Genomic DNA, 57,671 nt, shown 5'->3' on the forward strand with positions numbered 1-57,671 from the left:
GATATAGGCAGTGCCGGAGGCCATACAGGCCAGCAGGGGAGATACATTGAGGGAGGTGCAGATACCGGCCACGCCCATGATGGTGACGCAGGCCAGGACCAGGCTGTGGTCCTTGCTGCGGCGTTTGTGTATCAGCCTGCTGAGCACCACGCCGGACAATCCGCCCAGAACCAGGGCTAAAAGGTTAAAGAGCACCGGAAAAGCAATCTGGGAAAACGTCACCGAACCGTTTCCTGAACTGGCCTGGACAAAGGCGGCGCACACGCTGAAGGCAATCAGTGACACCGCATCGTCCAGGGCAACAACCTGGAGAATGGTATCCACAAACGGTCCCCTGGCCTTGTACTGGCGGATGGTCATGATGGTGGAAGCAGGGGCAGTTGCACAGCCGATGGCGCCTAACAGCAGGCTGAAGGACAAAGATAACCCCATAACCAGCATGACTGCTGTTATGAAGACGCCTGCGGTCAGGGATTCAAACAGGGTGAGAATAACCATGTTCTTTCCGTTGGCTTTTAAGGATGACAGTTTAAAATATTTACCTACTCCGAACGCGATGAATGCCAGGGCAAGGTCCGTGATAAAATCCATCTGTTCAATATATTGTGAAGGGACAAGGTTCAGGCACCAGGGCCCGATGATGACTCCCGCAATGATATAACCAGTGACATTGGGTAAATGAAGGCGTTTTGTGATTCGTGTCAACAGAAAGCCGGATGCCAGCATGACTGCTATGGACAATATGATTCCTGCTGCTCCCAGGTTTGATAAAAATAGTGCCATAATCAACACTCCTTTCTGCGTTTCTTTTTTGTTTTGCTTGATTATAGTAGTGTTTGGTGATAAAATCAAATGATATTATTTGATTGGGATATAAAAAATATTTATATACGAAGGGGGACGGGCCTGTGTTCGACATGAAAGTAAAGACCCTTTTGGCTGTAATTGAGGCCGGAAGCTATACAAAGGCAGCCCAGAAGCTGAATCTGACACAGCCTGCGGTGAGTCATCAGATTCGCCTGCTGGAAAATGAGTTCGACATAAAAATATTTTATAAGAGTAAAAACAAACTGAAGCTGACCCCCCAGGGAAAGATACTGGTGCAGTACGCCCGCAGGGCGGCTGCCGTCTATTCCAATGCCTGTCAGGCCATTGCGGACAGCAAGACGGAGACCAGCCACCTGAATGTAGGCATCACGCCTACGGCGGGAGAGACCATCATTCCCCAGGTCCTGGCTACCCTCTGCAACGAGAATCCGGATATACATATAAATATTTGTGTCAATACCATTCAAAAAATTTATAGCCGCCTGAAGGCATATGAATTGGATTTTGCCGTGGTGGAGGGCGGGGTGCCGGATACGGCCCTGGTGTCCACCACTTTGGACACGGATTACCTGTGTCTGGCTGTCTCACCCATGCACCGTCTGGCCAGGGCCAAGACCGTGTCCGTGGAGGAGATACGCCATGAAAAGCTGATTCTGCGCAGCCGAAGCGCAGGCACCAGGCAGCTGTTTGAGAAGCACCTGGGAGCCAGGGACATGAGTCTGGCTGAGTTTAACGTTATGATGGAGCTGGATAATGTGTCCATGATTAAGGAGTTAGTAACCATGGATTTGGGAATCACCATCATTGCCAAAAGCGCATGCCGCGAGGAACTGGCCAGCGGCCGTCTGGCTATTATACCCATTGAGAATTCTTCCATGGTGCGCCAGATTGACATGGTATATCAGAAGGATTTCCTCCATCCGGAGCTTATCCAGAATATCCGCGCTATTTATGAACAGTTAAAGGCAAAGTGACGGTAAGTATGAAATATCCCTTCCATTTTTAAGGGAAATAGGATAAAATGGAAGTTGGCTTTTAATTGATATAACATATGATAGGAGTATGAATTGTGTCTGGAAAAAAAGGTATGAAAACCAAGAAACTTTTGAAAAGCTTTCTTCCCTATTATGGGAGGTATAAGAAGATTCTGATATTTGATTTACTCTGCGCAGCGCTGACCACGCTGGGAGAGCTGATTCTTCCCCTGATGCTGCGCTATATCACCAACCAGGGAATGCAGGATTTGGCCTCCATGACAGCCGGAATCGTGATTCGAATCGGCGGTTTGTATCTGGTGCTGCGGCTGATTGATTCCCTGGCAGCCTACTATATGGCTTACACAGGCCATGTTATGGGCGTATACATTGAGACAGACATGCGCCAGGATGCCTTTGAGCATCTGCAGATGCTGTCCGACAGCTATTACAGCAACACAAAGGTGGGACAGATTATGTCGCGTATCACCAGTGATTTGTTTGATGTAACGGAATTTGCCCACCACTGCCCGGAGGAGTTTTTTATAGCGGCCTTAAAGACCGTGGTTTCCTTCATCATTTTGTCCGGCATCAATCTGGAACTGACCCTGCTTATATTTGTGCTGGTTCCAATTATGATTATTTCCTGTACCTGGTTTAATATGAAGGTAAAGGAGGCATTCCGCAGGCAGCGCAACCAGATTGGTGAGCTTAATGCCCAGATTGAGGATACTTTGCTGGGCAACCGTGTGGTCAGGGCTTTTGCCAATGAGCCGGTGGAGATTGCCAAGTTCGGCAAGGGCAATAGGGATTTCATGGATATCAAGAAGTACACCTACCGTTACATGGCCGCGTTCCAGATTACCACCAGGTCTTTTGACGGACTGATGTATGTGGTGGTGATTGTGGCAGGAGGCATTTTCATGATTCAGGGCAAGGTGGCGCCGGGAGATTTGGTGGCCTATACCATGTATGTAACCACCCTTCTCACTACCATCCGCAGAATCATAGAGTTTGCGGAGCAGTTCCAGCGGGGCATTACAGGTATTGAGCGTTTCCAGGAAATCATGGATGTGGTGCCTGATATTAAGGACAGCAAAAATGCAAAGAAGATGGAGCATGTAAAGGGCGCTATTTCATTTAACCATGTAAGCTTTGAGTATCCGGATGACCATGTGCCGGTATTGGAGGATATTAACATCACAGTGAAGCCGGGAGAGCGGATTGCCCTGGTAGGACCTTCCGGAGGCGGCAAGACCACCATGTGCAACCTTCTGCCCAGGTTTTATGACACCACCTCAGGCAGCATCACCATAGACGGGCAGGATATAAAGGACGTGACACTGCAGAGCCTGCGTTCCAACATTGGTGTGGTACAGCAGGATGTATATCTGTTCTCCGGTTCTGTCTATGAGAACATCAGCTATGGGCGTCCGGGCGCCACCAGGGAAGAGGTTATGGAAGCTGCCAGACTGGCAGGAGCCCACGAATTCATCACAGAGCTTCAGGACGGATATGACACGTATGTAGGCGAACGCGGAGTCAAGCTGTCCGGAGGACAGAAGCAGCGCATCAGCATTGCCCGCGTATTCCTTAAGAACCCGGCCATTCTTATTCTGGACGAGGCCACATCAGCCCTTGACAATGAGAGCGAATTCCTGGTTTCCCAGTCACTGGAGAAACTGGCCGTGGGCCGCACCACACTTACCATTGCCCACCGTCTGACCACCATACAGGGGGCGGACCGCATTCTTGTGCTGGCGGGAAACCAGATTGTGGAAGAGGGAAATCATGAACAGCTGTTGGAAAAGAAGGGCATGTATTACCAGCTGTACACAACGGCAAACAGGCTGAACCAGGGGATTGCATAAAGGAGAACATTTAATATGAAGATAGCGATTGTTGCGGACAGCAACAGCGGAGTGACGCAGGAAGAGGCAAAGGAGCTGGGCATATACGTGCTTCCCATGCCTTTCATGATAGACGGTCAGGTATTTTACGAGGGAATTGATTTAAGCCATGAGGAATTTTACAGAAGGATGGAAGAGGGAGCTGACATTACCACATCCCAGCCGTCTCCCAAGGATGTGATGGAGCAGTGGGACCAGCTTCTGGAGGACCATGACCAGGTGGTCTATATCCCGATGTCCAGCGGACTCAGCGGTTCCTTTCAGACAGCCCGTATGCTGGCGGAGGATTACGATGGGCGTGTCCAGGTGGTAAATAACCAGCGGATTTCCGTTACCCAGCGGCAGTCAGCCCTGGATGCCAGGGATTTGGCAGAGATGGGATGGAGCGGGGAACAGATAAAGGAAAAGCTGGAAGCCACCCGGTTTGAAAGCTCCATTTACATTACAGTGGACACCCTTAAATATCTGAAAAAGGGCGGCAGGATAACGCCTGCTGCTGCGGCCCTGGGAACCCTGCTTAAGATAAAACCAGTGCTCACCATTCAGGGGGAAAAGCTGGATGCATTTGCAAAAGCCAGGACCATGAAACAGGCCAGAACCATTATGCTGACTGCCCTGGCCCACGACCTGGAGGAACGGCTGGCAGACAGGCAGGCGGAACACACCTATCTGCAGATTGCCCATACCTGCAGTGAGCAGGCGGCGCATGAGCTGGAAGAAACGGTAAGGGAACTGTATCCGGGTGTACCTGTGTTTGGTGCGCCTCTTTCCCTTAGCATCGGATGCCATATCGGCCCTGGAGCCCTGGCAGTTGCCTGTACCAGGAAATTAAAGGAGCTGGAATAAGTGTCGGAAAAGAAATTTGTTAAAAAGCTGCGCACCTTTGGCATGAGCATGAAGGTTCCTCTGGCAGCCATCATCATAGGCGCAGCCCTGATACCGCTTTTTCTGGAGGCAGGCATTCTGGTGGGTACATTCCGGCAGAGCCAGCTGGATGCCAGGTCCATAGAGATACAGAACCAGTGTGTCATACTCAGCAATAAAATGACCCGTTCCGGCTATATGACGGCAGAGAAAAAGAACAATGCCGGCCTGGACAGCCAGATGCAGACACTGTCCGATGTGTACAACGGCAGAATCGTCATTGTGGGAAGCAATTTCCGGGTGATGACAGATACCTTTAACCTGGCCACGGGAAAGTACTATTTATCGGAAGAGGTCATCAAGTGCTTTAAGGGTGAGAACAGCAGCCACTATAACAAGGACATGCAGTATTTTGCCCAAACCATTCCGGTGTATGATGCAGCGGATGGAAAAGCGGTGAGCGGTGTTATTGTGGTCACTGCATCCACGGAGAATATCCTGTCCCTGACCGACAAGGTCATGGGAAAATCCCACTTGTTCCTGGTGTGTATGGTGCTTGTGCTCAGTGTGCTGGGAGTGGTGGCAGCCCATCTGCTGCTGCGCCCGTTTAAGAAACTGCAGATGTCCTTTGACCGGGTAGCCCAGGGAGATTTGGATGCAGACATCACGGAGGAGACTTACAGGGAAACCAGGCTTTTGTCCCAGTCCGTCCAGAAGTCCCTAGGCAAGCTCAAGGCCGTGGACCAGTCACGTCAGGAGTTTGTTTCCAATGTGTCCCATGAGCTGAAGACTCCCATCACCTCCATCCGTGTGCTGGCTGATTCCCTTATGGGGATGGAAGACGTGCCTGTGGAGCTGTACCGGGAGTTCATGACGGATATTTCGGACGAGATTGACCGGGAAAACCAGATTATAGAGGATTTGCTGATGCTGGTCAAGATGGATAAGACAGCCGAAGACCAGATGAATATAGAACAGGTGAATATTAACGGGGAACTGGAGCTGATTCTAAAGCGCCTGCGCCCCATTGCCAAACGGGGAAATGTGGAGCTGATTCTGGAGAGCATCCGGGAGGTGACAGCGGATGTGGATAAGGTGAAGATCTCCCTTGCAATCACCAACCTGGTGGAAAACGCCATCAAATACAACCGGGATTCAGGGGTGGTCCGCGTGACCCTGGATGCAGACCACAAATATTTTTACATCAAGGTGGCGGATACCGGTATCGGAATACCGGAGGATGCGCTGGAGCATATATTTGAGCGGTTTTTCCGGGTGGATAAGGCGCGTTCCAGGGAAGTGGGCGGCACCGGCCTGGGACTGGCCATCACGAAAAATGTTATCCAGATGCATCACGGTATCATAGACGTGGAGAGTGCAACGGGAGAGGGAACCACATTCAGCGTGAGAATACCTCTCAACTATGTACCGAGACAGGAGGCGAAGCCATGAGCAGACGTACCGTGAAAAGGCTGATTCTGCCCTTAATGGCGGCGGTAATACTGCTGGCAGGCTGCGGAGAGGGTGAGGCACCTGTCTCAGACCCTGCTTCGGGCAGATATCTGATTTACTATCTGAATGCATCCATCACCAAGCTGGTTCCCCAGGTGTATGAGACAGAAACAAAGGATAAGGGCGAGCTGGTGAAGGAGCTGATGGAACAGTTTTTGAATGTACCAAAGGATTTGGACTGCCAGCCTGGACTGACGGACCGTGTGACCTATCAGGGGAGCCGTCAGGAGGAGCAGGTGCTGTACCTGTACTTTGACATGAATTACACGGCCATGAAGGCAGAACGGGAAATACTCTGCCGGGCAGCCCTTACCAGGACCCTGACGCAGATTGAGGGAATTGACTATATCAATATTTACTGCGGGGACCAGCCTCTTATGGACAGGCAGGGAAATCCGGTGGGAATGCTGTCATCCACGGATTTCATCATGAATACCAGCAATGTAAATGCATACGAGAAAACAGAGCTGACCCTGTACTTTGCCGATGAGACAGGGAACCGCCTGGTGCCGGAGCAACGGGAGGTGGTCCATAACATCAATACCTCTCTGGAGCAGCTCATAGTGGAGCAGCTCATAGCCGGGCCTGGTCAGGAGGGACATAGTCCCACCCTTCCGTCAGACTGCAAGATACTGAGCCTGTCGGTGACAGATAATGTATGTTATATTAATTTTGATTCCGCCTTTGCCAATACCACCCTGGCAGTGAATGAATATATACCGATTTACTCCATTGTGGACTCCCTTTCAGAGATGACCACAGTGACAAAGGTGCAGATTATGATTAACGGCTCCCAGGATGTAATGTTCCGGGATGTGGTTTCTTTAAATACTACGTTTGAGAGAAGCCAGAATTATATTGAAGGGGAGAAGGAATAGCAGGCTGGGAGGTAAGTCAACCGAATATGAAGAGACCGCTAGTTATACTGGCAGCAGGTTACGTACTTGGAGAGGTGCTGGCCCTGCAGGTTAATACAGCGGTGGACATAGGGATTCTGGCGCGGCTGTTTGCAGCCGCAGCAGGAGTCCTATGGCTGTTGGAAATGGGAAGAGACATTTTGTGTCTCCCTGTTTCCAAGAAAAAGATGCAGGGCAGAAGTAACCGTAAACATAAGGTGCTTCTGCTCTTTTTGGTATGTATTCTGGCTGGGGCGTCTGCGGGCCTGGCCAGAGGGCGGCAGGAAAAAGAAATTCTGGACATTGAAGAGTCCGGTGCCCGGGCCATGGCCAATGGGCGGGTACTGGTAAAGGGACAGATTAAGAAAATTGAACAAAAGAATGAAACAATTACCCTTACGTTGGAAGGCGTGACAGCTGAGGCGGGGAAGAAAACTGCGGAATTTAGAAGGATTATGGTGTATGCGGAAGATGAGGTAAAAGAGAGGGATGGGGCGAAAGAGAGGGGGGAAACGAAAGAGAAGGATGAGTCTGGCTTGGGAGCAATCCTGGCGGTTGGCCAGCGCGTTCAGGTGAGGGGGAAAATAACGCCGGTGGAGGGACCGAGAAATCCGGGAGAATTTGATTTCAGGACCTATTACCGCACAAAGGGAACTGCCTGCAGGGTGTACGGCGAGAACCTGACCGTGACGGGAGGAGAGGAAATTCCATATTATAAGGGAATAACAGGATTCAGAAAGTGGTGTGCCGGAATCCTTGATAAGATATGTGTGCCGGAAGACGCGGCGGTTTTTAAGGCTGTGCTTCTGGGCGATACGTCTGATATGAATCCGGAGATGCGGGAGATGTATCAGCGCAACGGAATTTCCCATCTTCTGGCTGTCAGCGGGCAGCATCTGGCTATTATCGGCGGCGGGATATACCTGGTAATCCGGCGAACAGGAGCCGGCTATGGCAGGGCCGGGATGATATCGGCTGTACTGGTTGTCAGCTATGGAATTATGACGGGAAGCTCCGGTTCCGCTGTGAGAGCGGTTATCATGACTTTGTGTCTATGGCTGGCAGCTGTCAAAGGAAGAAGCTACGATACCTTGTCGGCATTGGGGCTGGCAGCCTTAATTCTCCTGTACAGAGAGCCCTATCTGCTGTACCACAGCGGGTTTGAACTGTCCTTTGGGGCGGTTCTGGCAATCAGCGGATTAGGGGGATGGATGCAGTCGTTCCTTCGATTGGAACGTGCATGGGAAAAGACGCTTCTTATAAGCCTGTGTGTACAAATCCTGCTGACTCCCATTGTGCTGTATCACTATTTTCAACATCCCCTTTATGGTATTTTTTTAAATCTGCTGGTTATACCGCTTGTTTCTGTATTAATGTATTCCGGTATTCTGGGGATTGCTGTGGGAAGCTTCTGGATTCAGGGTGGTATGGCAGCAGTGGGGGCCGGACATTATATTTTAAGGTTTTACGAGCTGCTGTGCAGGGTGGTGGAACGGTTTCACGGATATAGCCTGGTACTGGGACGCCCGTCGCCGGCGCAGCTGGGAATGTATTTTGGGATATACGGGATGGGAACGGCTGTTATGCTGTTTGGAATCAGGGGATGGATTAAAAATGGAGTTATATCTGAACCGGAGGAAAACGCCTCCCATGCCGGCTTAAAAGGATTGGCATCTGCGGTCCGCCGGAAAACAATGCTCCTGGCGTGCTTTTTTGCTTTGTATGCCATCAGTTTCCTGGCACTGCTCCCGGGTCCTGCCAATGGTCTGGAGGTTGTCTGTCTGGACGTGGGACAGGGAGATGGGCTGCTGCTTCGGACCGGGAGGAAGACGGTCCTGATAGACGGGGGAAGCAGCAGCCAGAAAAAGCTGGGAAATACTGTTCTGGAGCCCTATTTAAAAAGCAGGGGAATTGCAGGGATTGACTATGCTGTGGTAAGTCATGGAGACAGTGACCACATAAACGGTCTGATGTATCTGATGGAGGAATCAAAGGACATAGGTATAGGCACACTGATACTTCCGGTTATGGGAAAGGGGGAGGAGGTATATGAGAATCTGGCAGCATTGGCCCGCAGGAAAGGAACGGATGTGGTTTATATGAAATCCGCAGACTGTGTGAAAGCAGATGAACTGACGCTCACTTGTCTGTATGCTGGTGAAGATTTCAGGGGAAATGACCGCAACAGCCATTCACTGGTCCTGTGCGGAGACTATAAGGGATTTCATATGCTGTTTACCGGTGACATGGGAGAGGAGCAGGAACGCAGACTTGTCAGGCTGGCAGAACAGGAAGGGAATGTTCAGAATATACATCTGAATCATGTTAGGATATTAAAAACAGCCCATCATGGTTCCCGGTCATCTTCATCAGAAATGTTTCTGAAACAATTGAGGGTTCAGTTGGCAGTTGTTTCCTATGGAAGAGGAAATTCTTACGGACATCCGTCTCCTGAAGCAATGGGGCGTTTAGAGGAACAGGGGATTACGATTCTGGAAACCGGGAAAAGAGGGGCCATAACACTTGAAACAGACGGTATATCGCTGAAAGTCCATACATTTTTAGAGGAAAAATCTCATCAATAGCACTGTTAAGACAATCAGAAACATATATCTGATGAGGTGCATGGTATACACGTTTGGCGGATACAAGATAGCTGGATGAAATACACTCCTGACAGCCATATTATAAATATGGAAACGAGTATGAAATCTTGGAAGGAGCAGGGATGAATTATCAAAAAACAGCTAATGAGATTTTATCTCATATAGGCGGGGCGGAGAATATCGAAGAAATGACACACTGTTTTACCAGGCTCAGGTTTGTGCTGAAAGACCGGAAAAAAGCAGAACGCAGTGAGATAGAACGGGTGGAAGGCGTGATTGCGGTTGCGGAAAGCAACGGTCAATTTCAGGTTGTCATGGGAACAAAGGTGGGCAGGGTGTATGACCTGCTGAAGGAAATGACAGGTACAGAACAAAAATCAGAAGAAGAGGCCGGTCCGGTCCGGCATACAGACAGGGGATATAGTGAGAATAAATCACACGAACCTGGCTGGGGAAACAGAATCATCATGTCTGTCTCCTCCATGTTTACACCTATGGTACCTGCCATAGCAGCATCCGGACTTTTAAAAGGATTTTTAACCATAGCCAGGATGCTGGCGTCAAATCAGGGCATTGATATTACGGGGAACCATACCTATGTAATCTTTCTGGCTGCCACGGATGCAATTTTCTATTTTATGCCGGTTATCCTGGCCTATACCAGTGCAAACGTATTCGGAGCCAATGAATTTGTGGCAATGGCTCTAGGGGGAACCATGTGTTATCCCACAATTCTGAATCTTATGACAGGAGAGGAAGAAGTCCGGATGTTCGGTGCGGCGCTGACCAGAGCCAATTACACATCTTCGGTCATTCCCATCATAATAGGCGTGTTCATCCTGGCCTATGTGCAGCGGTTTCTGGAGCGGGTGGTACCGGAGGTACTGAAAATCATCTTAGTGCCCGGAATTTCTCTTTTTGTCATGGTTCCTGCGGTATTTCTGGTTTTTGGGCCGGTGGGAATATATCTGGGAAATATGATACATGTTATCTATACAGGACTGATGGATATAAGCCCTGTTTTATGCGGCGGCTTTATAGGAGGCATGTGGTGTGTATTTGTTGTGTTTGGGGCGCACAGGGCTTTGGTCCCCATTGGCATCCAGGATGTGGCCCTGCACGGCCAGCAGAATTTACTTGCATTTGCAGGTGCTGCGAATTTTTCTCAGGGAGGTGCTGCCCTGGGTGTTATGATGAGAACCAGGAACCACGGACTGAAGGCAGTGGCGGCATCAGCTTCCGTAACAGCCTCTGTCTGCGGCATAACAGAGCCGGCTATCTATGGATGCAATCTGCGCCTTAAGCGCCCTATGGTATATGCGGTTATCTGCGGAGCCGTGGGAGGTGCTGTCATGGGGGCAGGAGGAGTATATGGGGATGCATTTGCAAATAACGGCATCCTTACGCTGGCAACCTATGCTGCTTTTGGAATTAGAAAATTTCTATTCTATCTGGCGGGTATTTGCATCTCATTTTTCGGGGCTGCCTTTATGACATTTCTGCTGGGCTTTGAGGACTTGGATTAGCAGCTTCATCCGGCAGGATTTAAGTTGAGGAGGAAAAAGGATGAATCAGATAAATACAGAATTTCCGGATGGTTTTTTGTGGGGGGCCTCATCCTCTGCATTTCAGATTGAGGGAGGATGGAATCTGGGCGGAAAGGGAATGACAGTGGCGGACTTTAATTCCTTTAAACGCTCCCATATACAGGCAGATACCAAGGTCGCCAGTGATTTCTATCATCACTGGAAGGAGGATATTGACTTAATGGCAGAGCTTGGACTTAAAATGTACCGGTTTTCCATTGCATGGGCCAGAATCATACCGGATGGCGATGGGGCTGTCAATGAGGAAGGGATTAATTTTTATCATGGAATCATTGACAGCCTGCTGTCAAAAGGGATTCAGCCTTTTGTGACCCTGTACCATTTTGACCTGCCCTATGGGCTGGTGGAAAAATACAATGGCTGGGAATCCAGGCGCTGCGTCATGGCTTTTGAACGGTATGCCAGGATATGCTTCAGGGCTTTTGGGGACAGGGTGAAATACTGGCAGGTCCACAACGAACAGAATCTGATGGTCCGGGTGGATGAGAGGATGAATATTGATACGGCAGATAAATGGGAGGCAGACCGGCTCAGGGCCCAGATGGATTATCACATGTTCCTGGCTCATGCTCTGGCTGTAAAGGCATGTCATGAGCTGGTTCCGGGAGGGAAAATAGGCCCGGCCCTGTCCTCCTGCTGTACCTATCCTGAGACTTCCCGTCCTGAGGATGTATGGGCAGCGGTGAACAATGACTGGTTTAAGGCGGAATACTGTCTGGACATGCATCAATACGGAGAATATCCGGGATATTACAGCCGGTACCTTGAAGAAAGGAATATAAAGCCGGCTGCTGAAGAGGGCGATAAGGTGATACTGAATTGGGGCGCCCCTGATTACATTGCACTTAATTATTACAGGACGCTTTGCGTCAGGTATCTTCCGGCAGATGAGATGCATCCGGCAGGAGAACGGTGTTTTCCCGGCAATGAGGTGGATTTTGACCAATATGGATACTTCCGCCATGTGAAAAATCCTCATTTGATTTCTACAGAGTATGGAGCGCAGATTGACCCCATGGGCCTCAGGATAGTGCTAAACCGTTATTACCAGAAGTACCGGCTTCCGCTTCTCATAACAGAAAATGGTCTGGGGGCAGCGGATTTTCTTACGGAAGATGGTAAAGTGCATGACAGCTACAGGATTGACTATCTGCGAAGACATATCCAGGCTTGCAGACAGGCCATGGACGATGGAGTGGAGCTGATGGGATACTCGCCCTGGTCCTTTATGGATTTGCTGAGTTCACATGAAGGATTTAGAAAACGGTATGGTTTTTTGTATGTAGACAGAAATGAGCAGGAAACGGGCAGCTTTAAGCGTATTAAAAAAGACAGCTTTCACTGGTACCGCCGTGTCATAGAGACAAATGGGGCACTGGTATAGGCTGTCAGTGAGGCGCGGGTATTCCCGGTGACGGGAGGCGTTATTTAAATCCGCTCTAATATATAATCCAGCAGCACAGCACAGCCTTCCGTCACGTCGGACCAGGTTGCGTCAAAGTCACCGGTGTACCATGGGTCGGCAACATCTCCTCCGGTACCACAAAAATCCATCAGCTTAAAAATCTTGTGGTCAGGGTCTCCGCCGGCAATTCGCTGCATATTGCGGATATTCCAGCTGTCCATGCCAATCAGATAATCAAATGTTTTATAGTCTGCCCTGGTCATCTGCCTTGCACGGTGTCCGTCGCAGGGGATGCCGGCCTGCTTTAACTTAGCGCGGGTTCCGTGGTGTACTGGATTACCGATTTCTTCGGTGGACGTAGCAGCAGAATCCGCCTGAATTACTCCGGACAGGCTTTTTTCTTTTAGAAGGCTGCGGAAGTAGTAGAGGGCCATGGGGCTGCGGCAGATGTTGCCATGGCAGACGAAAAGGATATTGATGGTGCCTTTGTTTTGGTTGGTCATACTTGTATCTCCATTTGAATTTGATAGGTAAAGTTTACTATAAATTCACAGAATGAACAAGGCCGAAATAGACAGGGGAGATTTTTCTGATTGCACCCTTTACATCCGGTTTACCATTTTATATACTTTATGTAGGCAGTTCCTACTGCTGGGTGGCTTCCATCTCCGAAGGGGGGTGGTATAACATGAGTACATATGAGACACTTTCATTGATGATTGCGTTTGGGGTAGTTATCGTTATGATTATAGGTACAAAAAAATAGTCACCCGCCTACCAAAGCAAATGTGACTATTTTTTAAGTTATTATTCTTTGGAAGCCGCTCACTGGAGTGAACTGCCTTTTTGTACCTTTATTATAAACCGATTTCAGTTCATCTGTCAATCATGATTTTTTAGCTCTTCTCTTCTTCTCTTGCATTTTTCAGTCCATATATTCAATCCTATTGGAATGCCTCGAGAAATATTACCGTAACAAACGAAAAGGATATTGATGGTGCCTTTGTTTTGGTTGGTCATACTTGTATCTCCATTTTAATTTGATAGGCAAGGTTTACTATAGATTCAAAGAATGGACAAGGGAGAGATTTTTAATATCATCCTTTACATCCGGTTTATCATTTAATATACTTTATACAGGCAGTTCCTGCTGCTGGGTGACTTCCATCTCCGAAAGGGGGTGGTATAACATGAGTACATATGAGACGCTTTAATTGATGATTGCGTTTGGGGTAGTTATCGTTATGATTATAGGTACAAAAAAATAGTCACCCGCCTCCCAAAGCAATAGTGACTATTTTTAATTAAGCTATTAACTTGGAAGCCACTCACTGGAGTGAACTGCCTTTTTGTACCTTTATTATAAGCCACTTTCAGTTTATCTGTCAATCATCATTTTTGTGTGACTCTTGCATTTTTCCTGTGTTTCCGTCCACCTCCGTTTTGAAAAGATAAAACCCGCCAGAGTCAATGGCCAATAGCAAACAGCCGGTTATCATCAAGGCGGGCATGATTGTTCTGTAAACAAAATTTAGTGGATGTGATTATTTTTTGTGATATAATACGTCAGTAATATCCATTACAATAACTGTAACGGAAGGAAACCATGTTTAGTAACGAACCAAATTGAGCCGCGGTGTAACATATATTGAAGGCTCTTGAGGGGGATAAGGAAATAGGGAAGGAGAAAATGGGGATGCTAAATGGACTTTTTAAGAGGTATTGGCGTACAATCGGAGTCTTTGCCGCATGGCTTTTATTGTCAGCGTTTTTCTTTGGGGTATTGAAGGAGGAGCCAGATGCAGTAAAGTCGGTCGCTTTCCTAATTCTCCTTGTTATGGGTATTGGATATATGCATCAGACGCGGCACATTAAGGATGTATGTACGGTTATGACTACTGCGAAGGTAATTGGAAATATAAAGAGCCTTATGGATACGAAACAGGAGCAGACCAGCGACCTCTCTATTCCCACCTATCAGCCGGTTTTGGAATACTATGTTGAGGGCGAACAAAAACAGATGGTCTGCCGTGATGGATTCCCCACACCCTTTCCCTTAAATGAGTTTTACAGTATTTATTACAATCCGGAGAAACCGGATGAAGTTAGGTTTGCTGACCGCAGGACAGCTGCTGAACGATATATAGGCCCGGTTTTCCTGGGAATCGGAGCTGTTTTGATGGTTTTAGCCGTTGTCCTCCTAAAGCTGATGTCTCCACATATTGAATCCTTCTATAGATTTTATCTGTGATGCATGATAAGGAGCTGTTACAAAATAGCAGAGAATTCAGTGAAGGGGCAGTAGCTCCATTTTGTTTCATTCAAATTAAGGAATACACCGGACTTGGCCGGATGGAACGAAGCGTACAAAAAATGATACCGGCACCGTCAATGCGGGCATTGCCCGGTGACGCTGCGTTTGTTGATGTGACAGGAGGGATTTATGAATATATTGATTGCTGAAGATGACCCTGATATGCAGAAAATACTTGCCCTCTATCTCAAAAAAGAAGGCTATGATGTGGATACCGTATCAGACGGGCAGGCTGCGGTCCAATACCTGGCAAAACATGGTGCGGACCTGGTTCTCCTTGATTGGATGATGCCGGTTCAGGATGGTATTGAGACCTGCCGTCAAATCCGGGACCTGAATATTCCGGTTAAGATTCTGATGCTGACGGCAAAAGGGGAAAATAAACATGAGATTACAGGTCTGTCCTGCGGTGCGGATGACTACATGCGAAAGCCCTTTGATATACAGATTCTTCTGCTTCGGATTAAAAAGCTGTGCAATCTGGAAGGGGTCCTGCGGTTTAGGGACATTTCCCTGAATCAGAATACATTTGAAGCAAAAAAGGGGGACAGTCCACTTGTCCTCACCCGAATCGAGTTTGGGCTGCTTTGCTTTTTTTTAAGGAATCAGAGAATGATACTGACCAGGGAACAGCTGCTTAATAATATCTGGGGGATGGACTTTGAGGGGGATATCCGTACTGTGGACACCCATATTCGCAGACTGAGAAAGAAAATAGGGGAGGATTATATCAGGACACGCATTGGGATTGGATATGTGATGGGGGAACAGAATGGGTAAATGGATGAACCGGTTATGGAAAAAGTTTACATGCGGGATTGTTGGAATCATGGCATTTACGCTGATTCTTGCCCTTGCGGTGAACTCGGCTGTTGTTGAGCGGTATTATCTGCACAGACAGTCGCGTTACCTGCGCGGTGTTGGAGAGCAGCTGGAACGGTATTTGTCGGAGGGAATGTCTCCCGAAACAGTAATTGAACGGTTGGAGGCGGAAGAAAAAGTTTTGATTGTATATTCGGAACGTGCGGTTGACAGCAGGCCGAATCATACGCCGCAGGGAGATTTGGACAGCGAAGCCTTAAGCAGTGAACTTCGGGAAAAGTTCCGGCAAAAGGGGCTGGGCTTTCAAAGGTTCTGGCTCTGGGAGAAGGATTTTGAATCAGCCCTGGAACATGGAAACAAGCTGCGTCTTTACCGGCAGGATAAGCTGAATTATGGTATTCTGGCAGAATACATTCCGACGGAAAACGGTATGTTTGCCATTGCGGCCATTGTACCTGACACAGGCGAAGCCGTGGGAATTGTTAACTATTTTCTGGTCATTCTGTGTATTGCATCCTCTCTGCTGGCAGCGGTTCTTATGTATATACTTGTGCGCCATATTACCAATCCTTTGAAACAGATGGAGAAGTTTTCCGAAGATATATCCTCCCATACATGTCATGAGCTGCTTGATATACGCACCGGCGATGAGCTGGAGTCGGTGGCGGACAGTATGAACCGGATGAGCAGCAGCCTGGAACAGTATCAGAATATGCTGCTGGATAAAAACCGGCAGATGGAAGAACTTTTGGATAATGTGGCCCATGATTTGAAAACCCCCATCTCTCTGGTAGGAATGTATGCTGCCGGAATCAGGGACGGCCTGGATGACGGAACCTTTCTGGATACGATTATCCGCCAGAATCACCGGATGTCACAGCTGGCGGAACGGCTCCTTGCCCTGTCGCGGATTGGACAAAAGGAATATCCCAGTGAAACAGTGGAGCTTGACCGGCTTCTGGCGGAGGAGATAGAGGCGCACCGCGCGGTGATGGAACGGCGGAATATGTCCGCGGATTCTCACCTGGAAATCCATACCTCCATCCAGCAGGGACTGACGATTATGGGAAATGCAGGTCTGGTCAGCACCATATTTTCCAATCTTCTGTCCAATGCGGTTAAGTATGCTTCTTGCGGCGTGATTGATATTTGCCTCCAGAAAAATGGTTCTGTCTGCCGGTTCACCATAACCAATCAGATTCAGCAGGAAGGATTGGACACGGACCGAATCTGGGAACCGTTTTATGTAGGCGATTCTTCGCGCAACCAGTCCCTGGCAGGGACCGGACTGGGTCTTGCGATTGTGAAGCGGATTGCGGACCGGTGCGGATATACGGCTGTCTGTGAAGTGCGGGATGGTATAATCTGGTTTGCCATCATTTTTTGATTTTCTATTTTTGTCAAATGAATGTCACATCATGGATGTATAGTGATTGGCGTCAGAATGATTTGACAGAAAAGGAGAGCAAAGATGAAGCGAAACCATATTTTATTCCGCTGCAGCAGTCTGTTGATGGCCCTTGTGCTGACCGGATGCACGGTCAGCAGCCCGGGTGACGGTAAACGCAGGACAGACATACAGGAACGCCAACAGGGACAGGATGTGCCGGAACCGGTACATGGGATTGGGTTTGACCCTGAAATCAATCCGGAAAGTTTTTCCATTTACCTGCACACGGAGAATGGGACGGTGCAGGTAAATGCAGCGGACAAGAAACGAACTGTGGAACAATATAAAACGGATGGGGATAGGATTACGTGGGAGTATCCCGGGGATGAGGTATCTGTTTCCGTAAAACAGGCAGAAGACTATCTGAGCGTATCCATCACTTCCCTGACAGCTCAGGACAACGGGTTTTCATGGCCCGGGGTTTTGGCAGACAGCTATTACCTTCCCTTTGGAGAGGGCAAACGGGTTCCGGCGGATGACCCGGTCTGGAAAGAATATCTGGAGGGGCAGGAATTTCCCGTGATGGAGAAACTGTCCATGCCGTTTTGGGCAGAGGTTCACGGGGATTATGCAGTGTTATTTATCATGGAAAATCCATTCCATACCATGCTGGAATTTCAGACACAGCCGGACCTGGCCTTTGATGTCCGTTATGAATACCCGGCGATTGAGAAGGAAAAGACAAAACGGTTTCGCATTTATCTGACGGAAAATAACCCTGTAAGTGTGGCTGAAATATACCGGAGATATGTGCAGGAGAAGGGGACATTTGTTACACTGGAGCAGAAAGCAGACGATAATCCGGATATCGGGAAGCTTTTTGGCGCGCCCTTTATCTATCTGTGGGGGGAACGTGTAATCTCGCCGGAGGACGTGGACTGGAAGGCGTTCAGGGAGTCGTTTGACACCCCGGTTATTGAGTATACCAGGGTGTTTGGGGAGCGGCAGCCCAGGGACGGGGGAACGGCAGAGTACCTGTCGGCACTTCAGGAGATTGGTTCGCAGGATTATGTGGCGGAATACCAGAAAAATGTAATCTGCAATTATCTGAGCCATATGCTGGTGCAGCCTGATTTTTACAATCCATCCGTGTTTACCGAAACAACGCCCAAGCTGGATGTCTATTTGGAAGGGGGTATGGAAGCTTAAACGACTCTGAGCGTATTCAGGCCAATAAACAAATGCTTGCTGCTAATCTGCCGCTGGTATTCAAAGACCCGGACCGCTGGATGCATGGGGATACGGTTGGATTCGTGGAGGAATTACAGGAAGCAGGTATCGGCCGGGCCTGGATTGGGCTTAACAGCTGGGAACAGGCCTATGCAAAGCCAGAGCTTGTAAAGGCGGCGGCAGATGCCGGTTATCTGATTGGCAGCTATGATTCCTATCACTCAATACATGAACCGGGACAGGAACAGTGGATTACAGCCCGGTTTGATGATGCGTCTCTCTATGAAAAGGCCACAGTCACTGACAAAGATGGAAACAGCGTGAAGGGGTTCCAGGGAGTGGGACGTAAACTCAACCCCACATTGTCGCTCACGGCAGTAAAGGAACGGATGCAGGGGATTATGAAGCATAATCTGCCCTTTAATTCCTGGTTCATAGACTGTGATGCCACCGGGGAAATATATGATGATTATACACCGGAGCATATAACGACGCAGCGGCAGGACATGGAGGCCCGTCTGGAGCGGATGGCTTATATCCGGAATCAGTTCCGGATGGTGATTGGTTCGGAGGGCGGCAACGACTTTGCGGCATCCACCATTGCATTTGCCCATGGAATCGAGATGCAGAGCTTTTCATGGATGGATGAAGACATGAAGAATAACAGGGACAGTGAGTTTTATATTGGAAGATACTACAATCCCAAGGGCGGGGTAGCGGAACATTTTTCCAAACGGATTCCTATAAAGGACAAGTATTATACATTGTTTGCAAATCCGGGATATGATGTCCCGCTGTTCAGGCTGGTCTATCATGATTCGGTTATCACCAGTTATCATTGGGACTGGTCTACGTTTAAGATTCAGGGACTTACCGGGCAGCGCATGGTCCGGGAAGTTCTGTATGATGTTCCGCCCCTGTATCATCTGGACGGGGAACAATGGAAGGAGTACAAAGACGATTTGGTCCGCCATACCACCGTATGGTCCGGCTTCAGCCAAAAAGCGGCTGCGAGGGAAATGACGGACTTCCAATACCTGACAGAGGACGGCCTGGTACAAATGACAGAATATGGGGAGAATCTGCGGGCAGTGGCTAATTTCAGCGATAAGCCGGTCCGGTTCGGGGAAAAGGAACTGCCGGCCTGTTCCGTATTGATGGAGGTTGATGGGCGGAAATCGGTTTATACTCCGTCACCGGAGCATACCTGAGTTCGGATGGATGTAGTTAAGCCCGCCATAAGGCGGGCATAACTAGAATATCCATTGACAGCTTATGATTCCAGCCGGAATGTAACTGTCCAATCACCTTCAATTAGCTCACCTGAGTTATGGAATATACCGTACAGCCTATAATCCTCCAGCTGATTAAAAGGACCCACAAACCAAAACTCATAATATGTGTATCTGGAATTCCCGGTTTCCTCCTTCCAGCTCACGGAGTAATCTTCATGGCGTTCCCTGCCCTGACCATCCACAAGAAATGGCTGTACATGCCTGTCTGCCTTTGTATTATCTCCCATGCAAATTTGCAGCCGTAAAATATCATCCTCATACACCAGCCCAGTGACTGTAAAGTCATCCGGATTACAACTGTCCGGTCCCTCTGACGAAAGCACCTGGAACGTCCTGCGTGGATCATCCGGCTCCTTTTTTCCGTCCAGCACATCTAAATGCGGGGAAATGGCCTGAGAGCTGCCCCCGCTTCCCGACACAAAAACGCTTTTAGTCTCCCCGTGATTCTGTAAGCGGTCCATGCCAATGTCACGTTCTTCCTGAGTGATGCCGCACAACAGGCTGTGCACATAGAATGTCAGCTTGTTACGGTCAAATGCATCATTTGCCTGTACAGATAACAAGTAATATGCCTTTTCCTCCGCCTCATTGTACTGGATAAAGCTGCACCCAGCCAGACTGCTGTCAGCCCCATAACTCTTTAAACCATAGCTGTCAAATAAATCAGCTTTTCCCTGCATCCGGTCAAATCCTTCTGCATTTTTTAAAGACAGAAGAATTTCTGCCCGGTTTTCCACCAGATTCACGGCCTCCACCTGCAGGATGATTCCCTGGCTGGTGCTCTGCTTTTGTACCGGTAAAAACAAATCGGACATTCCGGGAGAAATGGATTCAATCACCTTATAAAATCCCGGAATATTGGCAGCGCAGACAGGAAGGACATTCCAGATACAGATACAGCAAACTGCTGTAATGGCAGTTTTCCATATGAAGCGTCTGTTACGGCACTTTCTTCCTGCTCCGGACAGGATACAGTCCACACTGTTTTGGTTAGGCCTGATTTTATCATATGCATTTTTATAATCTTCACGAAACATCATCTTTCCTCCAACCTCCTTCTCAGCATATCCCTTGCCCTGGTAAGCCGGGTCCGTACCGTGGAAGGCTTTACGCCAATTGTGTTGCTGATGTCATCCACGGACATATCCTCATAGTAAAATAGATGCACCACAATCCTATATTTTTCCGGAAGCTTTTTCACTGCCTCAATAACTGTCAGGTCCCGTTCCTCCAGTTCGAACACAGTGCCGGAATCCTCCGGTCCCAACCCGGTGATTTTTCTCATCCAGGCCGATTTCCAATGATTTTTGCAGCAATTGATTGTGACACGCAGGAACCAGGCTTTTTCATTCTCCTGGTTTTGAAATATTGGCTTTTTCCGCAGATAACGGATGAATACCTCCTGATGTATGTCGTCCGCGTCAAACTTTTGTTTTACCAAGGAATAAGCTAACCGGTATACCATATCTGAATAGCGTTCAATCATGGCCAGTTGAAAATCCTCCTTGTCCTTTTCCATCCTCTCACCACCCTTTCATTGATAATACAATCCAGATAGCCAAAAAGCTACAGAAAAAAGATTTTGAGGAGTAAAAAGGGCAGAAGTCATGCTATACTGGTGTCATGGTATTGAATGGAGGAGGAATAAACAGATGGAGTCATTGTATGAGTTAATCCACCGCGCATTGACATCGGAGGGAATGCTTCCGAAGGGCTTCAGCCTGCCGAAGCCCAATGCAGAAAAGATTCACTTTGCGGATGGTGCCATGGACGGGATAGCGATTTTTCATACGTCCAACAGTGCACAAGGCGTGGAATTGCTGGAACAGGCTGTATGTGCCGCAAACCGGGATGACGCAGGCGGGGCCCGGGAGCTGGTGAGAAGATTCTGTGAGACAGGCTGCATGATTGGCGCTATTGACGAGATTCAGCAATACATCATTGGGCATCAGGAAGAACTTGCAGCTGGTAAGCTCTATCAGCTGGGCAGGGATTTGATGCTGGGCGGCACTCACCGGGAGGAAGTAAAGTTTGGCATGGCTTTGCTGGAATTGTTTAATACAAATGGAAATGAGGAGATTAAGCAAGCAGTACGTGAGTTAGCCTGTTCCGACGAATTCACGATTTTCGCCCTATTCCTTATGCAGTCATGGGATAATCCGGAGCTGGAGATTTATCAAGCTGCCAGGAAGGTGAGAGGATGGGGAAGAATCCATGCGGTGGAGCGGCTTACCCCGGTGGACGAAGAGATGGAAAGGTGGATTCTGTCTGAGGGATGGGATAACACAGTCCTTCCGGCCTACTCTGCATTGGAATGTTTTCAAAAGGCACGTTGCGCCCAGCTGCTGGAAGAAGAGATGACCAGGGAACAGTACATCTCCATGTCAGGGCTGATGTCCGGGCTGTTAGACGAGGGTCCGGTCAGGGGAATCTCTGCATGCGATAATCCGGAGCAGGTTCTGATATCCTTCCTGCGCCAAAGCGGCCGATTTGATTTGACGGCAGCAGAATACGCAGTGGCTGCCCAGATTCTGGACTATGCCAGGGACAATAAAATGGAGCCTGTAGTCCTGGCAGCGGAGCGTTTGTTAAAAAGCAGGGGCTGCATGCTGGTTCTGCAAAGGGATATGGAGCGCGGGGAAAGTCTGCGGCTGGCAAAGCAGCTGGGCCTGGACTGCGCACCTTACGCTATGGCTGCAATCAATGAGGACTTCCAACGAAATTACCATTATATAGACCTGCTCATGTCTGAGGAGGAATATGCCGGCAGGCTAATCCACCTGTTTGAGGAAAAACTTCCATTGGATGAAATGGCCGCCGGGAGCGCGGATGAGATGGGATTAGGAGAGGCCTTTACGGACTACAGGATTTTGGTCTATATGATACAGCATCTGAAAAACCGTCCCGGGATGGGTGTGAGGCTGATTCAAACCGCATTGAAGGCGCCTGTAGTCAATAACCGGAATATGGCGCTGACCGTACTGGAAGAGTGGGTGAAGGACAAAGGATGTTCCCTTGGGAAATGTTATCCGGACCTGCATCAGCTGCTGCTGGAGCTGCGGGAATCTGAAGTGCGCCATGATATCCGGACCCGTATGGATGCCCTGGCTGGCCTGAAATAAGTGCGGGCTTGAAATAAGGTGCGGTTTTGTCTTTTAGGTGATTTCGCTAAGTGTTTCAACATTGTTATTATGGCGGAACATAAATCCCAGCCGGCGGGGTAAAAATTTAAATTTGTAAGGGAGCAGAGAAATATGGCATTTGACTTCAAAAAGGAATATAAAGAGCTTTATATCCCTAAAAATAAGCCGCAAATTGTAAATGTTCCAAAGATGAATTACATTGCAATTCGTGGAAAAGGCAATCCATCACAGCGCAGGACTTTGAATGGGCTGTGGCTGCCGCCGCAAAGAAGAAAAAAACGGACTGTTACAGCGCCGTGTTTCTGACTGTGAACGAAGGACTGTGCGTGCAAATGATGCACATAGGTTCTTATGACAGAGAGCCTGAAACAGTGGCACTTATGGACGAGTACCTTACCCGGAATGGGTATGTGAATGATATGGAAGATGGCAGGCTGCATCACGAAATCTATCTGTCTGACCCAAGAAAGTGCAGTCCGGAGAAAATGAAAACCGTAATCAGACATCCCATAAAAAGAGTTTGACAACTCCACTCATAAGATGCACTTTTCAATCACTTTTCAATCACGCCCTAGTGACAAAGCCCCCGGCACTGTGCTATACTGAAATTGGAAAACATCAGCTAATTGACGGAATATGGAAGGACGACCTTTACATGCAGACATTGAACCAGGACATAAAAGACCGGACATTTAAGCCTGTATACCTTCTGTTCGGTGAAGAGGCCTTCTTAAAGAAAAGCTATAAGAGCCGTCTGAGAGAAGCCCTTACCGACGGTGATACTATGAATTACAATTATTTTGAAGGCAAAGGGATGAATGTGAATGAAATCATCGGCCTTGCGGACACCATGCCTTTTTTTGCGGAGAAGCGGCTTATACTTATGGAGGACAGCGGATTCTTTAAGGGCGGGGCAGGAGCGGACGAGCTGACTGAGTATATGGGAGGAATCCCTGAATCCACCTGTCTTGTATTTGTGGAATCGGAAGTGGACAAGAGGAGCAGACTATATAAGGCAGTGAAGAAATACGGCTATGCTGCGGAGCTGAGCCACCAGGAACCGGCCCAGCTTGCCAGATGGGCTGCAGGCATCCTGTCTAAAAACGGTAAGAAGATTACCGGCCGGACCATGGAATTCTTTCTTAGCAAGGCTGGGGATGACATGGAGAACATCAGCTCGGAGCTGGAAAAGCTTATAAGCTATACCCTTGGCCGGGATGTCATCACAGATGAGGACGTGGAGACCATCTGTACCACCCAGGTAACCAATAAGATATTTGACATGATAACAGCCATAGCGGCACGTCAGACCCGCAAGGCCATGGACCTTTATGAGGACCTTCTGACACTGAAGGAACCGCCCATGCGCATCCTGTTTCTGATAGCAAGGCAGTTTAATCAAATCCTCCAGGTCAGGGACCTGATGGGAAAGGGGATGGATAAAAGCACCATAGCGTCCAGGCTTAAGCTTCAGCCCTTTGTGGTGGGGAAGATTATGCTGCAGGCCAAGACATTTTCCAAGGAACAAATCATGTCGTATGTGAATCTCTGCGTGGATGCCGAGGAAGGCGTTAAGACCGGTAAGCTGCAGGACCGGCTGGCAGTGGAACTGCTTATAGCAAACAAATATGAATAAAAATAAGAGGAACGAAGGCGATGGATATGATGGAGACAATTGAACTGGAAGATTTGAAAAACCAGGCCAGGCAGGTGCTGGAGGAGCTTATGGAGGCCGCCCGTCTGAAGCCGGGACAGATTCTGGTGGTGGGCTGTTCGTCCAGCGAGATAGACAGCTTTAAGATTGGGTCCCACTCAAGCGCAGAGATAGGGATGGCCGTGTATACGGCTCTTTACCAGGAGCTGAAGCCCAGGGGGATTTACCTGGCCGCCCAGTGCTGCGAACACTTAAACCGTGCCCTGATTCTGGAGGCAGAGGCCGCCCGTGCTTATGGCTATGAGCCGGTAAATGTGGTCCCCCAGTTAAAGGCCGGCGGCTCTTTTGCCACAGCTGCTTATGCAACCCTGGAACATCCTGTGGCAGTGGAGCACATAAGGGCCCATGCGGGGATTGACATCGGCGATACCCTCATTGGCATGCATATGAGGGATGTGGCAGTTCCTGTACGGATTAAGACAAAGGAGATTGGAAGCGCCCATGTGGTATGTGCCAGGACCAGACCTAAGTTTATCGGCGGTATCAGGGCCCGCTACGATGAGGAGAATATGTAAGGACCGCAGCCGGTTGCTGACATAGAATATGAAAATGGGATATGAGGAGGTATGGTTATGAACAGAGCGATTACAATCAGCCGCGAGTACGGAAGCGGGGGACGGGAGATTGGCGAGAAGCTGGCTCAAAGGCTGGGTATTCCTTTTTATGATAAGGAATTGATTGCCATGATTGCAAAGGAAGGGAATATTGAGACTTCCGTATTGGAGGCCAACGATGAAGTGGACCCGGATTTAGATAATTATTCACCGCGGCAGGTCCCGCCGGACTACCAGATTGCCATGACCCAGCGAATCTACGCGGCTCAGGCAACCGTCATCCGTAACCTGAATGAGAAAGGTCCCTGTGTCATTGTGGGGCGCTGTGCAGATGCCATACTTCCGGATGCCATCAACATCTTTGTATTTTCGGATATGGAAAACCGTATCAGACGTATCATGTCCCTGAATCCCGGGCTTTCCAGAGAAGAGGCCAAGGCCAGCATCCTGGCAGTGGACAAGAAGCGCAAGGCTTACCATGAATATTATTCCACCACACAGTGGGGAGATATGGATGCATACGATATCTGCCTTAACAGCGGACTGGCCGGCGTGGAGGGATGTCTGGAGGCTGCGCTCACCTATATTAAGTACGTCAGATAGCTTACAACATCAGAGTTGGAAGTAGACCGAAAAATCCCAGACAGGGAAAGCAGGAAAACGCTTATCTGTCTGGGATTTTTTTAAAAGCCCTATTCTCCGCCGGGGCCGTCACGGCGCGGCCTGAACGATTCAGGCAGGGGCTCTGCATAAGAGCCCTTGTCTTTCCTCACATGGTCTGTATCGTTGGAACAGTCCCTGTTTTCTGCGTTTTCTGCCGTATCCTGATTCATGGTATGATTCATGATTCTGCCTCCTTTGACTGCTGTCAGCTGCCCTCTTTCACGATTTCATCCAGAACCTTAATCAGGTCCTGCAATGTCTCCAGGTGCACATTTCGCTCCAGGATGCAGTTTTTCAGGTCGACGGAAAGGGTTTCGAATTTGTCCCGAATTTTCGGGGAAACATAGGATGCCATATCTATCACCTCAATGATAGTATGGGCCGGAATCAGCATTTTATGCACCATGTAAAATGGGTTACATGGCTAAGGAGCATATTCAGGGCATAAAAAAACCTTCCGGTGGGTTGGTCCGGAAGGAAGAGTGTCTGAAATTCCTTAACAGTGAATATCTCTATGAATTAAGCGATGGAATTAACAGCCTTGGATAAACGGGATACCTTGCGGGAAGCATTATTCTTATGATATACTCCCTTGGTGGCAGCCTTGTCAATCTCGGTAGTAGCAGCCAGCAGTGCAGCCTGGGCAGCAGCCTTGTCCCCAGAAGCAACAGCAGCGTCAACCTTCTTGATTGCAGTTTTAACCTTGGATCTAATCGCCTTGTTTCTTGCAGCCTTAGTCTCGTTTACTAAGATTCTCTTCTTTGCAGATTTAATGTTAGCCAATGAAATACACCTCCGTTCTTTAATATTATTATCTTTGTGTTTTCCATCAAAGCCTGGACACGGACAGTTCAATGTAAACATACTATTGTATTCTAGCTAATCTGACCCGGAATGTCAAGTCATATTTGGCTAAAATTTGAAGAAATTTGGCATGTGGGATTTGGCATGGCTGAATTGCTTCACACATACATATTTCCGGCCATAATCGCAGAAACTGATAGGAGAATGATATGAGAGGTGGATGAATATGGAGGAAAATGCAGCTGTCAATGCTGTCAATGAAGCCGCGGCAGGTACGTTCCAGGTGAGGACGGACCTGGCGCTGGAACAGCGGGAGAGTTCCATGGGGGAAGGCGGGGACGTATCCGGCGTCCGGCTGAAGGAATGGCATCATCAAAAGAGCGGCCTTAAGCTGACCGAAGTAAAGATACTGAATGAGCAGGGGGCCAAATCAATGGGAAAACCCAGAGGAACCTACCTGACCCTGGAGGCGGACCGTCTGTCCAAGGCGGACGAGGATTACCACAGTGAGATATCGGAAGAACTGGCCCACCAGATACGCAGGCTTATGACGGAAATGATTGGGTACAGGGAGGAGGATTTGCCTTCGGTCCTGGTGGTGGGACTGGGAAATGACTCCGTCACCCCGGATTCCCTGGGTCCAAGGGTACTGGATAACCTGCAGGTGACGAGACATCTGGACGGACAGTACGGAAATACATTCCTGAGGGACAGGAAGCTTCCCGCTGTCAGCGGCATAGCGCCCGGTGTCATGGCGCAGACCGGCATGGAAACTGCGGAGATATTAAAGGGAATCATACATGAAACCCATCCGGACCTGATTATTGCCATTGATGCTCTGGCGGCCAGAAGCGTGCGGCGTCTGGGGACTACCATCCAGCTTACGGATACGGGAATCCATCCCGGTTCCGGGGTTGGGAATCACCGCCACAGCCTGACCAGGGAGAGCCTGGGCGTGCCGGTAATGGCCATTGGGGTGCCCACCGTAGTGGGAGCCGCCGCCATAGTACACGACACAGTGTCCGCCCTTGTGGGAGTGCTGGCAGAGAACGAGGGTACCAGGGGAACCGGCAGCTGGATTGAGGAAATGGACCCGGATGGCCAGTATCAGCTTATACGGGAACTGCTGGAACCGGAATTTGGTCCTCTTTACGTCACGCCGCCGGACATTGACCAGTCTGTGAAGCAGCTGAGCTATACTATATCCGAGGGCATACACCAGGCTGTTTTTCCATAGGGGGTTTTACGAAACAAGCAATATCCTTCACATCCCTGCATATCATAATAATAGTATGATGACAGGTGAATGAATTGATGAGAATAAGACGTGGAGGCGTGGACCGGCTCGTACGCCGGTTTCTGGCCGGCACGGTCCTTATGTTGCTCTTGCTTTTGTGCGGCCGGTATGTAAGCCGGGCCGCCGCAAGCATAACAAAAAATGATTACAGGGATATGATATGCGCAGGAGGGCAGTGGATGGTGGAAGCCATCTGGAGCCAGGCCCATCCGGCGGATAATGCCAGGGAATCAGGCCTGTGGTCAGATGCCTGGGGAAGCAGGCAGGGAACCAATGACCCTGACCCTGCTTACCGCAAATACAATGCAGTAAAAACATTTTATGAAGAACACCAGTATCTCGCCTGGTACGGCAATGAAGAATCCGGCCAGCAGACCCCGGAGGAATCTGGCATCCTGGCTTCAGGAGAAGCAGGGATGGGATATGGTCCGGGCACAGGCACAGCTGGCCCTGCCGGAGCAGGCGTTTCAGGAACAGGAGCCTCAGGGGCAGACGGTGCCCAGGGCCGGGATTTGGCCGCCGGAACAGGCGGTATGGGTGCAGCCGGACTCCAGGGTGCAAACCAGTCCCTGGAGGCCATCACAGGAACTCTGGAGCGTCCCATTACCGGCAGTACATATGTGTTGGAACAGCTGATGGATTACGATTTTCTTATAAAACATTTTTACAGCATCCATACTTCTACTACAGCGGGCCGCGACCTTATGAATGCAAAGGACCTGCTGGGCCGGGACATGACCATGAAGGGCGATGACTCCAAACCCCAGATACTTATATACCACACCCATTCCCAGGAAGCCTATAAGGATTCAGGTCCGGGACAGACCGTGGTGGGAGTGGGGGATTACCTGACCCGGCTTCTGGAGGCCAAGGGATACAATGTATACCACGACAAATCGGTTTATGACCTGAAAAACGGCCAGCTGGACCGGAGCAAGGCATATAATTACGCCCTGGACGGCATTACAGGCATACTGCAGAAGAATCCCTCCATTGAAGTGGTGCTGGATATCCACAGGGATGGGGTGGGGGAGAACCTGCACCTGGTTACCCAGGTGGACGGCCGGGATACGGCGCAGATTATGTTCTTCAACGGTCTGAGCCAGACGCCGGAGGGCCCCATAGAGTATCTGCAAAATCCCTACCGGGAGGATAACCTGGCCTTCAGTCTTCAGATGCAGCTGGGAGCCGCTGCCTATTATCCCGGCTTCACCCGCAAGATATACCTTAAGGGACTGCGCTACAATGAGCACCTGCGTCCCAAGTCCAGCCTGATTGAGGTGGGAGCCCAGACAAACACGTACCAGGAGGCATTAAACGCCATGGAGCCCCTGTCAGAACTTTTGGATATGGTGTTGCAAGGAAATAGAAAAGATAGTATAATTCAGTAAGCAAAGGAAGCGTCTGCCATAGGGATACACGCACGTTTCCAGTGAAGAAATACCACAGAAAGAGGATAAAGCATGCCAACAGTTGACCAGAGTAAAATTCGCAATTTTTGCATCATAGCACACATTGACCACGGCAAGTCCACCCTGGCTGACCGTATTATTGAGAAAACAGGGCTTCTCACCAGCCGTGAGATGCAGGAGCAGGTTCTGGATAATATGGACCTGGAGCGGGAGCGGGGAATCACCATTAAGTCCCAGGCAGTCCGTACCGTATATAAGGCCCAGGATGGAAATGAGTACATTTTCAATCTGATAGACACCCCAGGACACGTGGATTTTAACTACGAGGTATCACGAAGCCTGGCAGCCTGCGACGGCGCCATACTGGTGGTGGATGCCTCCCAGGGAATTGAGGCCCAGACCCTGGCCAACGTATACCTTGCCCTGGACCATGACCTGGATGTGTTTCCGGTCATCAATAAAATCGACCTTCCCAGCGCGGAGCCGGAGCGGGTGGCAGCGGAAATTGAGGATGTCATTGGTCTGGATGCCGGCGACGCCCCTCACATTTCAGCGAAAACAGGGGTTAATATAGAAGAAGTGCTGGAAGCCATTGTCCATAAGATACCAGCTCCAAAAGGCGACCCTGAGGCACCCTTAAAGGCCCTTATCTTTGACTCCACCTATGATTCCTACAAGGGAGTCATCATTTTCTGCCGCATCATGGAGGGAACCGTGAGAAGGGGAACCCCCATCCGCATGATGGCCACGGGTTCTGAGGAGGATGTGGTGGAGGTGGGGTATTTCGGCGCAGGCCAGTTTATTCCATGTGAAGAACTGAGCGCCGGCATGGTAGGCTATATCACTGCCAGCATCAAAAATGTGGGTGATACACGCGTGGGCGATACCGTTACGTCCAGGGACAACCCCTGCGCCTCACCCCTTCCGGGTTACAAGAAGGTTACGCCCATGGTATACTGCGGCCTCTATCCGGCGGACGGGGCCAAGTACAATGATTTAAGGGATGCGCTGGAAAAGCTTCAGCTCAATGACGCCTCCCTGTTTTACGAGCCGGAGACATCCATTGCCCTGGGCTTTGGATTCCGCTGCGGTTTTCTGGGGCTTCTGCACCTGGAAATCATAGAAGAGCGTCTGGAGCGCGAGTACAACCTGGACCTGGTGACCACGGCCCCGGGCGTTGTATACCGGGTGCACAAAACCACGGGTGAGATGATGGAATTGACCAATCCCTCCAACCTTCCGGACCCCACGGAAATCGAGTACATGGAGGAGCCGATTGTCAGTGCGGAAATCATGGTAACCACAGAATTCGTAGGTTCAATTATGACACTCTGCCAGGAGCGCAGAGGCAATTATCTGGGCATGGAATACATCGAGACCACCCGCGCCCTTCTGAAATACGAACTGCCCCTAAATGAAATCATCTATGATTTCTTTGACGCCCTCAAGTCCCGCTCCAGAGGATATGCTTCCTTTGACTACGAGCTCAAGGGATATGAGCGCTCCAGCCTGGTGAAGCTGGACATCCTGGTGAACCGTGAAGAGGTGGATGCCCTTTCCTTCATCGTACATGCCGATTCTGCTTATGAACGGGGCAGAAAGATGTGTGAGAAGCTGAAGGACGAGATTCCAAGGCATCTGTTTGAGATACCGATTCAGGCAGCCATCGGCGGCAAGATTATTGCCAGGGAGACAGTGAAGGCCGTGCGCAAGGACGTGCTGGCCAAATGCTATGGCGGTGATATCAGCCGTAAGAGAAAGCTGCTGGAAAAGCAGAAGGAAGGCAAGAAGCGCATGCGCCAGATTGGAAATGTAGAGATTCCGCAGAAGGCATTTATGAGTGTGCTGAAGCTGGATGACGAATAAATAGGTGGGATAAATCATAACATGACAAGCTTACAGAGGAAGCCCCTGGAGCTGTATGTCCATGTGCCCTTTTGCGCCAGGAAATGTCTTTACTGCGATTTCCTGTCCTTCAGGGCGCTGGCGTCTGTCCAGGAGGCTTATACCGAACAACTAATAAGGGAAATAGAAGTCCAGGGTGCCTGCTGCCGTGAATACCAGGTCAAGACCGTGTTCATAGGAGGAGGCACTCCTTCTGTTATGGAACCGTGTCTTATCCGGGACATCATGCAGGCCCTGAACAAAAATTTTGATATAGCAGCAGAGGCGGAGATTACCATTGAGGTCAATCCCGGCACCCTGCTTCAGAATAAGCTTCACATCTACCGTGCGGCGGGAATCAACCGGCTGAGCATTGGCCTTCAGTCTGCGGACAACCAGGAGCTTAAGGACCTGGGGCGGATTCATACCTTTGAGGAATTCCTGAAGAGTTACCAGTGCGCCCGCATGGCCGGGTTCACCAACGTAAATGTGGATTTGATGAGCAGCATTCCGGGCCAGACACTGGAGAGCTGGAAGAATACCCTTAAAAAGGTGACTATGCTGAAGCCGGAGCATATATCCGCATACAGTCTCATTGTGGAGGAGGGAACCCCTTTCTGGGACCGCTACGGAAAGAGGGAAGGGGAGGAGACTGGTCTTAAAACAGACGATGTCTGCTTTCTGCATCCCCGGGGCGGCCGCCTGGAGTCAAATACCGTCCCCAGAAAAAGAGCGGCTCTTTATCCCCCCCTTCCGGATGAGGAGACAGAGAACCGCATATATCATTTTACCAGGACATATCTGGAGGAACAGGGATACGGCCGTTATGAGATATCCAATTACGCCAAGCCGGGCAGGGAGTGCCTGCACAACACAGGCTATTGGAGGGGAGTTTCCTATCTGGGACTGGGACTTGGCTCCTCATCCTGCATGAACGGGACCCGTTTCTCCAATGAACGGGATTTAGATACCTATCTGCACCTGGATTTTTCCCAAGAAGGTGGAGCCTCAGCCCTGTCCTCTCTCAGAGGCCCGGTGGAGGAACTGACCAGGGAAGCCCAGATGGAGGAATTTATGTTTCTGGGTCTGCGCATGACAAGAGGCGTATCAGAGATAGACTTCGTATCCATGTTCGGAGTCAAAATAGAAAGCATATACGGCCCTGTAATAGAGAGGCTTATTGCCAACGGCCTCTTAAAACGCGAGGGCGTCCGGATATCACTGACCGAATGGGGAATGGACGTAAGCAATTTTGTGCTCAGCGAATTTCTGCTCTAGAATTCTAAACGGGGAGGAAAAATGTCAGAGAATAAAACCATACGGGAAACCGTAAGAAAAAGACTGGAGGAAGCATCCGACCCGGAATACAGGGACTTCCACAGCCGTCTTCTGCCGGGAATCACCGGCATAGCGGGAGTGCGCACGCCCGTACTCCGGGGAATCGCAAAGGACTTAAAAAGGAACGGATGGCAGGAATACATAGAAGAGGTGTCAGAGGCCTGGAAGGAAAACGGCCAGGGAGCAGAGGGCGTCCTCTATGACGAGATGATAATCTGGGGGCTGTGTATCTGCGGAGGCTGCCGCGACTGGGACACTGCCAGGAAATACATAACCGGCTTTGTCCCGGCTATCAATAACTGGGCTGTATGCGATATCTTCTGCGGCTCACTTAAAATCACCAGCCGTTACAAGGAAGAAGTCTGGCAGTTCATCCTGCCCTATTTCCGGTCGGACCGTGAATACGACCTGCGGTTTGGAACCGTCATGCTGTTATCCCATTACGCGGACCAGGACCATCTGGACCGTGCCCTGACACTGCTGGACGGCATCCATCATACCGGATACTATGCCAGAATGGCAGTGGCCTGGGCTGTTTCTGTTTATTTTGTCAAATTTCCGGACCAGGTGATGAAATACTTAAAGCAGAGCAGCCTGGATGACTGGACCTACAATAAAGCGCTGCAGAAAATCACAGAGTCCTTCCGCGTGGACAGGGAAACAAAACAGCTGATACGGGAAATGCGCAGAGGACGCTGACAAAGAACCCGGCTGCGTACCCCTTGTTCTCTCTAAAAACTTGTGCTACAATCAAATTGATATCAGAAAAGTCAGTTTATTCACCGGAAAACTGGCGTTGTTGTCTTTACAATTGGAGAAAGGAGCATTGTTATGGGGAATCTGATTAACAGAACCATCGGGGAATTCAGGGTACAGGCCTTTTATCAGGGGAAGTTCATGGATGTGACCAGGGAGGACACCCTGGGACACTGGTCTGTATTTTTTTTCTACCCGGCTGATTTTACCTTTGTATGTCCTACGGAGCTGGGGGACCTGGCTGATTATTATGAGGAATTTAAGGCGGCCGGATGTGAGATTTATTCCGTGTCGGAGGATACCCATTTTGTCCATAAGGCGTGGGCAGATGCCTCGGAAACCATCCGGAAAATACATTATCCCATGCTGGGGGACCCGGCCGGGAAGCTGGCCAGGGAGTTCGGCGTGCTGGATGAGGAGGAAGGACAGGCGTTCAGAGGAACCTTTATCCTGAATCCGGAAGGTAAGATTAAGGCGTATGAGATACATGATATGGGAATCGGCCGGAATGCAGAGGAACTGCTGCGCAAGGTCCAGGCTGCCCAGTTTGTGGAGGAGCATGGAGACCAGGTGTGTCCCGCCAAATGGAAACCGGGAGAAGAGACACTGACGCCCAGCCTGGACTTGGTGGGGATGCTGTAGGGAGGTGGATGCTACGATTGATTTAAATACGATTCCCGGAGAAAGCAGCCTGGTGGACCAGGGGCTTAAGGAACAGCTGGCCGGTATCTTCGGCAGGATGGAGAAACCGGTGACAATCAGGGCAGTGGTGGATTTATCCGGGGAAAAGGACCGGGAAATGGCCTCCTTTCTCAGGGTCATTGTCTCCCTGAGCCCGAAACTGGGGCTTGAGCTATACGGTCCCGGCGAGGCGGACCAGGTACCTGAACTGAATACAGCATGGCTGCCTGTAACCGGGCTCTACAAGGATGGGACCTATGGCAGGGCTGCTTTTCACGGAGTGCCGGGAGGAAAGGAAATCAATTCCTTTGTGCTGGCCATCTATAACCTGGCAGGACCCGGGCAGGAAGTGCCAAAAGGAACCAGGAAAAAGATTGAGCGGCTGGACAAGAAGACGAATATCAAGATATGCGTGTCCCTTGCCTGCCATCACTGCCCTTTGGTGGTGACGGCCTGCCAGCAGATTGCTTTTCTGAATCCGAATATTGAGGCTGAGATGATAGATGCAGCCCTTTACGATGACCTGGTGGCTGAGTATGATATTAAGCGGGTGCCCATGATGATTATGAATGACAGCAGGATTGTTATGGGTAGCAAGACCATGGATGAAATCGTCACTTTGTTAAAATAATAACTAAAAAATGGTAAAAACACGTTAAAAAGTTGTTAAATATGAATGAAAAAAGTGCTCAAATTGGTAAAAAAATGTACATTGTGTGAGAAATAAAATTCTTCTATTGAATTTATATGTGCAATGTGCTATATTGGAAACAGGTAAAGAAAGACAAATAAAATTGCTGAGATGATGAGAGCATAGTAAAACGACAGAAATGTTGATTTAGAACTATGCTCTTTTTTATTGGTAAAATCGTGTGAGGGGGTGATACCGATGAATCAGAAACTGTATGATTTGATTGAGGCCAATCCAGTCATAGCAGCGGTAAAGGACATGGATGGCCTTGACGCCTGCTGCAAAAGAGATGAGATTAAGGTAGTGTTCATCCTCTTTGGGGATATCTGTAATATCAGCGCCATTGTCAGACAGATTAAAGATGCAGATAAAGTTGCCATGGTACATATCGACCTGATAACCGGACTCAGCAGCAAAGAGGTTGCAGTGGATTTTATCAGGAATAATACCAGTGCAGACGGAATCATCTCAACAAAACCAGCTTTGATTAAACGGGCCAGGGAGTTGTCCTTATATACTACACTGAGGGTTTTTGTACTGGATTCCATGGCATTTGAAAACATTGAGAAACAGATGAGCGTGGCAAGGCCCGACATCATAGAGATACTTCCGGGCCTCATGCCCAAGGTGATACGCAGGGTGTGCAGGCTGGTGAAGGTGCCTGTCATAGCGGGGGGACTTATATCAGACAAGGAAGACGTGATGGCCGCCCTTTCAGCCGGGGCCATATCCGTATCGACCACGAATCAGAAAGTATGGCTGATGTAGATGAGGAAACTTAAGTCCGTTCTCCTGGGGAAGGAAAATGGGTTTATGTATAAATGATACATATGGTATGTATCAGAACAACAAGAAGGAGGGTTTTTTATGGCAAAGTATGTAATGGCACTGGATTCGGGTACGACAAGCAACAGGTGTATCCTGTTCAACGAGAAGGGGGAAATGTGCAGCGTTGCTCAGAAGGAGTTTACTCAGTATTTCCCGAAGCCAGGTTGGGTAGAGCATGATGCCAATGAAATCTGGTCCACACAGTTAGGCGTTGCAGTGGAGGCCATGTCCAAAATCGGGGCTACCGCAGAGGATATTGCCGCCATCGGCATTACCAACCAGCGTGAGACCACCATTGTATGGGATAAGGAGACTGGGGAGCCCGTATACCATGCAATCGTGTGGCAGTGCCGCAGAACCTCCGAGTACTGCGATACACTGAAGGATAAAGGATTGGTCGATACCTTCCGTGCCAAGACAGGACTTGTGATTGATGCTTATTTCTCAGGAACAAAACTGAGATGGATACTGGAAAATGTGGAAGGAGTCAGGGAACGTGCAGAAAAAGGGGAGCTGCTGTTCGGAACCGTGGAGACATGGCTGATTTGGAAACTGACAAAGGGAAGAGTACATGTAACTGATTACTCCAATGCTTCCCGTACCATGCTGTTCAACATCAACACCCTGCAGTGGGATGATGAGATACTGGCAGAGTTAAACATTCCGAAATGCATGCTTCCGGAAGCCAAACCATCCAGCTGTGTATACGGCGAATCCGACCCCCAGTTCTTTGGCGGCCCAATCCCCATTGGCGGGGCGGCAGGCGACCAGCAGGCAGCGCTTTTCGGCCAGACCTGTTTCAATGCGGGCGAGGCAAAGAATACATACGGAACCGGCTGCTTCATGCTGATGAACACAGGCGAGAAGCCGGTATTCTCCAAGAACGGCCTGGTTACCACCATTGCCTGGGGACTGGACGGCAAAGTGAATTATGCTCTGGAAGGTTCCATCTTTGTTGCCGGTGCGGCTATCCAGTGGCTGCGGGATGAAATGAGAATCATAGATTCCTCGCCGGATTCCGAGTACATGGCCAAGAAGGTAAAGGATACCAACGGCTGCTATGTGGTGCCTGCATTTACAGGACTGGGCGCCCCCCATTGGGACCAGTACGCCAGAGGCACCATCGTGGGTATTACCCGCGGCGTCAACAAATACCACATTATCCGTGCCACACTGGATTCCCTGTGCTATCAGACCAATGATGTGCTCCAGGCCATGAAGGCGGATTCCGGCATTGAGCTGGCAGCCCTTAAGGTGGACGGCGGAGCAAGCGCAAACAACTATCTGATGCAGACCCAGGCAGACATTATCAATGCGCCGGTGAACCGTCCTCAGTGCGTGGAGACCACGGCTATGGGCGCTGCTTATCTGGCAGGTCTGGCGGTTGGATACTGGGCTAACAAGGAAGAGGTCATCAAGAACTGGGCGATTGACCGTACCTTCACTCCGGAGATTTCCGAAGAGAAGAGAAACGGGATGGTGACTGGCTGGAACAAGGCTGTAAAATGCTCTTACGGATGGGCAAAAGAAGATTAGTCAGATATGGGTATGAAACGATGTGATTGAGCATGGCTGCCCGGCATCCGTAGCCCTTTCGGCACAGGGGCCGGGGCCATGCCTTAAAGATAAGGGGGTTTTTATATGTTACCATATATAGCAGAGTTTTTGGGGACCATGATACTTATCATTTTAGGTGACGGCGTTGTAGCGAACGTGACACTCAATAAGTCGGGCATGAAGGGTGCTGGTTCCATCCAGATTACCTTTGCATGGGGCCTTGCGGTTATGCTGCCCGCATTTATCTTTGGCGCTGCGTCCGGCGCGCATTTTAATCCGGCGCTGACCATTGCCCTGGCAGTGGATGGAAGCATGTCATGGGGACTTGTTCCCGGATACATTGTTGCACAGTTTGCCGGTGCCTTTGTGGGCGCTGTCATTGTGTATCTTCTGTTCAAAGACCAGTATGACGCAACCGAGTCAGCGGCAACCAAGCTGGGCACCTTCTGTACAGGACCATCTGTTCCTAACATGGGACGCAACATTTTAAGCGAGGCAGTTGGTACATTCGTGCTTGTATTCGCAATCAAAGGCATCGGCCAGGTATCCGGCATTGCACCAGGCGTGGATAAGCTGCTTGTATTCGGAATCATTGTTTCAATCGGTATGTCCCTGGGCGGTCTGACCGGTTATGCCATTAACCCTGCACGTGACCTTGGGCCGCGTCTGGCCCATGCTGTTCTGCCTATTAAGGGAAAGGGAGATTCCAACTGGGGCTATGCACCGGTGGTTATCATCGGACCGGTTGTGGGCGCAGTTGTGGCAGCCTTATTATATCAGGCAATTCCGTGGATGTAACATGTATCCTTAACTGAATATTGATTGCGTGAGATGAGAGCGGAGCAAATAGGTGTGGAAACACGCCTTGTTTGCTCCGCTTTTTAACCCTTCGGGGCTGAATGTTGGCCGCCCGGGCTGGCTGTGTTAAAACCAGGCCGGCGGATATAAATAAAAGGCCGGCCCGGTGAGGGCGGCGGCAGGGAGATGCCGGGCTGATTCGGCATCTTCACAAAAAAAGAAGGAAGGGAACAAAACATATGTATGACGTAATAATAATCGGGGCCGGGGTGTCCGGCGCTGCATCTGCCAGGGAACTGTCAAGGTATAAGGTGAAGGCCTGTGTCCTGGAACGGGAGGAGGATGTGTGCTGCGGCACCTCCAAGGCCAACAGTGCCATTGTCCATGCCGGATATGACGCAGCGGAAGGTTCGCTCATGGCTAAGCTGAATGTGGAAGGAAACCAGATTATGCCTGGACTGGCCAGGGAACTGGATTTTCCATTCAATCCATGCGGTTCCTTTGTGGTATGTCTGGATGAAGAGTCCATGCCGGACCTCAGGGCTCTGTATGAACGCGGGGTCAGGAACGGTGTAAAGGATATGGAAATCATCACGGATAAGGCAAGGATTAAGGAGATGGAGCCCAATCTGACAGATGAGGTGGCCGGCGTTCTCTATGCACCTACGGCAGGCATCGTATGTCCCTTTAATTTAAACATTGCATTGGCTGAAAATGCTTATACCAACGGCGTGGATTTTAAATTTAACACTGAGGTGACGAATATCCGCAGAATAGAGGACGGATGGGCACTGGAAACCAGCCAGGGTGTGTATGAGACCCGGTATGTGGTCAATGCGGCAGGTGTCCATGCCGACCGGTTCCACAATATGGTCAGTGAGACAAAGATACACATTACCCCCAGAAGAGGAGACTACTGCCTGCTGGATAAGAGTGCGGGAAACCATGTAAACCGCACCATATTTGCCCTTCCGGGAAAATATGGAAAGGGAGTCCTGGTATCGCCCACGGTCCATGGAAATCTGATTGTGGGACCCACAGCCATTGATATTGAGGATAAGGAGGCCACGGCCACCACAAGGGAGGGACTGGATGAACTGATTGCAAAAGCAGGCATGAATGTAAAGGACCTTCCCATGCGCCAGGTCATCACATCCTTTGCAGGACTCAGGGCCCATGAGGACCACCATGAATTTATTATAAAGGAACTGGAGGATGCGCCGGGATTTGTGGACTGTGCGGGAATCGAGTCACCGGGACTTACCAGCTGTCCGGCCGTCGGAAGGATGGTGGCAGGAATTCTTAAGGATAAGCTGGGCCTGGAGCCAAATACGCAGTTTAACGGCAGCCGCAAGGGCATTCTGGATCCGGATACCCTTACCAAAGAGGAGCAGGCGGAGCTGATTAAAAAGAATCCTGCTTACGGCAATATCATCTGCCGCTGTGAAATGGTCACCGAGGGAGAAATCCTGGACGCCATCCACAGGCCGCTGGGGGCCCGTTCCCTGGACGGCATCAAGCGCAGGACCAGGGCTGGAATGGGGCGCTGCCAGGCAGGCTTTTGCACACCCAGGTCCATGGAACTGCTTCACCGTGAGCTGGGGCTTCCCATGACGGAGATTACAAAAGCCGGCGGGGATTCGAAGCTTGTAGTGGGAACCAATAAGGACAGAATATAGAAAGGGGCGCGCTTGAGATGAGGAAATATGATATTGTCATAATCGGCGGCGGTCCTGCGGGTCTCGCTGCAGCTGTAGCGGCCAGGGATAACGGAGTAGAGAGCATCCTAATCCTGGAACGCGATAAGGAACTGGGAGGCATTTTAAACCAGTGCATCCACAACGGATTCGGCCTTCATACATTCAAGGAGGAGCTGACAGGTCCTGAGTATGCTGCCAGGTTTGAGGAACAGGTGTATGAGAGGAACATTGAATATAAATTAAACACCATGGTCATGGATATCAGCCGCCATAAGGTGGTTACGGCTATGAACCGGGAAGAGGGACTGTTTGAAATACAGGCCAGGGCTGTGATACTGGCTATGGGATGCAGGGAGCGTTCCAGAGGGGCGCTTAACATACCGGGCTACCGGCCTGCCGGCATTTTTTCGGCGGGAACCGCCCAGCGTCTGGTCAATATGGAGGGCTTTATGCCGGGCAGGGAAGTGGTTATCCTGGGTTCCGGCGACATCGGTCTTATCATGGCCAGGCGTATGACGTTAGAGGGCGCCAAGGTAAAGGTGGTGGCGGAGCTGATGCCCTATTCAGGAGGGCTGAAACGTAATATTGTGCAGTGTCTGGATGATTACGGCATACCGCTTAAGCTGAGCCACACCGTGGTTGATATACGCGGAAAGCAGCGCCTGGAAGGTATCACCCTGGCTGCCGTGGATGAGAGGGGTAAGCCCATACCGGGAACCGAGGAGGATTATACCTGCGACACCCTGCTTCTCTCCGTGGGCCTGATTCCTGAGAATGAGCTGTCAAACGGAATGGGAGTGGAGATGAACCGGGTTACGTCAGGACCGGTTGTGAATGAAAGCCTGGAAACCAATATTGAAGGCGTATTTGCCTGTGGCAACGTGCTCCATGTCCATGATTTGGTGGATTTCGTATCAGAGGAGGCGGGAGCAGCCGGCAAGAATGCAGCCAGATATGTAAAGGACGGAAGTCGTTCCGGGGAAGGCAGGGAGATTGAGCTGAGGGCAGTGGACGGAGTACGATACACGGTTCCCTGCACCATCCATCCGGACCGCATGGAGGATACCCAGATTGTACGTTTCCGTGTGGGAAATGTTTATAAAAACTGCTATATCGGCGTATACTTTGATGATGAGCAGGTGATGCACAGAAAGCGCCCGGTCATGGCGCCGGGAGAGATGGAGGAGATAAAGCTCCAGAAGGAAAAATTGATGTTGCATCCCGGACTTAAGACGATTACAATAAAGGTAGAGGAGGCATAGACCATGGAGAGAAGAGAACTTATCTGTATCGGTTGTCCTATGGGGTGTCCTCTGACCGTTGAATTGGAAAACGGGGAAATCCAGACCATCACAGGATACACATGCAGGAAGGGCGAGATATATGCGCGCAAGGAAGTGACCAATCCGACCCGAATCGTTACCTCCACCGTGAGGGTGGAAGGCGGACGGGCTGACATGGTGTCTGTCAAGACCAGGGAGGATATACCCAAGGATAAGATATTCCAGTGTGTAAAGGCCTTAAAGGGTGTAACCGTCAAGGCTCCCATTCATATCGGAGATGTGGTCGTGGCAGATGTGGCAGGCACGGGAGTTGATATAGTGGCCACCAAGGAAGTACTATAGTTGTGTGCTCCTGGCTGGAGAGGGGACGGGAACAGGGTTTCCTTCTGAGACAGCAGGAGTACACCGGTCAGTCGGCAGCCGCCATCAGGCGGCGGCCGGCTTACTGCAGGTTAATGGATGGCGGTCCGGATGGATGGAGCGGCATCCGAATTAGAAGGAGGGCTTTAAATGGAGAAGAAACTGGACATTAATAACATGAACGGAATAACCGAGGAAGAGGATAAGACCTGCGGACTCAATGATATGAATTGCCTGGAAGGGGAAGAGGATAAGACCTGCGGACTCAACGACATGAACTGCGTGGAGGAGGAAGAGGACAAAACCTGCGGACTTAACGACATGAACTGTCTGGGTGAGTAACGGAAACAGTGCAGGGCAGAGGCTATGCGGAGGAGATGTACGGGCGGAGATGAATCCGTCCGGCGCTCCTGCCGCAGGTCCCTGCTTTACGTGGTTCATGAACCAATTGGAAAGCTGCTGCCCCATTTGGCGCAGCCCATAAAATAGAAGGGGGTTTTCGCAATATGAAAAAATTTATCAATGATGTGGCGCTGGTAGAAGACCAGATGATACAGGGGATGGTTAAGGCGTATCCGGGTTATCTGAGAAAGCTGGACTGCGGCAACGTGGTGGTCAGAGCCAATAAGAAGGAAGGCAGGGTGGCCCTGATTAGCGGAGGCGGAAGCGGACATGAACCGGCTCACGGCGGATATGTGGGAACCGGCATGCTGGATGCGGCTGTGGCAGGCGCAGTGTTCACATCACCTACCCCGGACCAGATTTATGAGGGAATCAAGGCCATTGCCACAGACGCAGGCGTACTCATGGTGGTCAAAAACTATACCGGCGATGTGATGAATTTTGAGATGGCTGCGGAAATGGCTGAGATGGAAGGCATTACCGTGAAGCATGTGGTAACCAATGACGATGTGGCGGTAAAGGACAGTCTGTACACAGTGGGACGCAGGGGCGTGGCCGGAACCGTGTTTGTACATAAGATTGCAGGCGCCATGGCCGAAACCGGCGCTTCACTGGATGAGGTCCATGCAGTGGCGCAGAAGGTAATCGACAATGTGCGCACCATGGGGGCTGCCATTGAACCATGTACGGTTCCGGCGGCAGGCAAGCCGGGATTTGAGCTGTCAGATGATGAGATGGAAGTGGGCATCGGAATCCATGGCGAGCCTGGAACCCACAGGGAGTCCATGAAGACAGCGGACCAGGTGGCGGATATGCTTCTGGAACAGATTCTGGGAGACATTGACTATGAAGGCCGCGAGGTGGCTGTCATGATTAACGGTGCCGGCGCAACACCCCTCATGGAGCTTTTCATCATCAATAACAGGGTTTCGGATGTGCTGGCTGAAAAGGGAATTAAGGTTTATAAGACCTTTGTGGGAGAGTATATGACTTCCATTGAGATGCAGGGATTTTCCATCTCGCTGCTGAGACTGGACGACCAGCTCAAGGAGCTTTTGGATGCACCTGCAGATACGCCGGCCTGGAAGTAACAGGCAGTTATGAGGTCTTAGAATAAATAAAGGGAATGAAAGGTGGGTCATCATGGCAGACAGTAAAAAGGTATTGGAAATCATCAAGGCTATCGGTCTGAAGATGGAGGCCGAGAAGGAATATCTCACAGAGCTGGACCAGCCCATAGGCGACAGTGACCATGGCATTAACATGGCGCGGGGGTTCGCAGCGGTGGAGGGAAAGCTTCCTGCCCTGGAGGGAAAGGATATAGGGACCATTTTAAAGACAGTGGGCATGACTTTGGTATCCACTGTGGGAGGCGCTTCCGGACCCCTGTATGGCTCGGCCTATATGAAGGCGGGCATGGCTCTGGCTGGAAAGGAAGAGATGGATATGGCTGATTTCCTGACCATGATGGATACGGCTGTCCAGGCAGTGGAACAAAGAGGCAAGGCCACTGTGGAGGAAGCCACCATGCTGGATGCCATGATTCCTTCCCTGAACGCCATGAAAGACGGGGCGGCAGAGGGAAAGAGCACCAGGGAGGTGCTGGAGGCCGGAGTCAGGGCAGCCTGGGCCGGTGCAGAGCACACCAAGGACCTGGTAGCGACCAAAGGCCGGGCCAGCTATGTGGGAGAGAGAGGACTGGGGCACCAGGACCCGGGAGCAACTTCTTATTCCTATATGCTGGAAGTCATTGCGGGGCTTGTCTAGGGGGTCCGGCTGAAAGGAGCAGCAGTACATATGGTAGGATTTGTGATTGTATCCCACAGTGAGAATCTGGCAAAGAGCGTGGTGGAGCTGACCGCCCTCATGGCACCCAGCGCAAAAATCGCGCCGGCCGGGGGTATGGATGACGGAGGCTTTGGAACCAGTTTTGAGAAGATACAGGCAGCCATTGAGTCTGTGTATTCCGATGACGGGGTTCTTGTTCTGGTGGATTTGGGAAGCGCTGTCATGACCACGGAAATGGTCATTGAGATGTTTGAGGGAAAGAAGGTGGAGATGGTGGACTGCCCCCTGGTGGAGGGCGCTGTGGTTGCCACCATTGATTCTGTAGGCGGAATGAGTTTTGAGGATATCAAGACAGCTCTGGCCGGAGTTGGAACGGCCAAGAAGTTTTAGGCTATGGGCTGAAGGAACGTGCTGAAAGGATATGAAAAGCAGGCGGGGAAATCAGGGCATTTTAAACATGCTCTAGTCCCCGCCTGTTATGGTTACTATCATCTGATTGGGAAGGCACACAATAGTATCGCTGTTTAAGTGCTTTTTTCCCTGATGGACACAGACCTTGTCAGGGCAGCTGGCATCGCTGCACCAAATTTCCCCGTCCTTTACAATCAGGTGGTTGGTGCCGCCGTTGGATGAGGTAACAGTTATCTCTGTATCTTTACTGAGCTCCAGTGTTTCCACCACAATCCCGTCCACAGACACCTGGGCAATGGCTGCCGGTGCGCGGCGGATAAAGTGGTTGATGCCAACGGCGGCAGCTGCAATCAGAAGAATGGCAGCTGCCAGAATCAGGTCGCGTTTTTGTACTAGTTTCATTTGATTTCTGCCTGTTGCAGGCATTCCTCCACTCCGTTCATAAATGGATACACATTGATGCTGACTGAGGACACGGCGTCGGTGGTGTATCCATCCTCACCAGCCAGGCCGGCCAGACGCTGGTGTTCTATCAGATACCGGCAGACGCTGTCTGCCTGGGTTTTCCAGACAGGACCATCCGGTGTCATGATATACTTGCCTTCCATGGAAAGCTTCTGCTTGCTTTCGCCGTCACTGTTAAAGGAATCCCAGACACAGGATACGATGATGCCGTCGGAGACGGTGAGGGTGGTCCTGTCACGGAAACCGTTTGAGTCCGGTTCAGCCTCATGGGTATAGATGCCGTCGGCCAGAGGCACCTCAGGACTGGCTGTGGTTACAGGTCCTCTTAAGGCTTTATACAAAGGGTCTGATACAGCAATCACTGCTAAGGACAGCACTGCCATGACCGCGATGCCTATCAGACTTCTGGCATTGGCGCTGATGGTATTTCTGTTCATGGAAAACACTCCTTTGATAATATAATAGTATGCCCCGGAGGCGGAATAACCGCGGCGCATGGGATAGGGCACATTGTTTATTTTATCACAATGTGATACGGTATACAATCAGTTTTCCCTTAAGCAGCGGTGGAAATTCATTCCTGCCATGGCTGGTCCGCTGTTATTGCATTTTAATCAGGCTGGCTGCTGCCGGAAACCCCTGTTCCATGCAGCCGGACATAGCTGTGATGATGGCTTCATCCCGGTTTATTCCGTTTGTCAGGTATTTCCTGATTGGTTCAATTCTAGCAAAAAAGCTGTTTATTGTCCAGGGTGCTTTCCTTATTCAGGCACTATAGAAGATTTTGCGTAGAAGATTTGGATTGGGCATGGTATACTGTAGTATGCTTATAACTTAATCCCTGCCACCTGTCCTGGAGCATGCCTTAAAAATCATTGCGCCCGTCTGACCGCCCCGCTTTGCGGACCAGGGAGGACAGAGGACTGGTGAAGGATGGAATGCCATGATAAAGACGGGAGGAGAACATGCCTAATCATAAAAAGAAAGTTACAGAATCCCATACGTCTGCCAGAAATGCTGCCCTTTTCGGAATACTGACAGCCCTGGCCCTGGTGCTGGGGTATGTGGAGTCACTGGTGCCGGTATATCTGGGAGCGCCCGGGGTTAAGCTGGGGCTGGCTAATCTTGTGACCATGGTGGGGCTGTACTGTATGGGAACAAAAGAAACAGCCCTTATAAGCGTGGTGCGCATACTTCTGTCAGGTATTCTTTTCGGGCCGCCTTCTGCCATCCTGTTTGGCCTGGCAGGAACAGCCCTGAGCCTGACGGTCATGTCATTTAGCAGGAAATTCAGACTCTTTGGAATGGTGGGAGTCAGCATACTGGGGGGCGTGGCCCATAACATCGGTCAGTTTCTCATGGCAGCCTTTGTGGTGAATACCTTTGGCGTATTTTCGTATCTGCCGGTGCTTCTGACGGCCGGGTGTGCGGCCGGGGCCTTGATTGGCCTGCTGGGCGGTATTCTGGTGGGAAGAGTAAACCGGTTTTTCCGCTCCGTTTAACGGATTGCAGCAGGAAAAGTAAGGGTATAAAAGTAAAAAAGTGCATTGTAGTTCCCGGGGCCGAGGGCTATAATGAAAGAAAACCGCTGTAATAGACTGCGGTGTGATGCAAAGAGTGTACAGGGAGGGTAATTCTATGGTTCATGATGCGATTAAGGGATTGGTACAGTATGGACTGGATAAGGGGCTTATATCTGAGGTGGACGCTGTCTATGCCAGGAACCAGATTCTGGATGTGATGGGGATGGATGAGTATGAGGAGCCCCGGGGCACGGTTGAGAGCGGGAATCTGGAGGCCATTTTAAAGGAGCTTCTGGACTGTGCTGCCGTGACAGGCGTGCTTAAGGAGGACAGTGTGGTCTACCGGGACCTTCTTGACACTAAGCTGATGAACTGTCTGATGCCGAGGCCCAATGAGGTGGTGAAGGAGTTCTGGAAACGATATGAGGAATCTCCTGAGAAGGCCACGGACTGGTATTATGGCTTCAGCCAGGATTCCGATTATATCCGCAGGTACCGTATTGCAAGGGATATGAAGTGGACCACGGATACACGTTACGGCACATTGGATATTACGGTAAACCTGTCCAAGCCGGAAAAGGACCCAAAGGCCATTGCAGCGGCCAAGCTGGCCAGGCAGAGCGGCTATCCCAAATGTCAGCTGTGCATGGAAAACGTGGGATATGCAGGGCGGACCAACCATCCGGCCCGGAATAACCACAGAATCATTCCCATCACCATCAATGACAGCCCGTGGGGATTCCAGTATTCTCCCTATGTATATTATAATGAGCACTGCATCGTGTTCAACGGACAGCATGTGCCTATGAAAATCGATAAGGCGGCATTCAGAAAGCTGTTTGACTTTATCAGGCAGTTTCCCCATTATTTCCTGGGCTCCAATGCAGATCTCCCCATTGTGGGCGGCTCCATCCTGAGCCATGACCATTTTCAGGGCGGACATTATACCTTTGCCATGGCGAAAGCGCCCATAGAGAAGCATTTTTCCATAAAAGGGTATGAGGACGTGGAAGCAGGCATTGTGTTCTGGCCCATGTCTGTGCTGCGGCTTCGGGCAGCAGACCCGGACAGACTGACAGAACTGGGGGATGTGGTGCTGGGAGCATGGAGGGGTTATACGGATAAGGATGCATTTATCTTTGCTGAGACAGAGGGAGAGCCCCATAATACCATCACGCCCATTGCCAGAAAGGTTGATGATACCTTTGAACTGGATTTAGTGCTGCGCAATAATATTACGACAGAGGAATTTCCGCTGGGGGTATATCATCCCCACCAGGAACTGCACCATATAAAGAAAGAGAACATTGGCCTGATTGAGGTCATGGGACTGGCTGTACTTCCCTCCAGGCTTAAGACGGAACTGGCTAGGCTGGGAGAATATATGGTGGAGGGCAGGGATATACGCAGCGATGAAGTCCTTGAGAAACACGCTGACTGGGTGGAGGAATTCCTGCCCGGGTATCAGGAAAAAGGCGTCCGGGTGACAAAGGATAATGTGTGGCCCATCCTGCAGGAGGAAGTGGGAAATGTGTTTGCCCGGGTCCTGGAGGATGCAGGCGTCTACAAATGTGATGAAAATGGACGGATGGCATTTGCCAGATTCCTTCATTCCGTGGGGTTTGAAGAGGCGTAAACTGCATGGACGGGGGATGCATCTGCATGGACCTTTGAGTTCAACATTGGCATTGAAATTAAACAATTTTTGAAATTGCACATCTGAATTTTCAGGTACAGGGGCATGAGGCGGAACCACATCCGCCTTCATGCCCCTGTTATTGTATTACATAGGCGGCGCTGCATTGCATGGACAACCGGGGGTACAACGGCTGGATAAGACGCTGACAAAGCAGGGAGCAGGGGTGTTTATTTGTGTAAAAATTTTTTGCAAATCTTCTATCTGTTCAAAATGCCGGTCCTGGATTATGATAATGCATGTAAGGGACGGCACAAGACAGACAGGACTTAAACATAACAGTGCCGGACACATTTTCTTAAGCGCTTAAGAAGAAACAAACACCAGTGACAAACAGGAAAAAGAATGAAAAGACAAATTCCGGAAGAGCCGGAAGGAGGCAAGGGATGAGTAAGTTAATTAATGAGAACTGTATCGTATTCGATATGGAAGGCAGTAAAAAGGATATCATAAGAACCCTGTCAGGGGAGCTGTACAGGGCCGGAAAAATTACAGACACAGAGGAATTTTACCAGGATGTACTGGCAAGGGAAGCCATTACCCCTACCTTCGTGGGATTTGACATGGGCCTTCCCCATGGGAAGACCGACCATGTGCTGGAGGCCAGCGTATGCTTCGGACGTACCAAGGAACCGGTGGTCTGGAACGAGGAGACAGGGGAGACAGCGGATTTAATCATTCTCATTGCAGTACCCTTAAGCGAGGCAGGGGATACACACTTAAAGATACTGGCCAATCTCTCCAGAAGGCTTATGCATGAGGAGTTCAGGGAGTCTTTGAGAAGAAGCACCAGGGAACAGGTGTACACCATATTAGAAGAAGTTCTGGAGGGGTAAGAAAATGAAAGAGCAGCTGAAGATTTTAAAGAAACATATATTGACAGGTACGTCCCACATGATTCCGTTTATTGTGGCCGGCGGTATCCTTTTCTCTCTGGCAGTTATGCTGAATCCGGCCGGCGCAGCCACACCTGAAACCGGCTGGCTGGCAGGTCTGGCACAGATTGGTCTGGGCGGACTGACACTGTTTGTCCCTGTATTGGGCGGTTATATCGCTTACTCCATTGCCGACAAACCAGGTCTGGCCCCCGGTATGATTGGAGCTTATCTGGCCAAGGAAATGGGCGCAGGATTCCTTGGCGGCATGGCGGCAGGCCTGATTGCAGGCGTTGTGGTAAAGGAACTGAAGAAAATCAAGCTTCCGATTTCCCTGAAAACCTTAGGTTCCATTTTCATCTATCCTCTGGTGGGCACCCTGGTGACAGGCGGCATCATTGTGTGGGGAATCGGCGGACCCATTGCGGCTATTATGAACGGACTCACCAACTGGCTGTCCGGCCTGGGAGATGTGGGCAAGGTGCCTCTGGCATCCATACTCGGAGCCATGACTGCCTTTGATATGGGCGGCCCTGTCAATAAGGTTGCAACCCTCTTTGCGCAGACACAGGTGGATACGCTTCCCTACCTGATGGGCGGCGTGGGCGTGGCCATCTGTACACCGCCTATCGGCATGGGTATCGCTACCCTGCTGGCCCCCAAGAAGTACAATGTGGAGGAAAAAGAAGCAGGAAAGGCAGCCATCCTGATGGGATGCGTGGGAATCACGGAAGGAGCCATTCCTTTTGCGGCCAACGACCCCTTAAGGGTAATCCCGTCCCTGATTGTGGGAGCTGTTGTGGGAAATATTATCCCATTTCTTGCAGGTGTCTTAAACCATGCGCCCTGGGGCGGACTCATCGTGCTTCCTGTGGTGGAAGGGCGTATCTGGTACTTTATTGCTGTGCTGGCAGGTGGATTTGTGACCGCACTTATGGTAAACTTACTTAAGAAGAACTATGTGGAAGAGTCCGCTGGAAATGATGCGGAACTGGATGACCTGGATGAGATAACATTTGACGAACTGTAGTGAACGGCAGGTTAGATTGAAGGCAGAATTATCATAAAAGATGAACAAAAGGAGGATTTTACAATGAAGGTAGTTGGTATTACATCGTGTCCGTCGGGAGTGGCACATACATATATGGCAGCTGAAGCTTTGAAGCTGTCCGGCGAGAAGCTGGGAATGGAGGTCCTGATAGAGACTCAGGGCGGTGCAGGCGTGGAGAACCAGTTAAAGCAGAAGGATATTGACGAGGCTGTGTGCGTTGTTCTGGTCAATGATGTGGCCCTGGAGGGACTGGACCGCTTCAAGGGAAAAAAAGTCCTGAAAATGGGCGTGTCAGACCTGATTAAGAAATCGGACGCAGTGATGAAGAAGATTCACGATTCATTCCAGTAAACCCAGGAAACATTCCGGTATAATGGATTTCAGGGGAGTATATAAAAATATCATATGACAACAGATAAGAGGAGTGGGGAGCGCTCCTCTTGTCTGCATATGCAGACAGGAGAAGAATGAGATGTTTAATGGGAGAATGCTTAACATTATCCGGTATCTGAAGGAGCATGGGGAGGCCACTTACAAGGAGATGGCCAGGGTCCTGGGGATATCGGAGCGGAGCATCCGATATGATGTGGACCGGATTAACGACATATTATCCCTGGAGCGCCTGCCGGAGATAGAGAAACACTCCAAGGGTCTGCTGCGCTATCCGCAGTCCCTGGACCTTAAGGGCCTGGAGGACGGCAACGAGGTGGTTTATACCAGCAGGGAGCGGATGTCTATCCTTCTTCTGATTCTGCTCATGAGAAATGAGGACTTGAAAATCAACCAGCTCAGCGGGCAGTTCCGGGTTTCGCGCTCCACGGTAAAGAACGACATGGCGGCTCTGGATGAGCGGCTTAAGAAGGACGGATTGGGAATCGGGTATTCCAATCATTTTTATCTGGCCGGGCCAAAGCTTAAGCGCACCACCCTGATGAACCAGGAATTCAGGAAATACATTGAATATCTAATTAACCCTTTTACAGAGTACAACTCCTATGAATTTTACTGCATCCATATCATCCATAAGGCCTTTGAGGGCGTCTCCATTGCCAATGTGGTGATGGCGGTGGACGGTCTGCTGGAGGAGCTTAAGTGTACCCTGACCAGCAGTTCCTATCTGTGGTATATGTCAAATGTGGTGGTGCTGGTGTGGTTCATCCTCCATGACAAGGACTATCCGCTGGATATTACGGTGATGCCGGACTATGACCGGGAGGTGTATGAGCGGTTTGGGGAGAAGCTGGGCTCCATCATCGGAAAGCCTGTGTCAGGGGAACATATGGCTATGATGGCAAAGATGTTTGACTTTACCAATAAAATGGCGGGGGGGACGGCGGAGGTAGACCCGGTACACACCCAGGAGGTGACGTTTTCCCTGATTTCCGCCATGTCCAGGCGGATGAACATGCCCTTTGACAAGGACACAACCCTGGTGGAAGGGCTGCTGAACCACATGATTCCCCTGATACAGAGAATCAATAACCATGTGGACATCCACGACAATGTCAGCTCCCTTATGCGGCCTGAGGAGCAGCAGTTCTTAAGCATTGTGAAGCAGTGCTGCAAGGAAACGGACACGCTTCTGAATCTGGAAAATGAGGATGAGCTGGTATACCTGACCATCTGCTTCATGGCCAGCATCCGCAGGATGAAGGGAACCCCCTATAAGAAGGTGCTGCTGGTGTGCGGCCATGGATATGGGACCACCACCATGCTGAAGGAATCACTGCTCAGCGAGTACCAGATTCATATTGTGGACACACTCCCCATTTATAAGCTTTCATCCTATCCGGACTGGGCAGCCATTGATTACGTGCTGTCCACCATCCGCATTAACAACAGCCTGCCCAGGCCCTGCCTCACGGTGAACCCCATACTCCAGACCGAGGACAGGGCTGCCATGGACCGGCTTGGCATACCCAGGAAATCCCTTTTGTCCAGCTATTATTCCATTGAGGAAAAACTGGGGTTCCTGGATGAGAATACCAGGGCCAGGGTGATGGACGTGGTGAAGAAGGAGCTGGGATATCAGACTGTCCAAGTATTTCACAGCCCCAAGAGCTTCAGCAGTTTCCTGAAGTTTGACTGTATCATGAGGGCGGACCAGGTGTCTGACTGGCGGGATGCGGTCCATATGAGCGCCGGGCTTCTGGTAAAGCGCGGTTTTGTGGAGGAATCCTATGTTTCCAATATGCTCGGATTCATAGAGGAGCAGGGCTTTTATGCTGTCTCGGATGACTCCTTTGCCCTTCTGCACGGAAAGGGGGCGGAGGGAATCCTTAAGACCAGCCTCAGTCTTCTGGTCACCAGGGAGCCGGTGGAATTTGGGGAGAAAAAGGCGCGGGTCATATTCTGCCTGGCCAGCAAGGATGGGAAGGAGCACATACCTGCTGTGGTCACGCTGATGCGCATGGTGAAGACAACGGCTCTGATTCACGACCTGGAGCAGAGCCGGTCAGCGGAGGAAATATATCAGACTGTGCTGGATTGTGAGTTTGAAGTGTTATGACAAATGGAAAATGTACAGCGGATGACTGGGGTGAATGAGAAAACGGTTTGTGCAACATGCTTAAAAACCAGCTGATTTATTGTGATATAGCGATATTCTTTTATGAGAATATTTACTTTTGTTCCTGGATTGGTATAATCGTGGAGTAAATAGTTGAGTGCAGAGCTTCGGCTTGATTTTGTACAACATGAGTTTGTGGACCTTTCTTTATCAAAGGTCGATGGACTTATGTTGTTTTTTTTGTCCTAAAATAAAATTGGGAGGGGAAAACGGACGGGGTGAATGCACGGATTACTATTATTTTTCCAAAAGACAGGAGTGTACACTCACACCATATTCCTGCCGGTCGTACTATTCTAGAAATCCGGCGGGAAATGGACTACTTCCGGCCAGCCTGCTCCGGCGTGGCGAAGGGCCTGATTCCGGAATTACACATATATGTGTACCGCGCGAAAATTCCGGAACGAGCAGGAGGCTGAACGCAAACCAAATGAAAAGAAAGCGGAGGTTACTCAATTATGTCTAATGGTACTAATTATGCAAAGGATTCAAAAATGACCAGGCGTTATATCATGCTTCTTATTGGAATTTTCTTTATGGGGACGGGAATTTCCCTGATTATTAAATCAGGAACAGGTACATCTCCAATGAGCAGCCTGACCAATGTCATGACCCAGATATGTCCCTTGCTGACATTGGGTATGTACACGTTTTTGCTGAATGTATTGTTTTTTATCGGGGAATTCATTGTGGACCTTAAGAGCTTTTCAGCGTCCAAGTTCCTGCAGCTGATTCCTACCTTTTTCCTGAGCATTGCAGTGGATTTCAACATGTTCCTTGTAAGGGGACTTCATCCTGAAACCTATATGCTGAAGCTGGTGGTGCTCATTATCGGATGCATGTTCTTTGGACTGAGCATTGCGTTCATGGTTTCGGCGGATGTGATTCTTATGCCCGGTGAAGCTTTGATTAAGATTATCTCTGTAAAGTACCAGAAGGAATACGGCAATGTGAAGACCGCAGTGGATGTTTCCCTGGTGGTGCTGGCGGTAATCGTATCACTTATTTTCCTGAACACCATATACGGCGTCAGGGAAGGTACCTTGATTGCAGCATTCACAATCGGTAATTTTTCCCGGTTTTTCAGAGGTTACACAAATAAGCTGGTAAGGGAGGTTGCGCTGCAGTGAGAGAAGGATACCATAACCTGCACATCATAACCGTGGATGGGCAGGACCGTATATACGAGGATGGCGGCATCCTCTACGAGGACGGAGTGATTACCCATGTGGGGGACAGGGCTTACATAGAGGGGAAGGCAAAGGAACTTTACATTGAGCTTAAGGACGGAAAGGGAAGATATCTGTTTCCGGGACTTATCAATACCCACACCCATCTGTATCAGGATATCATGAAGGGGATGGGAAGCGACCTGAGCCTGGAGGAATGGTTCCCCAAGTCCATGGCCCCGGCAGGAGCCGTGCTCCGGGAGAGGCATGTGGCGGCAGGCGTAAGGCTTGGGCTGGCGGAAGCCATCCGCTGCGGCGTGACCACGGTGGCGGATTATATGCAGCTGCAGCCTGTAAAAGGGCTGGGTAAACTGGAACTCACGATTGCAAAAGAGATGGGTGTCAGAATGGTGTACGGCCGGGGCTACCGGGATATCGGCAAAAAAGAACTGGTGGAAAAGCCGGAGGATGTATTTGCGGATGTAACGGCCCTGAAGGAGGAATTTGAAGGGGACGGCATGTTCCGTATATGGCTGGCCCCGGCAGCCGGATGGGGAGCCAGTACCGGGCTTCTTAGGGCGACCAGGGAATATGCGGACCGGAATGACACGCCTGTTATGATGCATATGTTTGAGACAGGAACAGATGATGCAATCAGCCGGGAAAGGAACGGCAAGAGCGCCATCCGCCATTACGAGGAAACCGGCCTGCTGGGTCCCGGCCTGCTGGCCGTACATTCGGTAGCCATTGGGGAAGAGGAAATCAGGGCCTATGCAAGGAACCAGGTGTCTGTCTCCTACAATCCCATTGCCAATATGTATCTTGCATCCGGCGTGGCACCTGTGGGGGAGATGCTGAAGGCAGGGATTACAGTGGCAATCGGCACGGACGGAGCAGGCTCCAACAATGACAACGACATGCTGGAGGCCATGAAGTTTGGGGCTCTGCTGCAAAAGACCTTCCACAAAGACCCGCTGGCCATGACTGCGGGAGGAATGCTCAGGATGGCCACCATAGAAGGGGCCAGGGCATTGGGAATGGACCGGATAACGGGATCCGTTGAAGAGGGAAAGAAGGCGGACTTTTTCCTGTTTGACCCGTCTAAGAGCGTAAAGTCATGCCCGGTCCATGACATTGTGGCAACACTGATTTATTCAGGGGACCATAAGGCAGTGGACACAGTGGTTATTAACGGAAACACGGTTTTGGAGGACGGCAGGTTCCTTCTGGCAGATGAGAAAGAGATTCTGGATGACGCCCAGCTTATGGCTGATGATTTGGTAAGGTGCATACAGGAGAATCAGGGATAAAAACAGAACACAGATGAAATGAGGAGAGTAATATGGCAAAGATATTAGGTATCAGCGGAAGCCCAAGAAACAAATCTACGGAATATGCCCTGAGCGAAGCCTTAAAGAGCATAGAGTCAAGGGACGGCATAGAGACAGGTATGATTACCCTGAGGGGCAAAAAGATTGCGCCCTGCAACGGATGCGGATATTGCAAGAAGAATAAGACGTGGTGCTGTCTGAAGGATGATTTTCAGCCCCTTCTGGAAGAGTTCATGGCAGCGGATGCGTACCTGTTCGGCTCACCGGTCTATGCCTACGGGCCAACTCCTCAGCTGTCTGCTTTTTTCAGCAGGATGCGGCCGCTGTTCCATGTGTATCCGGAAATCATGAGGGATAAAATCGGCAGTGCATTTGCTGTGGGCGGAACCAGGAACGGGGGAGAGGAAGCCACTATAACGGCCATGCATAACATGATGATGGCAAGGGGGATTAACATTGTCTGTAACGAGGTATACGGCTACGCCGGAGGCTATATCTGGTCCAAGGACCAGGGGCAGGAAGGCGTTGATGCAGATGAAGTCGGTATGGGAGGACTTAAGAAGCTGGCAAACAAGCTGGCTGATATGGCACTCATCCGGGAATACGGCAAGAAGGCGTTGGCAGAAAGAGAGGCAGCATTGCATGAGCGGAATTAAGGATTTAAGAGATTTTCTGGCAGTTTTAAAGGACAACAAACTGTTGTTTGAGACAGAACGGGAGGTAGACTGGAAATATGAAAGCTGACGTTAGATAACGATACTTTTGAAAACACTGGAAAATCAAGGTTTTTCGAGCGACGGACAAGCAGGGTATTGTACTAAAAACTGAATACGACGCAGAAGCGGCGTTTCTTACTCTCTACATGGGAGAACAGGAACGCCGCTTTTTTCATGCCCTTTGTTACGCAGTAGGGGCAGAAAAAGCCTTGCTACAAGCGGTTTTGCGGGTGTGTATCTGGCGCGGCAAGGGATTTATACCTTATTCCCCGAAACCGCGCTTCTACTGCGTAACAAATCCAAAGCAAAGGAGCTATGAACTATGGCAGTTTTCAGAGTGGAACGGAACAAGGGCTACACCGTAATGAGCAACCACCACCTACGCAACAAGGAGCTTTCCCTAAAGGCAAAGGGGCTGTTGTCGCAAATGCTGTCACTCCCCGAAGATTGGGACTACACCTTGAAAGGCTTATCCCTTATCAACCGGGAGAAGATAGACGCTATCCGCGAAGCCATTAAGGAGCTTGAACGCGCCGGGTATATCGTCCGTTCAAGGGAGCGCGACGAGAAAGGACGCTTGCGGGGCGCGGACTATGTGATATTCGAGCAGCCGCAGCCGCCTACGCCGGATTTACCAACATTGGAAAATCCAACATTGGATAATCCAACACAGGAAAAACCAACATTGGAAAAACCTACGTTGGAAAATCCAACGCAATTAAATAAAGATATACAAAGAACTGACTTACCAAAAAAAGAAAAAATAATTACTGATGAACAAAGTACCCATTCCATTCCTATCCTTTCCCCTAACCCCTCTCCTTGCAGAGAAGCGGCTACGCCGCCGGAACGGAAAGGAACGGAAGCGACAGCACAGAGCGCAGTTGATATATACCGGGAAATCATCAAGGACAATATCGACTACGACATTCTCAAACAGGACATGAAGTTTGACAGTGACAGGCTTGACGAGATTGTAGACCTCATGCTTGAAACCGTATGCACCGCCAGAAAGCGGGTACGGATTGCGGGGGACGACTACCCGGCAGAGCTTGTGAAATCTAAGTTTATGAAACTGGACGGCGAGCATATCCGCTTTGTGCTTGACTGTATGCGGGAGAACACAACGAAAATCCGCAACATCAAGCAATATCTGAAAGCAGCCCTTTTCAACGCCCCGTCCACTATCGGCAATTATTACACTTCCCTTGTCGCCCATGACATGGCAAGCGGCGCACTGTCACCGAAAAAGCCGCAGTACGGCGACCCGGACTATTATTCATGCAACGAGGGCGAAAGCCTGTAACCACCCACAACCACAAAAGGAGGATTTTATTATGGCACAGAAAATGACAGGAGCATTGGTATTTGACGAGCGCACCGACCGTTACGACATCCGCTTTGACTTAAACAGCTACTACGGGGGCTTGCATTGCGGCGAGTGCTTTGACGTATTCGTGCGGGGCAAGTGGAAGCCGACCCGGATTGAGTACGGCGACAACTGGTATCTTGTGGGTATCAGAGCCGAGGACTTGAACGGGCTGCGGGTGCGTATCTGACCGCCGCCCCATAAAGAAACGCGAAAGGAGGACGCGACAAATTGCAGGACGAAGTAAACGAAAAGACCATAGCCCTTTACATCAAGACCGGGAAGCTGACCGCGCAGACGCTCCAAAAGGCAATGAAAGCCATACTGTCAAAGGGCAAAAAGCAGCTTGCAAAACCGCCACAGGGCAAGCAGAGCTTAAAGCAGCTTATGAAGCAGAACGCGGGCGTTTCCAACATTGAGATTACCGAGGGCAATATCAAAGCCTTTGAGAGTACGGCGAAAAAGTACGGTATCGACTTTGCGCTGAAAAAGGACGCGACGGAAAGCCCGCCCCGCTATCTGGTTTTCTTCAAGGGGCGGGACGCGGACGTGCTGACCGCCGCCTTTAAGGAATTTTCCGCAAAAAAGCTGACACAGGAGAAAAAGCCCTCAATCCGAAAGCTGCTCTCTACCCTCAAAGAAGCTGCACAGGGCAAGAACGCGGAACGGGCAAAGGTCAAGAACAAAGACAGGGAGGTATCGCTATGAAGCCGGAAATCAAGAAGCTGCTTATCTTAAATCTCCCGTATCTGCTCTTTGTCTGGCTCTTTGATAAAGTGGGCGCGGCTGTCCGGCTCTCCCCCGGCGCGGACGCGAGCGCAAAGCTGCTACATCTTGGGGACGGTTTTACCGCCGCCTTTTCCAGTATCGCGCCGAGCTTCCACCCGGCAGACTTAGCTTTAGGCATTGCGGGGGCGGTCATTGTCCGGCTGATTATCTACACCAAAGGCAAGAACGCGAAGAAATACCGCCGCGGGACAGAATACGGTTCGGCGCGTTGGGGCGGGGCTGACGACATAAAGCCGTACACCGACCCGGTATTTGAGAACAATATCCCCCTAACGCAGACGGAACGGCTTACCATGAACAGCCGCCCGAAGCAGCCGAAATACGCAAGAAACAAAAATATCCTTGTAATCGGCGGTTCCGGCAGCGGCAAGACCCGGTTCTTTGTGAAACCGTCGCTCATG

Annotated in this window: 57 protein-coding genes and 1 pseudogene (2 of these 58 running past the window's edge); 49 read left to right on the forward strand and 9 right to left on the reverse strand. The window is 50.2% G+C overall.

Annotated elements, in window-relative coordinates; genetic code table 11:
* Positions 1-783, reverse strand: the 5' portion of a protein-coding gene (locus tag I2H39_RS08195; RefSeq protein WP_195626224.1) for a cation:proton antiporter. Its footprint begins 606 nt before the window's first position; only the first 783 of its 1,389 coding nucleotides appear in the window; its start codon is at positions 781-783; its stop codon lies beyond the left edge, outside the window.
* A 125-nt stretch (positions 784-908) separates the two neighbouring features.
* On the opposite strand from I2H39_RS08195, the gene I2H39_RS08200 reads away from it, so the two are divergent.
* From I2H39_RS08200 to I2H39_RS08235, 8 genes are all read left to right on the forward strand, one after another.
* The gene (locus tag I2H39_RS08200) at positions 909-1,802 is read left to right on the forward strand and encodes a LysR family transcriptional regulator (protein WP_138307969.1); all 894 of its coding nucleotides are present in this window, start codon (positions 909-911) and stop codon (positions 1,800-1,802) included.
* 95 nt (positions 1,803-1,897) lie between these two features.
* The gene (locus tag I2H39_RS08205) at positions 1,898-3,673 is read left to right on the forward strand and encodes an ABC transporter ATP-binding protein (RefSeq protein ID WP_178332185.1); all 1,776 of its coding nucleotides are present in this window, start codon (positions 1,898-1,900) and stop codon (positions 3,671-3,673) included.
* Between the two features lie 15 nt (positions 3,674-3,688).
* Entirely contained in the window at positions 3,689-4,558 is an 870-nt protein-coding gene (locus I2H39_RS08210; protein ID WP_195626225.1) for a DegV family protein, read from the forward strand.
* Entirely contained in the window at positions 4,559-6,028 is a 1,470-nt protein-coding gene (locus I2H39_RS08215; RefSeq protein WP_138310002.1) for a HAMP domain-containing sensor histidine kinase, read from the forward strand. It begins immediately after the preceding gene.
* Positions 6,025-6,966 carry a GerMN domain-containing protein gene (locus I2H39_RS08220; protein ID WP_138310003.1) on the forward strand — a complete coding sequence of 314 codons (942 nt, stop codon included), beginning with the start codon at positions 6,025-6,027 and terminating at the stop codon, positions 6,964-6,966. Before I2H39_RS08215 ends, I2H39_RS08220 begins: the two co-directional genes overlap by 4 nt.
* A 26-nt stretch (positions 6,967-6,992) precedes the next feature.
* Positions 6,993-9,569 carry a DNA internalization-related competence protein ComEC/Rec2 gene (locus I2H39_RS08225; protein ID WP_195626226.1) on the forward strand — a complete coding sequence of 859 codons (2,577 nt, stop codon included), beginning with the start codon at positions 6,993-6,995 and terminating at the stop codon, positions 9,567-9,569.
* Positions 9,570-9,712: 143 nt separating this feature from the next.
* Positions 9,713-11,116 carry a PTS transporter subunit EIIC gene (locus I2H39_RS08230; RefSeq protein ID WP_195626227.1) on the forward strand — a complete coding sequence of 468 codons (1,404 nt, stop codon included), beginning with the start codon at positions 9,713-9,715 and terminating at the stop codon, positions 11,114-11,116.
* 49 nt (positions 11,117-11,165) lie between these two features.
* Positions 11,166-12,581, forward strand: a complete 1,416-nt coding sequence (locus I2H39_RS08235; protein ID WP_347708575.1) for a glycoside hydrolase family 1 protein — start codon at positions 11,166-11,168, stop codon at positions 12,579-12,581.
* A gap of 44 nt (positions 12,582-12,625) precedes the next feature.
* On the opposite strand, the gene I2H39_RS08240 is transcribed toward I2H39_RS08235, so the two are convergent.
* Positions 12,626-13,105, reverse strand: coding sequence for a low molecular weight protein-tyrosine-phosphatase (locus tag I2H39_RS08240; RefSeq protein ID WP_195626229.1), 480 nt, complete (start codon positions 13,103-13,105; stop codon positions 12,626-12,628).
* Positions 13,106-13,290: 185 nt separating this feature from the next.
* On the opposite strand from I2H39_RS08240, the gene I2H39_RS29135 reads away from it, so the two are divergent.
* The 6 genes from I2H39_RS29135 to I2H39_RS29145 all read left to right on the forward strand — a co-directional run bounded on the left by I2H39_RS29135 (position 13,291) and on the right by I2H39_RS29145 (position 19,569).
* Positions 13,291-13,368, forward strand: coding sequence for a putative holin-like toxin (locus tag I2H39_RS29135; RefSeq protein ID WP_227146972.1), 78 nt, complete (start codon positions 13,291-13,293; stop codon positions 13,366-13,368).
* 882 nt (positions 13,369-14,250) lie between these two features.
* Positions 14,251-14,853 (forward strand): DUF3592 domain-containing protein, encoded by a 603-nt coding sequence (locus I2H39_RS08245; protein WP_138310009.1) that lies wholly within the window; start codon positions 14,251-14,253, stop codon positions 14,851-14,853.
* A 192-nt stretch (positions 14,854-15,045) separates the two neighbouring features.
* Positions 15,046-15,696 carry a response regulator transcription factor gene (locus tag I2H39_RS08250; protein ID WP_138310010.1) on the forward strand — a complete coding sequence of 217 codons (651 nt, stop codon included), beginning with the start codon at positions 15,046-15,048 and terminating at the stop codon, positions 15,694-15,696.
* Positions 15,689-17,125: a HAMP domain-containing sensor histidine kinase gene (locus I2H39_RS08255; protein ID WP_227146959.1), complete on the forward strand. Its 1,437-nt coding sequence runs from the start codon at positions 15,689-15,691 to the stop codon at positions 17,123-17,125. The genes I2H39_RS08250 and I2H39_RS08255 overlap by 8 nt, the downstream gene beginning before the upstream one ends.
* A gap of 84 nt (positions 17,126-17,209) precedes the next feature.
* A complete protein-coding gene (locus I2H39_RS29140; protein WP_227146962.1) occupies positions 17,210-18,337 on the forward strand; it encodes a hypothetical protein in 1,128 nt (375 codons plus the stop codon).
* A 32-nt stretch (positions 18,338-18,369) separates the two neighbouring features.
* On the forward strand, positions 18,370-19,569 hold the full coding sequence (locus I2H39_RS29145; protein ID WP_227146966.1) for a glycoside hydrolase: 1,200 nt from the start codon (positions 18,370-18,372) through the stop codon (positions 19,567-19,569).
* 62 nt (positions 19,570-19,631) lie between these two features.
* On the opposite strand, the gene I2H39_RS08265 is transcribed toward I2H39_RS29145, so the two are convergent.
* Entirely contained in the window at positions 19,632-20,693 is a 1,062-nt protein-coding gene (locus tag I2H39_RS08265; protein ID WP_138310011.1) for a DUF4179 domain-containing protein, read from the reverse strand.
* Positions 20,690-21,172 carry a sigma-70 family RNA polymerase sigma factor gene (locus tag I2H39_RS08270; protein WP_138310012.1) on the reverse strand — a complete coding sequence of 161 codons (483 nt, stop codon included), beginning with the start codon at positions 21,170-21,172 and terminating at the stop codon, positions 20,690-20,692. Before I2H39_RS08270 ends, I2H39_RS08265 begins: the two co-directional genes overlap by 4 nt.
* A 133-nt stretch (positions 21,173-21,305) precedes the next feature.
* Between I2H39_RS08270 and I2H39_RS08275 the strand changes: the two genes are divergently transcribed.
* The 5 genes and pseudogenes from I2H39_RS08275 (at position 21,306) to I2H39_RS08295 (ending at position 25,667) form a co-directional block, all read left to right on the forward strand.
* Positions 21,306-22,775, forward strand: coding sequence for a hypothetical protein (locus I2H39_RS08275; RefSeq protein ID WP_195626230.1), 1,470 nt, complete (start codon positions 21,306-21,308; stop codon positions 22,773-22,775).
* A gap of 132 nt (positions 22,776-22,907) precedes the next feature.
* A pseudogene (locus tag I2H39_RS08280) lies at positions 22,908-23,320 on the forward strand (GyrI-like domain-containing protein).
* 131 nt (positions 23,321-23,451) lie between these two features.
* Complete coding sequence (gene holA / locus I2H39_RS08285) at positions 23,452-24,432, forward strand: DNA polymerase III subunit delta (protein ID WP_138310014.1); 981 nt, start codon at positions 23,452-23,454, stop codon at positions 24,430-24,432.
* A 20-nt stretch (positions 24,433-24,452) separates the two neighbouring features.
* Complete coding sequence (locus I2H39_RS08290) at positions 24,453-25,025, forward strand: TIGR01440 family protein (RefSeq protein WP_138310015.1); 573 nt, start codon at positions 24,453-24,455, stop codon at positions 25,023-25,025.
* A gap of 57 nt (positions 25,026-25,082) precedes the next feature.
* Complete coding sequence (locus tag I2H39_RS08295; RefSeq protein WP_138310016.1) at positions 25,083-25,667, forward strand: cytidylate kinase-like family protein; 585 nt, start codon at positions 25,083-25,085, stop codon at positions 25,665-25,667.
* 89 nt (positions 25,668-25,756) lie between these two features.
* Here I2H39_RS08295 and I2H39_RS08300 read toward each other — a convergent pair whose 3' ends face one another.
* The 3 genes from I2H39_RS08300 to rpsT form a co-directional block, all read right to left on the reverse strand.
* On the reverse strand, positions 25,757-25,909 hold the full coding sequence (locus tag I2H39_RS08300; protein ID WP_171042679.1) for a hypothetical protein: 153 nt from the start codon (positions 25,907-25,909) through the stop codon (positions 25,757-25,759).
* A gap of 23 nt (positions 25,910-25,932) precedes the next feature.
* Positions 25,933-26,133 carry a hypothetical protein gene (locus tag I2H39_RS08305; RefSeq protein ID WP_330640836.1) on the reverse strand — a complete coding sequence of 67 codons (201 nt, stop codon included), beginning with the start codon at positions 26,131-26,133 and terminating at the stop codon, positions 25,933-25,935.
* Positions 26,134-26,246: 113 nt separating this feature from the next.
* Entirely contained in the window at positions 26,247-26,510 is a 264-nt protein-coding gene (gene rpsT, locus I2H39_RS08310) for a 30S ribosomal protein S20 (protein ID WP_138310017.1), read from the reverse strand.
* Between the two features lie 247 nt (positions 26,511-26,757).
* Between rpsT and gpr the strand changes: the two genes are divergently transcribed.
* The 17 genes from gpr to dhaM all read left to right on the forward strand — a co-directional run bounded on the left by gpr (position 26,758) and on the right by dhaM (position 43,696).
* On the forward strand, positions 26,758-27,768 hold the full coding sequence (gpr, locus tag I2H39_RS08315) for a GPR endopeptidase (protein WP_138310018.1): 1,011 nt from the start codon (positions 26,758-26,760) through the stop codon (positions 27,766-27,768).
* A gap of 77 nt (positions 27,769-27,845) precedes the next feature.
* Positions 27,846-29,219 (forward strand): stage II sporulation protein P, encoded by a 1,374-nt coding sequence (locus I2H39_RS08320; protein WP_195626231.1) that lies wholly within the window; start codon positions 27,846-27,848, stop codon positions 29,217-29,219.
* 72 nt (positions 29,220-29,291) lie between these two features.
* Positions 29,292-31,106: a translation elongation factor 4 gene (gene lepA / locus I2H39_RS08325; RefSeq protein ID WP_195626232.1), complete on the forward strand. Its 1,815-nt coding sequence runs from the start codon at positions 29,292-29,294 to the stop codon at positions 31,104-31,106.
* A gap of 21 nt (positions 31,107-31,127) precedes the next feature.
* Positions 31,128-32,402 carry a coproporphyrinogen-III oxidase family protein gene (locus I2H39_RS08330; protein ID WP_138310021.1) on the forward strand — a complete coding sequence of 425 codons (1,275 nt, stop codon included), beginning with the start codon at positions 31,128-31,130 and terminating at the stop codon, positions 32,400-32,402.
* Between the two features lie 21 nt (positions 32,403-32,423).
* Entirely contained in the window at positions 32,424-33,161 is a 738-nt protein-coding gene (locus I2H39_RS08335; protein ID WP_138310022.1) for a DNA alkylation repair protein, read from the forward strand.
* 132 nt (positions 33,162-33,293) lie between these two features.
* A complete protein-coding gene (gene ahpC / locus I2H39_RS08340; RefSeq protein ID WP_195626233.1) occupies positions 33,294-33,860 on the forward strand; it encodes an alkyl hydroperoxide reductase subunit C in 567 nt (188 codons plus the stop codon).
* 4 nt (positions 33,861-33,864) lie between these two features.
* The gene (locus I2H39_RS08345; protein ID WP_138310024.1) at positions 33,865-34,530 is read left to right on the forward strand and encodes a thioredoxin family protein; all 666 of its coding nucleotides are present in this window, start codon (positions 33,865-33,867) and stop codon (positions 34,528-34,530) included.
* A 258-nt stretch (positions 34,531-34,788) separates the two neighbouring features.
* Positions 34,789-35,358, forward strand: coding sequence for a glycerol-3-phosphate responsive antiterminator (locus I2H39_RS08350; RefSeq protein ID WP_138310025.1), 570 nt, complete (start codon positions 34,789-34,791; stop codon positions 35,356-35,358).
* A gap of 99 nt (positions 35,359-35,457) precedes the next feature.
* Positions 35,458-36,954 (forward strand): glycerol kinase GlpK, encoded by a 1,497-nt coding sequence (glpK, locus tag I2H39_RS08355; protein ID WP_138310026.1) that lies wholly within the window; start codon positions 35,458-35,460, stop codon positions 36,952-36,954.
* Between the two features lie 105 nt (positions 36,955-37,059).
* Positions 37,060-37,773 (forward strand): MIP/aquaporin family protein, encoded by a 714-nt coding sequence (locus tag I2H39_RS08360; RefSeq protein ID WP_002569414.1) that lies wholly within the window; start codon positions 37,060-37,062, stop codon positions 37,771-37,773.
* Positions 37,774-38,012: 239 nt separating this feature from the next.
* Positions 38,013-39,452: an NAD(P)/FAD-dependent oxidoreductase gene (locus I2H39_RS08365; RefSeq protein ID WP_195626234.1), complete on the forward strand. Its 1,440-nt coding sequence runs from the start codon at positions 38,013-38,015 to the stop codon at positions 39,450-39,452.
* A gap of 17 nt (positions 39,453-39,469) precedes the next feature.
* Positions 39,470-40,735 carry an FAD-dependent oxidoreductase gene (locus I2H39_RS08370; protein ID WP_138310028.1) on the forward strand — a complete coding sequence of 422 codons (1,266 nt, stop codon included), beginning with the start codon at positions 39,470-39,472 and terminating at the stop codon, positions 40,733-40,735.
* A 3-nt stretch (positions 40,736-40,738) separates the two neighbouring features.
* Positions 40,739-41,098, forward strand: coding sequence for a DUF1667 domain-containing protein (locus tag I2H39_RS08375; RefSeq protein ID WP_138310029.1), 360 nt, complete (start codon positions 40,739-40,741; stop codon positions 41,096-41,098).
* Between the two features lie 168 nt (positions 41,099-41,266).
* On the forward strand, positions 41,267-41,458 hold the full coding sequence (locus I2H39_RS08380; protein ID WP_002569410.1) for a hypothetical protein: 192 nt from the start codon (positions 41,267-41,269) through the stop codon (positions 41,456-41,458).
* 164 nt (positions 41,459-41,622) lie between these two features.
* Positions 41,623-42,609, forward strand: a complete 987-nt coding sequence (dhaK, locus tag I2H39_RS08385) for a dihydroxyacetone kinase subunit DhaK (protein WP_138310030.1) — start codon at positions 41,623-41,625, stop codon at positions 42,607-42,609.
* A 52-nt stretch (positions 42,610-42,661) separates the two neighbouring features.
* Positions 42,662-43,285: a dihydroxyacetone kinase subunit DhaL gene (gene dhaL / locus I2H39_RS08390; protein WP_138310031.1), complete on the forward strand. Its 624-nt coding sequence runs from the start codon at positions 42,662-42,664 to the stop codon at positions 43,283-43,285.
* 30 nt (positions 43,286-43,315) lie between these two features.
* Positions 43,316-43,696 (forward strand): dihydroxyacetone kinase phosphoryl donor subunit DhaM, encoded by a 381-nt coding sequence (dhaM, locus tag I2H39_RS08395; RefSeq protein WP_138310032.1) that lies wholly within the window; start codon positions 43,316-43,318, stop codon positions 43,694-43,696.
* 72 nt (positions 43,697-43,768) lie between these two features.
* On the opposite strand, the gene I2H39_RS08400 is transcribed toward dhaM, so the two are convergent.
* Together I2H39_RS08400 and I2H39_RS08405 are read right to left on the reverse strand one after the other, a co-directional pair.
* Positions 43,769-44,119, reverse strand: a complete 351-nt coding sequence (locus I2H39_RS08400) for a NusG domain II-containing protein (RefSeq protein WP_138310033.1) — start codon at positions 44,117-44,119, stop codon at positions 43,769-43,771.
* Complete coding sequence (locus tag I2H39_RS08405) at positions 44,116-44,619, reverse strand: hypothetical protein (RefSeq protein WP_138310034.1); 504 nt, start codon at positions 44,617-44,619, stop codon at positions 44,116-44,118. The genes I2H39_RS08400 and I2H39_RS08405 overlap by 4 nt, the downstream gene beginning before the upstream one ends.
* 528 nt (positions 44,620-45,147) lie before the next feature.
* On the opposite strand from I2H39_RS08405, the gene I2H39_RS08410 reads away from it, so the two are divergent.
* The 13 genes from I2H39_RS08410 to I2H39_RS08470 all read left to right on the forward strand — a co-directional run.
* Positions 45,148-45,684: a Gx transporter family protein gene (locus I2H39_RS08410; RefSeq protein WP_138310035.1), complete on the forward strand. Its 537-nt coding sequence runs from the start codon at positions 45,148-45,150 to the stop codon at positions 45,682-45,684.
* Positions 45,685-45,820: 136 nt separating this feature from the next.
* Positions 45,821-47,341 carry a UDP-glucose--hexose-1-phosphate uridylyltransferase gene (gene galT / locus I2H39_RS08415; RefSeq protein WP_227146969.1) on the forward strand — a complete coding sequence of 507 codons (1,521 nt, stop codon included), beginning with the start codon at positions 45,821-45,823 and terminating at the stop codon, positions 47,339-47,341.
* Between the two features lie 446 nt (positions 47,342-47,787).
* Positions 47,788-48,237: a fructose PTS transporter subunit IIA gene (locus tag I2H39_RS08420; protein WP_138310036.1), complete on the forward strand. Its 450-nt coding sequence runs from the start codon at positions 47,788-47,790 to the stop codon at positions 48,235-48,237.
* A gap of 4 nt (positions 48,238-48,241) precedes the next feature.
* Positions 48,242-49,306 carry a PTS fructose transporter subunit EIIC gene (locus tag I2H39_RS08425; protein WP_138310037.1) on the forward strand — a complete coding sequence of 355 codons (1,065 nt, stop codon included), beginning with the start codon at positions 48,242-48,244 and terminating at the stop codon, positions 49,304-49,306.
* A gap of 63 nt (positions 49,307-49,369) precedes the next feature.
* Positions 49,370-49,678 (forward strand): PTS fructose-like transporter subunit IIB, encoded by a 309-nt coding sequence (locus I2H39_RS08430; RefSeq protein ID WP_002569400.1) that lies wholly within the window; start codon positions 49,370-49,372, stop codon positions 49,676-49,678.
* A gap of 121 nt (positions 49,679-49,799) precedes the next feature.
* A complete protein-coding gene (locus I2H39_RS08435; protein WP_138310038.1) occupies positions 49,800-51,836 on the forward strand; it encodes a PTS sugar transporter subunit IIA in 2,037 nt (678 codons plus the stop codon).
* Positions 51,837-52,354: 518 nt separating this feature from the next.
* Positions 52,355-53,026 carry a DUF6198 family protein gene (locus I2H39_RS08440; RefSeq protein ID WP_138310039.1) on the forward strand — a complete coding sequence of 224 codons (672 nt, stop codon included), beginning with the start codon at positions 52,355-52,357 and terminating at the stop codon, positions 53,024-53,026.
* Complete coding sequence (locus tag I2H39_RS08445; RefSeq protein WP_138310040.1) at positions 53,023-54,375, forward strand: amidohydrolase; 1,353 nt, start codon at positions 53,023-53,025, stop codon at positions 54,373-54,375. The genes I2H39_RS08440 and I2H39_RS08445 overlap by 4 nt, the downstream gene beginning before the upstream one ends.
* Positions 54,376-54,407: 32 nt before the next feature.
* Positions 54,408-55,052, forward strand: coding sequence for a flavodoxin family protein (locus I2H39_RS08450; RefSeq protein ID WP_138310041.1), 645 nt, complete (start codon positions 54,408-54,410; stop codon positions 55,050-55,052).
* A gap of 382 nt (positions 55,053-55,434) precedes the next feature.
* On the forward strand, positions 55,435-56,418 hold the full coding sequence (locus I2H39_RS08455) for a DUF6017 domain-containing protein (protein WP_008978068.1): 984 nt from the start codon (positions 55,435-55,437) through the stop codon (positions 56,416-56,418).
* 31 nt (positions 56,419-56,449) lie between these two features.
* Positions 56,450-56,671, forward strand: a complete 222-nt coding sequence (locus I2H39_RS08460; protein ID WP_002569164.1) for a DUF5348 domain-containing protein — start codon at positions 56,450-56,452, stop codon at positions 56,669-56,671.
* 41 nt (positions 56,672-56,712) lie between these two features.
* Positions 56,713-57,189, forward strand: coding sequence for a PcfB family protein (locus I2H39_RS08465; protein WP_002569165.1), 477 nt, complete (start codon positions 56,713-56,715; stop codon positions 57,187-57,189).
* Positions 57,186-57,671 carry part of the coding region annotated (locus tag I2H39_RS08470) for a VirD4-like conjugal transfer protein, CD1115 family (protein ID WP_195626235.1) on the forward strand (this coding region is incomplete at its 3' end). Its footprint extends 611 nt past the window's final position, so 486 of the 1,097 annotated nt are shown. The genes I2H39_RS08465 and I2H39_RS08470, both read left to right, overlap by 4 nt.

It is taken from the genome of Clostridium sp. 1001283B150225_161107_B6 (assembly GCF_015556325.1).
Classification (GTDB): domain Bacteria; phylum Bacillota; class Clostridia; order Lachnospirales; family Lachnospiraceae; genus Enterocloster.

What these genes read in the sequence shown, in the direction of transcription:
- I2H39_RS08365 (WP_195626234.1), top strand. Translation starts at nt 38,013, where the DNA reads ATGTATGACGTAATAATAATCGGGGCCGGGGTGTCCGGCGCTGCATCT.
- I2H39_RS08450 (WP_138310041.1), top strand. Translation starts at nt 54,408, where the DNA reads ATGGCAAAGATATTAGGTATCAGCGGAAGCCCAAGAAACAAATCTACG.
- I2H39_RS08350 (WP_138310025.1), top strand. Translation starts at nt 34,789, where the DNA reads ATGAATCAGAAACTGTATGATTTGATTGAGGCCAATCCAGTCATAGCA.
- I2H39_RS08370 (WP_138310028.1), top strand. Translation starts at nt 39,470, where the DNA reads ATGAGGAAATATGATATTGTCATAATCGGCGGCGGTCCTGCGGGTCTC.
- galT (WP_227146969.1), top strand. Translation starts at nt 45,821, where the DNA reads ATGGTTCATGATGCGATTAAGGGATTGGTACAGTATGGACTGGATAAG.
- ahpC (WP_195626233.1), top strand. Translation starts at nt 33,294, where the DNA reads ATGGGGAATCTGATTAACAGAACCATCGGGGAATTCAGGGTACAGGCC.
- I2H39_RS08460 (WP_002569164.1), top strand. Translation starts at nt 56,450, where the DNA reads ATGGCACAGAAAATGACAGGAGCATTGGTATTTGACGAGCGCACCGAC.
- I2H39_RS08375 (WP_138310029.1), top strand. Translation starts at nt 40,739, where the DNA reads ATGGAGAGAAGAGAACTTATCTGTATCGGTTGTCCTATGGGGTGTCCT.
- I2H39_RS08275 (WP_195626230.1), top strand. Translation starts at nt 21,306, where the DNA reads ATGGAGTCATTGTATGAGTTAATCCACCGCGCATTGACATCGGAGGGA.
- I2H39_RS08250 (WP_138310010.1), top strand. Translation starts at nt 15,046, where the DNA reads ATGAATATATTGATTGCTGAAGATGACCCTGATATGCAGAAAATACTT.
- I2H39_RS08320 (WP_195626231.1), top strand. Translation starts at nt 27,846, where the DNA reads ATGAGAATAAGACGTGGAGGCGTGGACCGGCTCGTACGCCGGTTTCTG.
- I2H39_RS08230 (WP_195626227.1), top strand. Translation starts at nt 9,713, where the DNA reads ATGAATTATCAAAAAACAGCTAATGAGATTTTATCTCATATAGGCGGG.
- gpr (WP_138310018.1), top strand. Translation starts at nt 26,758, where the DNA reads ATGGAGGAAAATGCAGCTGTCAATGCTGTCAATGAAGCCGCGGCAGGT.
- I2H39_RS08220 (WP_138310003.1), top strand. Translation starts at nt 6,025, where the DNA reads ATGAGCAGACGTACCGTGAAAAGGCTGATTCTGCCCTTAATGGCGGCG.
- I2H39_RS08295 (WP_138310016.1), top strand. Translation starts at nt 25,083, where the DNA reads ATGAACAGAGCGATTACAATCAGCCGCGAGTACGGAAGCGGGGGACGG.
- dhaK (WP_138310030.1), top strand. Translation starts at nt 41,623, where the DNA reads ATGAAAAAATTTATCAATGATGTGGCGCTGGTAGAAGACCAGATGATA.
- holA (WP_138310014.1), top strand. Translation starts at nt 23,452, where the DNA reads ATGCAGACATTGAACCAGGACATAAAAGACCGGACATTTAAGCCTGTA.
- I2H39_RS08265 (WP_138310011.1), bottom strand. Translation starts at nt 20,693, where the DNA reads ATGATGTTTCGTGAAGATTATAAAAATGCATATGATAAAATCAGGCCT.
- I2H39_RS08210 (WP_195626225.1), top strand. Translation starts at nt 3,689, where the DNA reads ATGAAGATAGCGATTGTTGCGGACAGCAACAGCGGAGTGACGCAGGAA.
- I2H39_RS08255 (WP_227146959.1), top strand. Translation starts at nt 15,689, where the DNA reads ATGGGTAAATGGATGAACCGGTTATGGAAAAAGTTTACATGCGGGATT.
- I2H39_RS08305 (WP_330640836.1), bottom strand. Translation starts at nt 26,133, where the DNA reads ATGGTGCATAAAATGCTGATTCCGGCCCATACTATCATTGAGGTGATA.
- I2H39_RS08290 (WP_138310015.1), top strand. Translation starts at nt 24,453, where the DNA reads ATGGATATGATGGAGACAATTGAACTGGAAGATTTGAAAAACCAGGCC.
- I2H39_RS08225 (WP_195626226.1), top strand. Translation starts at nt 6,993, where the DNA reads ATGAAGAGACCGCTAGTTATACTGGCAGCAGGTTACGTACTTGGAGAG.
- dhaL (WP_138310031.1), top strand. Translation starts at nt 42,662, where the DNA reads ATGGCAGACAGTAAAAAGGTATTGGAAATCATCAAGGCTATCGGTCTG.
- I2H39_RS29135 (WP_227146972.1), top strand. Translation starts at nt 13,291, where the DNA reads ATGAGTACATATGAGACACTTTCATTGATGATTGCGTTTGGGGTAGTT.
- I2H39_RS08425 (WP_138310037.1), top strand. Translation starts at nt 48,242, where the DNA reads ATGAAAGAGCAGCTGAAGATTTTAAAGAAACATATATTGACAGGTACG.
- dhaM (WP_138310032.1), top strand. Translation starts at nt 43,316, where the DNA reads ATGGTAGGATTTGTGATTGTATCCCACAGTGAGAATCTGGCAAAGAGC.
- I2H39_RS08300 (WP_171042679.1), bottom strand. Translation starts at nt 25,909, where the DNA reads ATGAATCATACCATGAATCAGGATACGGCAGAAAACGCAGAAAACAGG.
- I2H39_RS08360 (WP_002569414.1), top strand. Translation starts at nt 37,060, where the DNA reads ATGTTACCATATATAGCAGAGTTTTTGGGGACCATGATACTTATCATT.
- I2H39_RS08270 (WP_138310012.1), bottom strand. Translation starts at nt 21,172, where the DNA reads ATGGAAAAGGACAAGGAGGATTTTCAACTGGCCATGATTGAACGCTAT.
- I2H39_RS08435 (WP_138310038.1), top strand. Translation starts at nt 49,800, where the DNA reads ATGTTTAATGGGAGAATGCTTAACATTATCCGGTATCTGAAGGAGCAT.
- I2H39_RS08410 (WP_138310035.1), top strand. Translation starts at nt 45,148, where the DNA reads ATGCCTAATCATAAAAAGAAAGTTACAGAATCCCATACGTCTGCCAGA.
- glpK (WP_138310026.1), top strand. Translation starts at nt 35,458, where the DNA reads ATGGCAAAGTATGTAATGGCACTGGATTCGGGTACGACAAGCAACAGG.
- I2H39_RS08335 (WP_138310022.1), top strand. Translation starts at nt 32,424, where the DNA reads ATGTCAGAGAATAAAACCATACGGGAAACCGTAAGAAAAAGACTGGAG.
- I2H39_RS08240 (WP_195626229.1), bottom strand. Translation starts at nt 13,105, where the DNA reads ATGACCAACCAAAACAAAGGCACCATCAATATCCTTTTCGTCTGCCAT.
- I2H39_RS08440 (WP_138310039.1), top strand. Translation starts at nt 52,355, where the DNA reads ATGTCTAATGGTACTAATTATGCAAAGGATTCAAAAATGACCAGGCGT.
- I2H39_RS08430 (WP_002569400.1), top strand. Translation starts at nt 49,370, where the DNA reads ATGAAGGTAGTTGGTATTACATCGTGTCCGTCGGGAGTGGCACATACA.
- I2H39_RS08400 (WP_138310033.1), bottom strand. Translation starts at nt 44,119, where the DNA reads ATGAAACTAGTACAAAAACGCGACCTGATTCTGGCAGCTGCCATTCTT.
- I2H39_RS08380 (WP_002569410.1), top strand. Translation starts at nt 41,267, where the DNA reads ATGGAGAAGAAACTGGACATTAATAACATGAACGGAATAACCGAGGAA.
- I2H39_RS08455 (WP_008978068.1), top strand. Translation starts at nt 55,435, where the DNA reads ATGGCAGTTTTCAGAGTGGAACGGAACAAGGGCTACACCGTAATGAGC.
- I2H39_RS29145 (WP_227146966.1), top strand. Translation starts at nt 18,370, where the DNA reads ATGCTTGCTGCTAATCTGCCGCTGGTATTCAAAGACCCGGACCGCTGG.
- I2H39_RS29140 (WP_227146962.1), top strand. Translation starts at nt 17,210, where the DNA reads ATGAAGCGAAACCATATTTTATTCCGCTGCAGCAGTCTGTTGATGGCC.
- I2H39_RS08420 (WP_138310036.1), top strand. Translation starts at nt 47,788, where the DNA reads ATGAGTAAGTTAATTAATGAGAACTGTATCGTATTCGATATGGAAGGC.
- I2H39_RS08330 (WP_138310021.1), top strand. Translation starts at nt 31,128, where the DNA reads ATGACAAGCTTACAGAGGAAGCCCCTGGAGCTGTATGTCCATGTGCCC.
- I2H39_RS08405 (WP_138310034.1), bottom strand. Translation starts at nt 44,619, where the DNA reads ATGAACAGAAATACCATCAGCGCCAATGCCAGAAGTCTGATAGGCATC.
- lepA (WP_195626232.1), top strand. Translation starts at nt 29,292, where the DNA reads ATGCCAACAGTTGACCAGAGTAAAATTCGCAATTTTTGCATCATAGCA.